The organism is Amycolatopsis sp. NPDC114503 (assembly GCF_055633655.1).
Map to the genome: position 1 here is coordinate 1,156,393 of NZ_JBVKDT010000001.1, position 55,702 is coordinate 1,212,094.

The following is a 55,702-nucleotide window of genomic DNA, read 5'->3' on the forward strand; positions in this document are numbered from 1 at the left end:
GGGGTTTTTTTGGGGGTGGGGTGGGGGGGTGTGCCCCCCCCGGGTCGGGGAGCCGGCGCCCCCCCCCCCCCCCAAACCCCGACGCGATCCCGCGGTTGGGTCGCTGAAGAGTGGCTGGGTCTGGGGTGAATGGTGGCTCGGGCTGGGGTGCCGAAGGGGTGGTTGGGTCTGGGGTGGCGTCGGTTGGTTGGGTCGGGTTTGACTGAACCTGGGTGTGGGTTGGCTTATCGTCTGGCTCAGTTGGTCTCGGACGTTGTCGCCTGAAGAGGCCCCGCCTGGGAAATGGCGGCTCGGCACCCGCCCCGGCCTGCTCAATCTCAGCCCGGGGGCGGACCTTGCGCCTCTGAGCCGTCCCCAGTTCCTTCCGGCTGAAAAATCGCCACGCCGCCGTCTATCAGCGGTCACTGGCCTGGGTGGCGCGCGTCTTCGCGGGCGCGGGCAGTAGTGCTTCTGCCGCCATTGGGTGGATGCGAGGACCGGTACTCTCGCCGACACTGGACGCGGCGGACATTCCGTAGTGAGGTGGTCACCATGAGCACGAGCGACGGGACTCCGTTTTTTCCCGCCTCCGGGCCCGACCGGGACGGGACGTTGGACGGCGACGTCGGGGGCGAGCGGTTCTCCGATCCGTTGTCCGGGTTCGAGATGGCCTCAGGCCGCGGGCCCCGGCCGTTGCCGACCGCCAAGCCGGTCGAGCACGATCCGGAGGCGGTCAAGCGGATGGTCGAGGCCGCGCTGAAAGAGGAAGCCAAGAAGAAGGAAGTCGTCAAGACGCCGAATCCGATTCCGCCGTCGGAGCGGCCGGATCTGGTTCCGCTCGGGCTGCTGCCGCGGCAGCGGACGTGGCCGACCAAGGCTCCTCAGCTGTTGAAAAAGGTGCCCCTGCCGCGGCCGAAGCGAGTGACCGAGATCGCCGACGACGACATCGAGGAGGAGCTTGCCGGGCGGCAGAGCCGGCGCGGGATGCCCTCGATCAGCATGCCCAGTTTCGGCCGTCCCTCCAGCAGCACGGCGGGCGTGGTGCTCGCCGTGGTGTTGCTCATCGTGTTCGGAATTGTCGCGATCGAGCTCATCGCTAGCCTGGTGAGCAGTGTGAAGGGGCTGTTTGGCTGACCCCGCCCGCTCACCCATATCACGGGGCGTGCCCTACCCGCCTGCGCGGCGGGACTACCCTGGCCACCACACGGTCGGGGGATCCACAGGGGTCGCCTGACGCCGCCGTGACAAGTGGGGTGGGCGTATCAGCGAGGGCATACGGTCGGTGCCTGGCACCGGCTCGGGCGGATCGGGCGGGACGTCCACGATCCACCGGGCCCGCCGAGTGCTGGCGATCAAGCCATTCCGTCGGCTGTGGGGCGTCACGTATCTGTGCAGTGTCGCCGACTGGCTGAACCTGCTGAACCTGACCAGCCTGAGCACCAAGCTCCTCGACAACTACTCCGCGCAGAACTACGCGTTCGTCGGCGTCATCGTCACCGCGCTGCTGCCCGGCCTGCTCTTCGCGCCGCTCGGCGGCCTCCTCGCGGACCGGTTCGACCGGCGCAAGATCATGGTCTTCTGCGACCTGCTGCGCTGCGGGTTCCTGCTCTCGATCGCCGTGGTCGGCGCGCCGTGGTGGCTGTTCGTCGCGAACTTCCTGGTCGGCAGCTGCTCGATCATGTGGATCCCGTCCAAGGACGCGGCGGTGCCGAACCTGCTGCGCCGCCCCGAGCAGGTCGAGACCGCCAACCAGCTCGGCATGGTGATGACCTACGGCCTCGCCGTCATCACCGCCGCCGGCGCCAACGCGCTGATCCTCGGCGCGAACTCGACGTTCCACCTGTTCCAGGGCCCGGGCGTCGACCTGTACATCGCCAAGGTCGTCGTCGTCATCACCGGCCTGCTGTACCTGACCAGCGGCATCATCGTCGCCACCCGCATCCCCGAGCTGTCCCTGCGCGACGTCCACTCGACGCCGCAGCAGAAGGTCAAGCGGGCCGACGAGGAGAAGTTCGGCTTCGGCGCGATGATGCGCGACGGGCTGAAGTTCGTCCGCAGCACGCCGATCGTCCGCGGCCTGCTGATCGGTGCCTTCGGTGCCTTCGCGGCAGGCGGCGCGGTCATTGGCGCGGCCAAGCCGTACTCGTCCTCGCTGCTCGGTGGCGACGCGGCGTTCAACCTGCTGATGCTGGCCGTCTTCATCGGTCTGGCCACTGGTATGGCGCTGGCCCCGAAGCTCGCGCACCGGCTCCCGCACGACCGGCTGTTCGGCATCTCGATCGTCCTCGCCGGGCTTGCGCTCGGCGTCGTCGCGTTGTCGCCGCATCTGTCGATCTCGGTGGCCGCGGTCGCCTTCGTCGGCGTCTGCGCCGGCACCGCCTTCCTCACCGGTGTCACGATCATCGGCTCCCGCGTCGAGGACGCGATCCGCGGCCGGATCAACGCGATCTACCAGGCGATGCTCAAGATCGTGCTGTTCGGCGCGACGGTGGTCACGCCGGTGCTGATCGGCCTGGTCCGGCAGCGCAACGTCACCCTGTTCGGCACCCCGATCATCGTCGACGGCACCCGCCCGGTCATCCTCGGCGGCGGCCTGCTGGCCGTTCTGCTCGGGATCATCGCCTACCGGCAGATGGACGAGCGGCGCACCGAGAAGATCTTCAGCGACCTGCGCAACGCGCTGCGCCGCAACCCGCGCCGCGTCAACGGCTTCCTGATCGCCATCGAGGGCACCACCGCCGTCAACACCGCCGAACAGGCCGCTCGCCTTGCGCGCTGGCTCGGTACCGGCACGCGGCCGGTGGTCCTCACCGCCGACCCCGCGCTCGGCGAACAGCGCTTCCGCACGCTTGTTTCGGACGCCGCCCTCACCGGCGTGCGGGCGCAGGCGCTCGTCGCCGCGGCCGTGCGCGCCGAACTGGTGGAACGCCAGATCCAGCCCGCGCTCGACGCCGGGTCCGTGGTCGTCATGGAGCGCTTTGTCGACTCCCCGCTCGCGTCGCTGTCCGCGGCGGGCGAGCTGGACCGCGGCGAGCTGGAAGGGCTGGTCGACTGGGCCACCGGACGGCTCCGCCCGGACCTCACCGTGCTTCTCGACTCCGAGCACCCGGAGGATCCGCAGCCGTCGCTGAAGGACCAGCTGTGGGTGCAGAAGCTGCTCGCCGAGATGGCCGCGGCCGACCCGGACCGGTACGTGGTGGTCGACGCCGAGGGCTCCGACGGCGACGTCGCGGCCCGGGTCCGCAACGCCGTCCAGTCGGTCTTCGTCGGTTCGCTTGCCACGCTCGCCCCCACGGAACCGGCGGAGGAGGAACCCGAGCTGCCCGAGGACCCCGAGGACGCCGCCGCGGCGGACGTCGTCGAGGCAGCAGAAGCGGAAGCGGCGCACAACGGGGCGGACGCGCTGCCCGTGGTGTCCAAAGTGGAGGATCGGTGACGACTCCGATCGGCGTCTGGACGGAACTCGTCGGCCAGGAGCCTGCCATGGAAACGCTGTCTTCGGCGGCGTCGGCGGCGGCCAAAATCGTTGCCGGAGAAGCGGTCGCGCCAGCGGCGATGACGCACGCCTGGCTCCTTACCGGACCGCCGGGCTCCGGCCGTTCAGTCGCCGCGCGCACGTTCGCCGCGGCACTGCAGTGCAGCACCGGAACCGGCTGCGGCGCGTGCCCCGGCTGTCGCACGACGATGGCCGGAACCCACGCCGACGTGCGGCTGGTCGTCCCGGAAGGACTGTCCATTTCGGTCGCCGAGATGCGCGCGCTCGTGCAAGCGGCGGCGCGCCGTCCGACGACTGGCGAATGGCAGGTCGTGATCATCGAGGACGCCGACCGGCTCACCGAGGGCGCGTCGAACGCACTGCTCAAGGCGGTGGAAGAACCGCCGGCGCGCACCGTGTTCCTGCTGTGCGCACCGTCGGACCACCCGGAGGACGTCTCGGTCACCATCCGCTCGCGGTGCCGGCTGGTCCCGCTGCGCACCCCGCCCGTCGAGGCGATCGCGCAGGTGCTGATCTCCCGAGACGGCGTCGATCCCGAGCGCGCCAACTGGGCCGCGGCGGTGTGCAACGGTCACGTCGGCCGGGCGCGCCGGCTCGCCACCGACGAGGCCGCTCGGCAGCGTCGTGCGACCGTGCTGCGGATCCCGCTCGGGCTGCGCCGTCCGGACGACGTTTTCACCAGTGCTGACCAGCTGATCAGCGCGGCGGAGGCGGACGCGGGCGAGGCGAGCAAGGGCCGCGACGAGCAGGAGCGCTCCGAGCTGCGCACCGCGATGGGCGGCGACGGCACCGGCAAGGGCGTCGCCGGAGCGAAACGTGCCGCCGAAGCCGCGGTGAAGCAGCTGGAGAAGCGCCAGAAGTCCCGTGCGACGCGAACCCAGCGCGACACGCTCGACATTGCTTTGGTGGATCTGGCCGGGTTCTACCGCGACGTGCTCGTGACGACTTCGCGCTCCGGTGCGACGCTGACGCATCCCGACCACGCCGAGCAGATCAGCTCGGCCGCGGCGGCTTGGTCGCTGGAATCGACGATGCGCCGGTTGGAAGCGGTGCTGGAGTGCCGCGAGGCGATCGGGCTGAACGTGAAGCCGCGGATCGCGGTGGAAGCCATGGTCACCACGCTTCGCCAAGGCTGACTCAGACACCAACGGAAACGGCCCCCTCGCCAGCAGCGAGGGGGCCGTTTCCGTGACTAGCGAGAGTCAGTCGCGCGGATGCGGCGACGGCTTGAACGGGGTGTCAGCACCGCCGGACGGCCGCTTCAGCACCAGCGCGGGACGTCGCCGGTTCGGGAACGCCGCGACCATGACGACGCCCATCAGCAGCATCGCCGTGCCCGTCCAGAACAGCGGCACCGTGTCGTACGCGCCGTTCGTGTAGGCCAGGTGCTTCACCGGACCAGCCGGTGCGGCACCGCCCTGCGGAGGAGCGGGCGGAGTCGTCGTCGAACCGCACACGACACCGCCGGTCGGGGCGTACGCGCGGGCGATCTGCTCGCCCAGCGACAGCTGCGCCAGCGACGACGGCAGGTTGTCTCCTGCCTGCTTCGGCAGCAGTTCCTTGAGCTTCTGCGTCGGCAGGACCTGAACGTCGAGCAGCCGTGCCGCCGCGCCGATCTGGTAGCCCTTGAACGGCTTGGTCGCTTCGGACTGCTTCTGGTCGAGGTTCGCGATGCTCAGCCGCAGCACGCCGAGGTCGAGCACCTTCCCGGTGGTGTCGCCGAGTTGCTGCAGGCCCTTCGTCGCGGTGGCGACCAGACCGCCGACCACCGGCACGTTGTCCAGCGCGCCGAACTGGTCGCTCAGCTGCGAGAGCGGCAGGCCGATCGGGATGTCCTTGGTCGGGTGCGCCGCGTCGAGCGTGTACAGCGTCTTGCCGCCGGCTCCGATGGTGATCACCGGTGCCTGGTAGTCCACTGTGGACGTCTTCGCGTCACCGGTGGAGGTGACGGTGAGCGTCGGCTGGCTGGCCACCTTGAGGTTCAGCTCGAGCGGCGTTCCCTTGAGGATGTTGATGTCCGCCGCCTGCAGCGTGGACCTTGACTGCACGGCCTTGTTCTTCGAGCCCGGGATGTCGACGAGCTTGACCTGCGACCGCGACGACAGCGTGTTCGGCAGGCTCAGCAGCGAACCGGTGCCCACGGCGGGCGTCTGTCCGCCGCCGGGCAGCAGGCCGCCGAGGCTCTGCAGCCCGCTCTTCGGGTCGAAACCCTGCGCGAGCTGAGTGCCCTGCGGCAGGTTCAGCCCGCCGCCGCCGAGCAACGGGACCTGCGGGAGCGTCGGAATGACGTTCAGCAGAGACAGGCTCGCGACGGACGTGCTGGCGTCGGCGATCGTGTCCACGCACGGGCCGAGCGATTCGCTCCAGCGGGCGTGCGCGGTGCCGTTGAGCAGCCCGATGTTCAGCAGCGGGTTCGACGGCGCGTTCAGGCCCCCGCTGATCTCCTTCGGGTTGTCCGGCAGCGCCGTCTGCACGAGGCTGCCCGGCGTCTGCGGAGCCTGGCCCCCGACGGCCAGCCCGAACGGCGACGATTGCGCGATCGACTTCTCGTAGGCCAGGTACGCCTCCGAGTTCGCCGACGCGCTGGACAGGCCCATGCCCGCCTCGAGCGCGGACTGCTTCGGCAGCGTCTGTCCGAAGCCGGGAAGGATCGTGCTCGTGGTGACCGAGTTCGGCAGCAGCCGCAGGACGCCGAGCGCCGTGCCCGCGTCGCCGACCGCGTGCCCGAGCGGCTGCGGCCCGACGGGCGCGGACGCGGGCGGCTGCGAGGGATTGTTCGGCTGCGGGATCGGCGTCGTCGGAATCTCCTGCGCACCAGCCGGCGCGGCCAGGAGCAGCAGCAACGCGGCAGTGGCGGGCAGCGCCAGCGCACGGGGCAGTCTTCGCTGCATGTGCCGGGTCCTCCAGATGATCGCCGGGTCGGGGAGTGAGACCGAAGTCATAGGAGCCTAACGACGCGGCCCCCGCAAGGTGACGCACCATGCCTCCGCTACACTGATGACCGTCGCACAGCGGCATGCCGCCTTAGCTCAGTCGGCCAGAGCGATTCACTCGTAATGAATAGGTCGGGGGTTCGATTCCCCCAGGCGGCTCCGCAGGTCAGGCCCCATCCGAAGCAGTTCGGATGGGGCCTGACTCGTTTCGCGGGCAGCTGCTCGGCTTCCCCGAATTCACCCGTTAGGGGAGCTAGCTCCGTTCCGCGAGCAACTCCAGCCCGCCAGACCCGAGCCGCAGCACTGACGGCACCAGTTCCGTCGTCTCGTACGGCGAACCGAGCGCCTGCTCCCGGACCGTGTCCGCCAGTCCGGAGCCCTCCCTGGCCACGTACATCTCGTCCGGGCAGGGCAGGCCGACGATCAGGTCTCCGGTCCCGAGATGCGGCGACAGCTGGGCGTGCAGATCGGGCAGCGCAAGCGCGGACGCCGCCAGTTGGTTCTCCCTGGCCAGTGAGACCAGCACGTCCTCGCCCGAACTGCTGACCTCGAACTTCAGCCCGCGGACCAGACAGCCGAACCCGACGTCGAACAGTTTCTCGAGCGGCGCGCCCATCTGCTCCTGCTCATGCCGGGTGATGTGCTCCATCCCGATCTTGCCCGCGGGAGTCCGCGACACCACCGCGAGCGCGACCGACAACTTGCCGGGCACGAGAGGGCGGTGCGGCAGTGCTTCGAGCAGTCCGCCGCGCGGTGAGGACGCGCTCCAGAGGATCGGCAGTATCTCCTCGGCGCTTTTCCGCTGCTCGGTTTCGGCCATCACCGCGCGGGCTTCGGCGAACGCGCGGTCCCATTCACCGTGAGCGGGCCGGGTGAAGCTGTAGGTGCACTCGGCCTTCCGGAAGTTCTTGGCCATGAATTTCTGGTCGGCCGCGGAGGGCTGCCATTCGCTGTACACCGCCAAAACGGCGGACCCACGCACTTTGTGCTGCTGGCGGACGCTCGTCCACGCCTGCTCGACGGCGTCCTCGGCCTGAGTGGGCGCGCTGGCCAGCACTGGTTCGGGGAGGCCTTTGATTCGGAAGACTACGAGGTTCTGGGAAACGTCATCGTTCATCGGATTCCCCTGGGGGAAAAGGATCTTCGCATGCTTCCTAGCTACCACAACCGGCGCGCAGTCCGGCGAGGCTGAACGAGAGCGTGCGCCGCCACGCGTCCGGTGTTGCCTCAACGGTCTCGCGCACGATCAGCGCGTTCGTGAAGATCAGCAGCATCAGATCTTCGGGCGTGACATCCGCGCGCAGGGTTCCGGCCCGCTGCGCGCGTTCGAGCAGTCGTACCGACTTCGCGAGTTCGGCCGTGCACCGCGCGGTCAGCTCCGGCGCGTCCTGGAGCTGCCGGCTGACCGCGTCCCGGAACGCGGGGTCATCGGCTTGCTGTTCGCACAGCACGGTCACGTAGGTGACGAACGATTCCCACGGGTCGTCGACCGCCTCCGCGCGACGCATCGCCTCGGCCATCCGCTCGGCGACTAGTTCGGGCATCACCGCGTCGATCAGCCCTTCGCGCCCGCCGAAGCGGTTGTAAAGCGTTCCGGCACTGACGCCCGCCCGCTGCGCGATCTCCTCCAGCGGCACCGCCAAACCCTTCTCCCGGAAGGCTTCCGCCGCCGCGGCGAGGAGTCGCTCCTGGTTTCGCCGCGCGTCTCGCCGCAGCGTTGGCTTCCCCTCCGTTTTCACCAGGTCATCGTAGGTCCGGGCGAGAAAGTTGACAACGGTCTCAACTTGGCGCCAAAGTTGAGACCATCGTCAACTTATGGAGGTTCCGTGTCGAAAACCCTGGTCCTGCTCGGTGCTGGCACCGGCCTTGGCCCCGCGATCGCCCGGCGCTTCGGCCGCGAGGGGTTCCGGATCGCCCTCGTCGCGCGCAACCGTGAACGGCTCGCAGCCTTGGCTGATCAACTGGGCGCGGAGGGCATCGAAGCCGCGGCGTTTCCCGCGGATCTCGCGCGTCCGGCGGAGATTCCCGCGCTGGTCGACGAAATCCGCAACCGCTTCGAGCGGATCGACGTGGTGTCGTACTCGCCGTTGGACCTGAACGGTTTCACTCCCGCCGCCGACTTGACCACCGCGACGGCACAGCGGCTCCTCGACCTGTACTTCCTCACCCCGATCGCTTTGGTGCAGGCCGTTTTAGGGGAACTGCGCGACCGCGGCGAGGGCAGCATTCTGATCAGCCAGAGCGTCTCGGCCACCCAGCCCGCTCCCGTTCTCAGCGGCATCGGCCCGGCGATGGCCGCGACCCGCAACTACCTCCAGAGCCTGGCGGCGGAAATCTCGCCCGACGGCGTGCACGCGGCGACGCTTCAGATCGGAGCCATGATCCAGGGAAGCGCCGTCCACGCCGCTCTGCTGTCCGGAGCCATCGAGCCTAATTCCGAGTTTCCGGAGATCGACCCGGCCGACATCGCCGAGACGCTGTGGGAGATGCACGTCAAGCGCGACACCTCCGATCTTCAGCTCCCCTGAGGGAATTACTCGGCAGGCTGTCCTTCCGGAGCCTCCGATTTCGGGATCGGCTTGCCCGTGCCGGTGGTCAGCAGCGCGTGCAGGCTGGTGTTGACGCAGCTCGTCCAGCCTCGGGAGCAATCGCGGTAGCAAGCGCTTTCCGGGGTCAGGCCGTGGTGGGTGAAACGCAGCGTCGTACCGGCTGGGCCCGGCGTGAGGTCGAAGGTCATCCGGGTGTCGGTCCATTCGTCGTGCTGGTCGATGAAGGCGATGTACGCGTCTTCGACGTGCCAGGCGATCCGGCGGCCGGGCACGAGTTCGGTGACCCGGATCCGGCTCGTCGGGATGCTCTTGTCGATGAACGAGAACGCGTCGCCGACCTCGGTCGCGGTGCCGGTGATCGACTCGCTGAACCAGGCCCGGACGTCGGTGACCGCGGCGAAGACCTCTTCGGGGGTGCGGTCGACGGTCAGCTCTGTGGTGAAGGAGTTCATCGGTCTTCCTTTCGGCAAGTAGTGCAACTGAACTCGGCAAGTAGTGCAACTGAACGGTTGCGACACTATGGCAACCAGATGGTTGCGTCAAGGGAGTGTGGTTGCCTAGGCTCGGCCCGGAAGGAGCACGGCATGGGGTTTCCCGACCGCATCGAGCGGACGGTCGAGCTGGCGCAGCCGCCTGCGGCGGTGTGGACCGCGCTGACCACGGCCGACGGCCTGCGCGCCTGGTTCGGCGACGAGGCCGAGATCGACCTGCGTCCGGGCGGTCTCGGGCGGGTCGCGTGGATCGGCGAACGCACCGCTGAGATCCGGGTCGAACGCGTCGAGGAGGCCGCGGTGTTCGGCTTCACCTGGCAGGTCGACGGGATGCCGGAGGGCGACCCGCGGCGTACGTACGTCGAGTTCACGTTGCAGGCGCGCGACGGCGGAACCCGGCTCACCGTGGTCGAATCCGGATTCGCGCAGCTGCCGGACAGCCAGTACCCGGCCACCTACCGCTCGCACCTCGAAGGCTGGGCACGGGAACTCGAAGAGCTGGCGGCCAGTCTCGATGCCGGCTGATTCCGAAGCGGTCGCCGAGCAGGTTTTCGCCGCGCTCGCCGATCCGACCCGGCGCGCGATCCTCGCCGAGCTGGCCGCGCGCGGTCCGGCGACGGCGACGGATCTCGCGGCCCGGCTTCCGATCACGCGGCAGGCGATCGCCAAGCACCTCGGCCTGCTGTCCGACGCCGGGCTGGTCGCCGCGGAACCCGGTGAGCGGCGCCGCGTGCGGTACCGGCTCGATTCCGCGCCGATGCGGGTCGCGCAGCAGTTCCTCACCGCGCTCGCCCGGGACTGGGACGGTCCGCTCGCGGCGCTCCAGGCTCATCTCGACCGCGGAGAATGACTCGCGATTTCACTCATGTGAGGGACCGAGTCGGCCGACTGGCCAGCGGCAAAGGGCCGGAAGAACGAGGGCGCGCCGCGCCGGTCCCGGTTGACTGGAAGCCATGAACAACGTGCGGAACAAGGCGGTACTGGCCGCGACCGGGATCGCGGCGCTGGCCACGGTCGCGTCGTGCGGCGTCGGCGCCTCGATCGAGGAGAAGTCGAACGGCCATGTGAAGACGGTCTCCTACGACACCGGAAAACAGGGCAAGGCCAACCCGGACGCCCGGCTTCCGTCGTGGGTGCCCGACGACGCGAAGTCGGTCACCGAGCTGATCCGCACCACCGGTTCGGAGCGGATCCTGCGCTACCAGCCGGGACCGTCGGGGCTTCCTTCCCTTTGCCAGCCAGGAAAAGCTGAGGCGAAAGCCCCGACGCTGAACGCGGACTGGTGGCCCGCGGGCGAGCACAAGCGGATGGACAAGGACTGCGGCGGCTGGCATGTCGCGGTCGAGAACGACGGGGTTTACGCGTATCAGGCCGAAACGGTGGCCGGCGCGGACAAATGACAATGGCCGCCCCGGAAACCGGGGCGGCCATTGTCTGTCCTATGTGGTCAGTTGGCGGGCGGGGTCAGCTTCAGCACCGTCGCGGTGGCCTGTCCGCGCGGGGTGCGGTAGCTGATTTCCTCGCCTGCCTTCGCCTTCGACAGCGCGATGCCGAGCGGGCTGTCCGAAGTGATCGCGTCGGCGTCCTCGCCGGGAAGGGTCACCACGGTGAACTCTTCCTCGTCACCGTCGGAAAAACGCAGCGAAACACGCGTGCCGTCGGGAAGCAGCGAGCTGTCGTACGCGCCGTGCTCCAGCTTCGCGGTGACGTCGGCGATCTGCCGGTCCAGTCGCGCCGCTGCCTCGGCGCGGTCGATCACGTCCGCCTGGTCGGCGGCGTCCCCCGTGCGTTCCTGCTCGCCCGGCTGCGGCGCAAGCGCCTCCCGTTGCGCGCGCAGGTCCGCGATTTCCTTTTCCAGCTGACGGCGCGCCGCCTCGCTGAGCCCCTTGTCCCCTGAGATCACCATGCCGGGCATTGTCCGCTGCGCGGACCGGGGTGGCCAATCCGGTTTTTCACCCGCCGGAAGACGTTGGGACGACTGGCCTAGGATTCAGGGCCGCCGTCCTGACAAACGTAACGAGGATCACCGTGAGCGCCGTGCCCGGCCGCAGCACCCAGCTGTCGCCCAACCAAGTGCAGAAGCAGGAACAGATCGTGGAGGCGGCTCGCAAGGTCCTCGCCCGCGAGGGGCTCGCCGGCTGCACGGTACGCGCGATCGCGGAGGCCGGACCGCTCACCAAGAGCGCGATCCACTATTACTTCGCCGACATCGACGTGCTCATCGACCGGGCGATGGCCGCGCACATCAACGCTTTCGCGGCAAATCTGCGCAAGGTCGCGGACAAGCACTCCGACCCGCGCCGGCGGCTTTTCGCGGTGACCGAGGCCTACCTCGCCGAGTTCGCCGACCACCCGCGCGGCGCGTTCCTCTGGTTCGAGTACTGGGTCGCCGCGGGCCGGGCGCAGCATCCGCAGGCGATCGACGCCATGCTCACCTCGATCACCGAGCTGCTCGTCGAACTCCTCGCCCCGCTCGACGTCGACGACCCCCGTGCCCGCGCCCGCTCGCTGCTGAGCTACCTGCTCGGCGCGGTGGTGCAGCAACGCGTCCGGCCGCGGTCGTCCGCGAGCCTGCGCGGCGACATCGAGGCGCTCTGCTTCGCCGGATACCGCTGACGCCGCTTAGGCTCCGGGCATGCCTTTGTTCTCCTTGGACGGCGTCAGCCCGCAGGTCCACCCGGACGCCTGGATCGCCCCCACCGCCACCCTGATCGGCAACGTGACCGTCGAGAAGGACGCTTCCGTTTGGTACGGCGCGGTGATCCGCGCGGACTTCGGCCCGATCATCATCCGCGAGGGCGCGAACATCCAGGACAACTCGGTGATCCACTCCGGACCCGAGACGACCGAGGTCGGTCGCAACGTGACCGTCGGGCACCAATGCCTCGTGCACGACTGCACGGTCGGCGAGCAGGCGTTGATCGGCAACGGTTCCACGGTGCTCGACCGCGCCGTGATCGGAGCGCGCGCGTTCGTCGCCGCGGGGTCGACGGTCACGCCGGGCACCGAGGTCCCGGCGGAGATGATCGCGATGGGCAGCCCGGCCAAGAAGTTCGTGGAACTGACCGATTCCGCGCGGGTGTGGGTCGACCACAACGCGGCGGTCTACCAGGAACTCGCGCGACGCCACCGCGGCGGCCTCGAGCAGGTCTGAGCCGGGTTCCCACGGACCGGAGGGGGCTGGCGGAGTGCACTAAACTGCTTCCGCAGCAGCGACTGGCGCCATTCAAGAGGTGGAGCACCACCGGGGAGCGACGACGAGGCCGGCACCGCGCGCCTGGGTGAGGGCCACTGCAGAGCCGGAGTACGCCATGACACACCAGCCCGCCTTGTCCGCACTGTCCGCGGCGGATCCGCAGATCGCCGGTCTCGTCGAGGACGAGGCGAAACGCCAGCACGACAAGATCCGCCTGATCGCGTCCGAGAACTACGTTTCGCAGGCGGTGCTCGAGGCCACCGGCAGCGTGCTCACCAACAAGTACTCCGAGGGCTACGCCGGCAAGCGCTACTACGAAGGCCAGCAGTTCATCGACCAGATCGAACAGGTGGCGATCGAGCGAGCGAAGGCGGTGTTCGGCGCCGACCACGCGAACGTCCAGCCGTACTCCGGCTCCCCGGCCAACCTCGCGGTGTACCTGGCGTTCGCCAAGCCGGGCGACACTGTGCTCGGCATGGCGCTGCCCGACGGCGGCCACCTCACACACGGTTGGAGCGTGTCCGCCACCGGCAAGTGGTTCACGCCGGTCCGCTACGGCGTCCGGAAGGAAACCGGCCGCGTCGACCTCGACCAGGTCCGCGACCTCGCCCGCCAGCACCGGCCGAAGCTGATCTTCGCGGGCGGCACGGCCATCCCGCGCACCATCGACTTCCCGGCGTTCGCGGAGATCGCCCGCGAGGTCGACGCCGTGCTGGTGGCCGACATCGCGCACATCGCCGGCCTGATCGCGGGCGGCGCGCACCCGTCGCCGGTCGGCCACGCGCAGGTCATCACCACGACCACGCACAAGACGCTGCGCGGTCCGCGCGGCGCGATGATCCTTTCCGACGCCGAGCACGCCAAGGCCGTCGACAAGGCGGTGTTCCCCGGTCTGCAGGGCGGTCCGCACAACCACACGACGGCCGCCATCGCGGTCGCGCTGGGGGAGGCGCAGCAGCCGTCGTTCTCCGACTACGCGCACACGATCGTCGCGAACGCCAAGGCGCTGGCCGAAGCGCTGGTCGAGCGGGGTTACGACCTGGTTTCCGGCGGCACGGACAACCACCTGCTCTTGATCGACCTGACCAACAAGGCGGTGCCCGGCAAGCCCGCCGCGCAGGCGCTGGACCGCGCGGGCATCGAGCTGAACTACAACACCGTGCCGTTCGACCCGCGCAAGCCGTTCGACCCGTCCGGCATCCGGCTGGGCACGTCGGCGATCACCACGCGCGGGCTCAAGCCCGAGCACCAGGTGCAGGTCGCGGACTGGATCGACCGGACCGTGACCGCCGCCGCGGCGCAGCAGGACGGCGCGCTGGACGCGATCGCCGCCGAGATCCGCGAGTTCCTGCAGCCGTTCCCGATTCCGGGCTACAGCGAGTGAGGTCGTGAGTGGCGAAGCCGGTTAGAACCGGCTTCGCCACTCACGAGCTTTTGAGCTGGGTGTTGAGCCGCGCCGCCTGCCGGGTCAGGTGGTCGCGCTCGGCGAGGTTCGGTGCCTTCTCCGCCGCCTCGCGGTACAGCTGGGCGGCAGTGGCGAGGTCGCCGTCGCGTTCGTGCAGGTAGGCCGCCACTGCGGCATGCCGGGGCAGTTTGTCGTCCAGTTCCGACAGCGCCTTCAGCCCGGCGCGAGGTCCGTCCGCCTCGCCGACCGCGACCGCCCGGTTGAGCCGGACGATCGGGCTGTCGGTCAGCGCGAGCAGCTCGTCGTACCACTCGACGATCTGCACCCAGTCGGTTTCCTCCGCCGCGAGAGCGTCGGCGTGCAGCGCGGCGATCGCGGCTTGGGCTTGGTACTCGCCCAGCTGGTCGCGGGCCAATGCCGCCTGCAGGATGTCGACGCCCTCGGCGATCAGCCGGGTGTCCCAAACGCCGCGGTCCTGTTCGGCGAGCGGCACGAGGCTGCCGTCCGGCTTCGTCCGCGCGGCCCGGCGCGCGTGGTGCAGCAGCATCAACGCGAGCAGACCGGACACTTCCGGATGGTCGAACCCCGCCGCGAGCTGCCGGGTCAGCCTGATGGCCTCGGCGGCGAGGTCGAGTTCGCCGGAATAACCCTCGTTGAACACCAGGTACAGCACGCGCAGCACGGTCGCGACGTCTCCGGGCGCGTCGAACCGCACGCTGGACACCGTCTTCTTCGCGCGGCTGATCCGTTGCGCCATAGTCGCTTCCGGCACCAGATACGCCTGCGCGATTTGCTTCGTCGTCAACCCGCCGACCGCGCGCAAGGTGAGCGCGACGGCCGACGACGGCGTCAAAGACGGGTGTGCGCACAGGAAGTAGAGCTGAAGCGAATCGTCCACTGCGGACGCCGGACCGGGCTGCGGCTCGGCGTCGATCGCCACTTCCCGGCCCCGGCGCGAGGATTCCGACCGCGTGGCGTCGAGGAAGCGACGCCACGCAGCCGCGATGAGCCACGCCTTCGGGTCGCGCGGCGGATCCTCCCGCCACGCGTCCAGCGCGCGGATCAGCGCCTCCTGCACGGCATCCTCGGCCGACGCGAAATCCGCTCCGCGCCGGACGAGGATGCCGATCACCGCGGGCACGAGCTCCCGCAGCAACTCCTCGTTCATTCGGTGACCGAGGGCGTCACGCCGTAGCAGGGGCGCAGCTCGAGCCATTCGTGGATCGGCTTGCCGCCCGCGCCGGGTGCCGCGGAAAGCTCTCCGGCCAGTTCGAGCGCGCGCTCGTAGCTGTCGACGTCGATGAGCATCCAGCCCGCGATGACGTCCTTGGTCTCGGCGAACGGACCGTCGGTGACCGGCGGGCGGCCCTCGCCGTCGTAGCGGACGAAGGTGCCTTCCGGCGACAGCGCCTGCTCGCTGACGAACTCGCCGGTCTCCACGAGCCGGTCCGCGAAGTCGCGCATGTACTGGATGTGGGCGGTGACCTCCTCGGGCGTCCACTGGTCCATGGGGACGTTGTTCACCGAAGCCGGCGCGCCGCGGTAGTGCTTGAGCAGCAGGTACTTGGCCATCGTGGTTCTCCTCCGTGCTGGTGGCGGCTCGTTGCCGTCACGTTCGCGCCAGGGACGGAGCCGGTCGCGCGTTCTCGACATCGCCCGGCAGGAGACTAGCGTCACACGATATTTGGTTGATGAATGCAAGTTTTTCGGGAACAGTTGTGACGAGCAAGTAGTTGAGGGATACAAGCAAGTACTCGGGCACTGAGGGAGACCACCATGAGCGACACCGCCACTGCGGAAGGGGGCGCCACCACGAACGGACGGCTTTCACACCGACAGATCCTCACGGTTCTGTCCGGACTGATGCTCGGCATGTTCCTGGCGGCCCTCGACCAGACCATCGTGTCGTCCGCGATGAAGACCATCGCCGACGAACTGCACGGACAGAGCCTGCAGGCCTGGGCCACCACCGCCTACCTGATCACCGCGACGCTTTCCACGCCGCTGTACGGCAAGCTGTCCGACCTCTTCGGCCGCAAGCCGATGTACCTGACCGCGATCTCGCTGTTCCTCGCCGGTTCGCTGGCGAGCGCGATGGCCGGGTCGATGTACGAACTGGCCGCGTTCCGCGCGTTCCAGGGCCTCGGCGCAGGCGGTCTGATGTCGCTCGCGCTGGCGATCATCACCGACATCACCTCGCCGCGGGAACGCAGCCGCTACCAGGGCTACTTCATGGCCGTGTTCGGCGTTTCGAGCGTCGCCGGCCCGGTCGTCGGCGGGTTCTTCGCCGGACTCGACTCGTTCGCCGGCCTCACCGGCTGGCGCTGGGTGTTCATGGTGAACGTCCCGATCGCGCTCGCCGCGCTGGTCGTGGTGAGCAAGGTGCTGAACCTTCCGCACACCCGCGTGAACCAGAAGGTCGACTTCCTCGGCGCCGGCGCGCTGACGCTGGGCCTCGTGCCGCTGCTGCTCGTCGCCGAGCAGGGTCGCGAATGGGGCTGGGGTTCGCCCGCGTCACTGGCGATGTACCTGGTCGGCGCGCTCGGCGTGGTGCTGTTCATCCTGCAGGAACGCCGGATGGGCGACGCCGCCCTTTTGCCGCTGCGGCTGTTCCGCAACTCGGTGTTCCGGGTGTCGACGATGGTCACCGTGATCCAGGGCATCGGGATGTTCGGCGCGATGATGTCGCTGCCGCTGTACCTGCAGATCGTCAAGGGCGCGACGCCGACCCAGGCGGGCCTGCAGATGCTGCCGCTCACCCTCGGGATCATGGTCGCGAGCCTCGGCAGCGGGCGGATCATCGCCCGCACCGGCCGGTACAAGGGCTTCGCGGTCGCCGGACTCGGCCTGATGGCCGCGGCGGTGTACTCGTTCTCGATGATCGGCGTCGACACCGCGCTCGGCGTGGTCATGGCCATCGCGTTCGTGCTCGGACTGGGCCTCGGCTCGACCATGCAGACGCTGACCCTGGCCGCCACGAACGACGTCTCGCCCCGCGACATCGGCGTCGCGACCTCGTCGGTCACGTTCTTCCGGCAGATCGGTGGCACGGCGGGCACCGCGGTGTTCCTGTCGATCCTGTTCAGCACGGTCGGCGACCGGATCGCGGCGGCGGTCCGCTCGGCGATGGCCTCCCCGGCTTACACCGCGGCGCTGGCACAGCACCCGGAGTTCGCGCGGCAGATGGCGGGCGGCGGGCTCGACGTGAACGACACCTCGTTCCTGTCGACGCTCGACCCGGTGCTCGCCCGGCCGATCCTGGAAGGGTTCTCCAGCTCGATGAGCACGGTGTTCCTGATCGGCGGCGCGGTGCTGACCGTCGGGTTCGCGCTGGTCTGGCTGCTGCGGGAGAAGCCGCTTTCGGACAAGTCGGCCATGGAGCAGCGCGCCGAGCAGGAGGCGAGCGAACTGGCCCTCGCGGGCTGACCGGGAAGTAAAAAAGGGCCGTCCACCAGGCAGGTGGACGGCCCTTTTTCGCGTGACTCAGTGGTGCGCTCCGCCGTTGATCTCTTCCTTGGCGAGGCGATCGGTCTCGCGCTCGTACGAGCGGGTGATCTCGGCCTCCGCCTCGGCGCGGCCGACCCAGCTGGAGCCCTCGACGCTCTTGCCCGGCTCGAGGTCCTTGTAGACCTCGAAGAAGTGCTGGATCTCGAGCTTGTGGAACTCGTTCAGGTGGTGGATGTCGCGCAGGTGCTCAAGGCGCGGGTCGTTCGTCGGGACGGCGAGGACCTTGTCGTCCGGGCCCTTCTCGTCGGTCATCCGGAACATGCCGATCGCGCGGCAGCGGATCAGGCAGCCGGGGAACGTCGGCTCCTGGACCAGCACGAGCACGTCGAGCGGGTCGCCGTCCTGGCCGAGCGTGTCGTCGATGAAGCCGTAGTCGGCCGGGTACTGGGTCGCGGTGAACAGGGTCCGGTCGAGCTTGATCCGACCGGTCTTGTGATCGACCTCGTACTTGTTGCGCTCCCCCTTGGGGATTTCGATCGTGACGTCGAATTCCACGGCCGTCCTCGCTGCTTCTTGAATCTCGGTGTCCCACGCGCTCGTGGGCGGCAACCTAATGACCTCGTTGACGTCACTAGTGTGGACTACGCCCCGTCGGCGGGTCGCGCCGATGTCGGCCAGACGGCATGTGACCTTGGCCCCTCCGGGGGCGGGTGAGAAGGAGTGGTGGGTGCCGGAAAACGACCAGCCGAGGTGGCCCACGGGCGATGAGGACACCTCGTCCCAGGCGGACCGGGCGACCTCCCGCCTCCCCCTGCCCAAGCGCGACGCGGGAGCCACCGCGCAGCTCTCCGTGCCGAATGTCACACCGGGAGACGGGCCCGGATCGTGGTTCAAGCCGAACGTCCCGCCGGAGGAGGTCCCCGGGCTCAACGCGCCCTCGGACGCTCCCGCCGCGCCGCCGGAACCGCCCCGGTCGAACCTCGCGGACCGGATGAGCGGCACTTCGGTGCCCGGGCCTTCCAGCCGTGCCGAAGAGCCGAAACCGCAGGCACCGTGGGTGCCGGTGGAGGGGCCGACCCGGTTCGTGGCCGGGGTGCCACGGCCGGGCGACAACGCGGGCCGTCCGGACGCCGAGGCGACTGTCCAGTCTTCGACGGTCGATTCGTCGGAGGGTGCCGCGGAGAAGACTTTCCAGGTTTCGCAGCAGCAGCGGAGGCCGTCGGCGGAGGGGGCCGCGGAGCAGACGGTCCGCGCGCAGCCGAACGTTTCGCCTGGTCAGGCTGGGGATCAGGAGTCCTCGCCCGCGTGGCAGGCCGCGCGGAAGCCGGGGAACTCGCTGTTCGAGCCCTCCGGGTCCGGTTCCGGTTCCGGGGCTTCGGGCGGCGAGCAGGGGTGGAAACCGTTCCAGTCCGGTCAGACCGGTCAGTCCGCTGAGCCTGCGGGGCAGCAGTTCGCCGCGTTCCGGGACGAAAACCCTGGAACGGGCGAAAACAACCAGGGCTGGGCGGCGTTCCGCCCGATCGTCGCGCGGGACGAGCAAGGGGAGGAGCCGCCCAAGGAGGGGTGGACCGCCTTCCGCAGCGACTCCGGCGACTCGGGTGCCGCTGGACCGTCCGACCAGGGGCAGGGGCGAGGCAACGCGCAACCGGGTCGCGGTGGGGACGACCGGACTGGCTTCCGGGGCGAAACCGCTGGCTCCGGCTCGGCCCAGCCCGGACGCGCTGGCGACGGATCGGCGGAGAACTGGCCCGGCTTCCGCGGCGAAACCGGCCAGGTCGCTGGGTCCGCGGCCGCTCGGCTCAATCCGGGTCAGTCTGGCCGTGCCGGGAGCGAGTCTCAGGAAAACTGGGCTGCCGGCGCCAATCCAGGTCAGCCTGGCCGTGCCGGGAACGAGTCCCAGGAAAACTGGGCTGCCAGCGCCAATCAAGGCCAGGGCCGTCCCGGGAACGAGTCTCAGGCGAACCGGAACGAATCCGGCTCCGAGCAGTGGTCGCAGCAGATCGAGATCCCCGTCCGTCCCGGTCTGCCCGAACCGCAGCCCGGCACCGTCCCGCCCGCGGGTGCGGGCCACGTGCGGCCGATGCGGATCGACCCGACCGGTGGGCAGTTCCCGGCAGAGGCGACCGTCGGGATCCCGCGTCCGGCCGAGGGCTTCTCCGGCCAGGGGCCGTCCGAAGCGACCGTCGGCATCCCCGCACCCGCTGAAGGCTTCGCGGAACGCCCAGGCCCGGAGCAGATTCAGCCGCGCGCCGCCGCGGAGTCCCCGGAGCCTCCCGCTGGCGCCGGGCCGATCCCGCCTCAGGGCGACGCGCCTCGTCCGGAGGGGAAGAAGCCGCGCCGGAAGGTACTGATCCTGGCGCTCGTCGTGCTGCTTCTGCTTGCCGCCGCGGGTGGCGCGTCGGCAGTGCCCGCCGTGTCCAACCGGCTCGGGTTGCCGTGGGCGCCGAACGCGCCGAAGGGCAGCGAGCCCGACCCCTCTGACGCCAGCCTCGCGCTGCACGGTCCGGACACCTCCGCACAGGGCCCGTCCGCGAGCGGCGTCGCCTCGAAGCTGTCCGGTCCCGCCGGCGCGGCGGCGCTTTCCCAGCTCAGCGGCAGTGTGATCGACCCGGCCAACGGCACCGTGTTGTGGGACCACGCGTCGAACACGCCGCTGACCCCGGCGTCGACCACGAAGATCCTCACCGTCTCCGCGGCGCTGCTCGCGATGGAGCCGACGAAGCGGATCTCCACCAAGATCGTCCAGGGCGCGCAGCCGGGCACGGTCGTCATCGTCGGCGGCGGCGACCCGTCGCTGACCGCGCTGCCGGTCGGCACCGATTCGCCGCTCTACCCGGGCGCGGCGCACGTCGACGACCTCGTCAACCAGGTCAAGAAGGCCGGCGGCAACGTCACGAAGGTCCAGCTCGACGCGAGCGCCTTCAGCGGCCCGAACACCGCGCCGGGCTGGGAACCGGGCGACGCGCCGTCGCTGTACGGCGCTCCGATCGTCCCGGCCATGACCGACGGCGGACGCGGCAATCCGAAGGCCGACGAGACCATGCGCTCGGGCAACCCGGGGACCGCGCTCACCCAGCTCGTCGCGGAGAAGCTCGGTGCGAGCCCGGCCGGCCCCGCCAAGGCGCCGGAAGGAGCGAAGGTGCTCGGCGAAGTCCAGTCGGCTCCGCTGCCGGACCTCGCGTACGCGCTGCTGCAGATCTCCGACAACGTGCTCGCCGACTCCCTCGGCCGCCAGGTCGCGATGGCCACCGGCGGGGAAGCGTCGTTCGCCGGTGCCTCGGCCGCGGTGAAGAAGGTGTTGGCGGACCACGGTTTCGACGTCAACGGCCTTCAGCTGTTCGACACGAGTGGACTGTCCAATCAGAACAAGGTGCCGGCCAGGCTGCTGGCGCAGGTGCTCGCCGCGGCGGCCGGCCCGGACGGCAAGGACCCGAACACGCCGAAGCTGCGTCCGCTGCTGGCCGGGCTTCCGGTCGCGGGCAGCCCGGAAGGCACGCTGCACGGCCGGTACCACTCGGACCAAACCCAAGGGGGCAGGGGCTGGGTGCGGGCCAAGACCGGCACGCTCACCGGCGTCAACACCCTCGCCGGGTATGTGCTCGACAGCGACAATCGCGTGCTCGCGTTCGCGTTCATGTCCAACGGCTCGGACAAGAACTCGGGACAGGCGGCGCTCGACGTGCTGGCGACGGCGTTGCGGGGCTGCGGCTGCAAATAGCCCGGCACTGGGCCGACTCGCTGAACCCGCTCGGCTGAACTGCCCACGATTCCGGACCGGAAGGTAGCGTCGGAAGGGTGAGCCAGGAAACCGAGACCCGACGGCGGCCCATGGTCGACTGGGACCGGGCAGCCGCCACCGGCGCGCTGCTGGTGCGAGGCGGCCCGCAGGTCGCCCGAGGCGAGGCCGACCGCGCGGTGGTCGACCTGCGGGAGCTGACCGCCGAGGCGGAGGGGCACGTCCGCGAGCTGACCGGCCTCGGCCTCGACCTGCCGCTGCTGCCCGGCACCGTGGTGGACCGGCCCGGCTGGGTCCGGTCCGCGGCGTCCGGCCTCGGCGTGCTCACCGGTCGCGCGCTGCCCGCGGCGCAGGGCGGTCCGCTCGGCCCGATCCTGGCGTCCGGCGCGGGCGTGCAGACCGGGCTGTTGCTCGCGTTCCTGGCGTCCCGCGTGCTCGGCCAGTACGACCCGTTCGGCGGCGAGGAGAACAAGGGCGAACTGCTGCTCGTCGCGCCGAACGTGGTGGCCGCCGAACGCGCGCTGAAGGTCCCCGCGCGCGATTTCCGGCTGTGGGTCTGCCTGCACGAATGCACGCACCGGCTGCAGTTCACCGCGGTGCCGTGGCTGCGCGACTACTTCGCCGACGAGGTCGAACGACTTGTGTCCGGGCTCGCGGAGAGTTCCACCGACGGCCTGGCCGAGCTGGTCGGCAGGCTGCCCGACGCGCTGCGCAACCGGGGCAAGGGCGGCGGCATCGCGGAGTTGCTCCAGTCGCCGAAGGAACGTTCGGTTTTCGACCGGTTGCTGGCGATGTCCACCCTGCTGGAGGGCCACGCCGACTACGTGATGGACGCAGTCGGCCCGCAGGTCGTGCCCAGCGTCGAACAGATCCGCGAGCGCTTCACCGCGCGTCGCCAGGGCGGCGGGCTTTTCGACCGGCTGCTGCGTGCGGTCCTCGGCCTCGACGCGAAGATCCGCCAGTACGAGGAAGGCGCGAAGTTCACGCGGCACGTGGTCGACGCGGTCGGGATGGACGGGTTCAACAAGGTCTGGCGCTCGCCGAACACGTTGCCGACCCGTGCCGAGATCGCCGACCCCGCGGCCTGGGTGCGGCGACTGCACGGGTGAGCGCGCTCGCCGCGGTCCGGACAGCGGTCCGCGATTTCCTCGCGACGGTCGCTGTTCCGAGCGAAGTGTGCGTCGCGGTGTCGGGCGGCGCGGACTCCCTAGCGCTCGCTGAAGCGACGGCGTACGTCCTTCGGCACCGAGACGTCCGTACGCGGGCGCTCGTCGTCGACCATGGCCTTCAGGCCGATTCAGCCGCTGTTGCCGCCGAAGCGGCAACCGTCGTGAAGGGCGTCGGCATCGACGTCGTCGAGGTGCACGCTGTCCACGTCGTAGGCAAAGGCGGCCCCGAGGCGGCCGCGCGCGCTGCGAGGTACCACGCGCTGCGCGAAGCGTTGCCAAACGGCGAAGGGCTCGTACTGCTCGGCCACACCCAAGACGACCAAGCCGAGACGGTGCTGCTCGGTTTAGGCCGAGGTTCCGGACCGCGATCGCTGGTCGGCATGCGTCCGCACGATCCGCCGTGGGGCCGTCCGCTGCTCGGCATCACTCGCGCGCAAACCGTTGCGGCGTGCGCAGAACTCGGCCTAGAGCCGTGGCAAGACCCGCACAACGCCGATCCGCGCTTCACTCGCGTACGGCTGCGTACGGAAGCACTGCCGCTGCTGGAGGACGTGCTGTCGGGTGGAGTCGCTCCAGCTTTAGCCCGTACGGCCGCACAGCTGCGCGAAGACACCGAGGCGTTGGACACACTCGCCGCGCGCGTGCACGAGCGCGCGGCCCGCGAAGACGACCTCGATGTAGCCGTGCTCGCGGCCGAGCCCGCTGCGCTGCGCAGACGGGTTCTCCGCAGGTGGCTGCTGGACTCCGGGGTCCGCGAGCTGACCGACGCGCATCTGCGTTCGGTCGACGCGCTCGTGGGTCGTTGGCGGGGTCAGGGCGGGGTGTGGCTGCCAGGCAACTTGGAGGCTCGACGGCGGCGTGGCAGGCTTTCGCTTGCCGGACCCGAACCCACCACCCGAGGGGAATGACCCGTGTACGAGGGCGAGATCGCCTCCGTGCTCATCACCGAGCAGCAGATCAAAGACAAGATCGCGGAGCTGGCGGCGAAGATCGCCGCCGACCACCCGGAGAACGGCCAGGGCGACCTCCTCCTGGTCGGCGTCCTCAAGGGCGCCGTCATGTTCATGACCGACTTCGCGCGGGCGCTTCCGGTGCCGACGCAGCTGGAGTTCATGGCCGTGTCGTCCTACGGGTCTTCGACCTCGTCGTCGGGGGTGGTGCGGATCTTGAAGGACCTCGACCGCGACATCGCCGGGCGCGACGTGTTGATCGTCGAGGACATCGTCGACTCCGGGCTCACCCTGTCCTGGTTGCTGAAGAACCTGGCGAGCCGGAACCCGGCCTCGCTCGAGGTCGTCTCGCTGCTGCGCAAGCCGGAAGCCGTGAAGGTCGAGGTGCCGGTCAAATACATCGGCTTCGACATCCCCAACGAATTCGTCGTCGGCTACGGCCTCGACTACGCGGAGCGCTACCGCGACCTGCCCTACATCGGCACGCTCGATCCGCACGTCTACACGTCCGGATAGTCCGGTTCGCGATAATCCTTCCGGGTGCGGAACCCGGAAGCGCGAAATCGCGTCATAGGGCTCGACCAGGTGCGTTAACCTATGCGAAGACCTATTGCCATGCGGACGAGTGACACCAGCCGACGCGCTGGTCCTCGCGCGGGGGAACGGAGAGAGGGCAGATGGGCAACAACAGCTCGGCGGATGCCGCGGCGTTCAAGAACGCCGCTGTCAACGGCCAGGTCGGAATCGACCCGGATGCCGCGCAGACCGTGCTGAAGAAGATCCGGACCGGACGGGACGCGGTCGAAGCTCTCCTGAACAGCGCGGGCACGCTCGCGCAGCCGCCGAAGCTCGGCGCGAACCCGGTCGGCAAGGCGATGGCGACCAAGTTCGTGCAGCGCGCCGACGGCGGCGGCGACTCCTACTCGTCCGCGCTGCAGAACCTGCTCAGCCAGTACCAGGCCGCGGAGGAAGGCATCGTCGCGGCGATGGCCCGCTACCACGAGATCGACCAGTCCGCCGGCGACCCGTTCCGCAACAAGGCCTGACGTCCTAGGGGGATCACGCAGTCATGGCACCGAACACCACTACCTCGGCCCCGGACGGATCGGGCTACAACACCTCCGGCTACGGCACGTCGTCCTCGGTTCCCGCGCCCGGCTCCGCCGTCGTGATGGGCTCGAACTCGACCGCCAACGACATCGTCGCCTCCGCGCGCAGCAGCTCCGGCGGCTTCGAGATCGGCGGCGACCGCGCCATCGGCAACCCGCCGAACTGGCAGTCGCAGGAAAGCCACCAGCTCTACGTCGGCGCGACCACGGACAACGACCCGGGCACCGCCGAGTCCACCGGGCAGCACTGGACCAAGCACGGCACCGAGCTGAAGCAGGCGTCCGACGACCTGTACAACGCGATCACCGAACTGGGCAACGTCTGGGTCGGGCACGGTGCGGCGGGTGCGCAGGGCGCGCTCGTGGCGATCGCCAACTCCGGCACGCAGGCCTCCGACGCCGCGCACACGATGGCCGACCGGCTCGCCCGGCAAGCCGCCGCGGCCGCTGAGGTCAAGAAGATGCCCGCCCCGCGCGACTACGACCCGAAGCAGGCCATGACGGCCGCGCTCGCGGGCGGCCCGGCCGCGCTGGCCGCGGACCAGAAGGCGCAGGCGGACGCCGCGAACGACGTCAAGGCGCAGCAGGTCGCGTTCTTCAACGCCTACACCCAGGCGATGAGCGAGGTCGACGGTTCGACCCCGAGCTTCGGCCCGGATTCGCTCGGCATGAAGCCGACCGCGTCGCACTTCAACGGCAACTCGTTCAACAACGTCAACAACATCGGCCACACCGACGGTCCGGGCGCGCTCGGTTCGCCTGCCAGCTTCGGCACGGTCGGCGCGCACGGCGCGGTGGGCGGTGCGGGAGTCGCCGGGCACGGCGCTCCGGCGCACGTCTCGGCCAACTCGGGCACGTACGGCGCTTCCGGTTTCGAGGGCGGCGCGCTCGCCGGCGGCACCGGCGTGGGCACGGGCGTTGGCGCCGGTTCCGGCGTCGGCGCGGCCCCGGTCGCTCCGGCCGCACCCGCGAGCACGGGCGGCAGCGGCCTCGGTTCCGCGCTCGGCCTCGGCGCCATCGGCGCTGGCGCCGGACTCGCCGGCGGCAAGCTCGGCGAGGGCAACCGCAGCGGTTCGCGCAAGGAGGAGGAAGGCAAGACCTCCGCCGCGTCCGAGCACCAGAACGGGCAGAGCGCCGCGTCGGCGGCCCCGCAGCAGCAGGGCGTGGTCCCGGCCGGCGGCACCATCGGCCAGTCCCAGGGCGGCATGAGCCCGATGGGCGGCATGGGCGGTGCGGGCGCGCACGGTGCCGGCCAAGAGGACGAGGAGCACACGCACGCTTCGTTCCTCATCGAGCCGGACCCGGACGACGCGTTCGGGGCCAACGAGGCCACCCCGCCGCCGGTCATCGGCGCGTGGTCGGACGACGACAACTGACGCAGTGCTCGCGGGCGCGTGACCGGAAGCGGTCACGCGCCCGCGAGCGTTCGCAAACACTCGGGGTAGGGGGTTGGTCGATGCCGAACGCGGAGCTGCTCGCGCCGATCGAGGTGGACTTCCTGTGGGAGTCGGCCGGTCTGGGCGAGCTGCCGTATCCGCTGCGGATCCGTTCGCACGGCGCGACGATGGACGAGCGCTCGGCGCTGCGCACGCGCACGCTCGGCGCACTGGCCGATCGAGGGCTCGCGGACGACCGCGGCAGGCCCGCCCCGCACGTCGAGGACTACTTCGGCATCCTCGCCTCGCCGGACGTCAGCCTCGACACCGTCCAGCTGCTCGACCCGAACGGCGAACCGCTGCTCGCGGTCGCGGGCAGCGCCAACGGCGACGGCCTGTTCGCCGTGCAAGACCAGCGCGGGCTGCACCTGCACCCGTGCGCGCCGGACGGCCTGGCCACGGCGATCATCTCGCTCCTGCCGGGCGCTCCGCGCGGTACCGAGAAGTCGATCACCGTGCCGCTGGAACAGCTGGTCGGCGCGTCCGGGGTGGACTTCATGCAGCGGCGCGGCAACCAGGTCGACGCCTCAGGCCGCGCGAGCGTCGACGACGACCGCAAGGCTCTCGCCCGGCTGCACGCCCAGCAGCGCCTGCGCGGCGGCCAGATCGGCGCGAACGCCCGCAACCGGCTCGGCGGACGCAGCCGTTCGACCGTGCTGAGCTGGTTCGACACCGAAACCGGCCGGTACTTCACCCAAGCCAGCCAGGGACACGACGGACGCGACTGGATCACCATCGCTCCCGCCGACTCGGCGACGTTGCGGCACCGGCTCGGCGAAATGCTCGCCGGGGTGGCCGACCAGGCCAGCGCGGGCGCGTTCTGACCCTGCCCCGCCGTGGCAGCGGGGGCATCGGGGCCGGATGCCGAGTCCGATGGGACCGATGGTGCCTTGAGGGGCTTGAAGACTGCCGATCCGGCGCTACGCTGGGCCGGAAATCGTTGACCGGAGGGTGAGCAGCACCGGATGCACCAAGAGTTCTTCTCGCCGCTGGCATTCGACTTCCTGTGGGAGTCGGCGGAGCTGGGCGAGCTGCCCTACCCGCTGCGCGTGCGCTCGCACGGGGCGACCGAGGACGAGCGCGTGTCGCTGCGGCACCGGGTCGACACCGAGCTGAAAGCCCGCGGCATCCGCGACGCGCGCGGCCGGGTCGAGCCGGACGTCGAGGACTGGCTGACGCTGCTCGCGCGCGCCCCGCACTCCATCGACGCGCTGCACATCCCGCAGTTCGAGGCGCATCCGGTCGCGCTGCTCGCCGCGGGCGACGAGCGCACCGGCGTGGTCGCGATCCAGGACGCGGACGGCATCTGGCTGCGCGCGATCCAGCCGGACGCGCTGGTGTCCACGATCGTCGAACTGCTGCCCGGCGGCCCGCGCGGAAGTGAGGCGTCGGTCACCCTTCCGCTGGACGAGGCGTTGCACACCCAGCCGATCCGGGTGCCGGTCGCCGCGGGCGGCGGCCAGGCCGAGGAGAAGAGCGGACGGCGGGCGAAGCGCCAGTCGCTCAGCGAACGCGCCACCGTCGATCCGCGCGAGACCTACGGGCTCATCGCGGGCCAGCCCCGGCTGCGCGGAGGTCAGCTCGCAGCGAACAGCCGATCCCAGCTGGGACACCGGCAGCGGTCCCGGGTTCTCGGCTGGTTCGACACCGCCACCGGACGGTATTTGAGCTTGTCGAGGGCGGGTTCGGACGGCCGGGAATGGGTCACCGTGGCCCCGGCGGACCCGGCGACACTGCGGAGCAGGCTGGGTGAAATGGTGGCTTCAGTGGCGGTCGACACCCGATAGCCGGGTGACGTGTCGTCCCGGACCGGGAACCCTCGCGCGGGATTGGCCGTTGACCTGCGAGAGGCTCGCCAGGCTTCCCCGCCCGCCCGGACGGTACCCTGGTGGGACGGGTGCCCTGCGGCGCCCACGGGTTGTCAAGATCGCGATGGCGGGTATCACAAGAGCCGCCCAACCAGGGAGGGTCGAGGCCGCAAGGGCCGAGTCGTATGAACCGGAAGAGCGTGCTCAGGAACCCACTGCTGTGGATCGTCGCGGGGTTGCTGGCGGTGGTCGCCTACAACACGATCTTCGACAGCGATCGTGGCTACACCCAGGCTCCTATCTCCACGGCGATGCAGCAGGTCAAGGCTGGACACGTCAAGGAAGCGAGCCTCGAGGACAAGGAGCAGCAGCTCAAACTGCTGCTCACCCAGCCGATCGATATCGACGGGCAGCAGGCGGACAAGGTCGTCGCGCAGTTCCCCGGCGGCGCGACCGACGACATCTACAAAGAACTCCTCGGTGCGAACGTCGACAACCAGGCGAACCATCCGATCAAGTTCACCACCAAGGTCACCCAGCAGAGTCTGCTGACCCAGATCCTGATCTTCGCGATCCCGCTGGCGCTGGTGCTCGGCCTGCTGATGTGGATGATGAACAACGCACAGGGCGGCGGGAACCGCGTCCTGAACTTCGGCAAGTCGAAGGCGAAGCAGCTCAACAAGGACATGCCGAAGACGACCTTCGGCGACGTCGCGGGCGCTGACGAAGCGGTCGAAGAGCTGTACGAGATCAAGGACTTCCTGCAGAACCCGGCGCGCTACCAGGCGCTCGGCGCGAAGATCCCGAAGGGCGTTCTGCTCTACGGGCCGCCCGGCACCGGCAAGACGCTGCTCGCGCGTGCTGTCGCGGGCGAGGCGGGCGTGCCGTTCTACACGATCTCCGGTTCGGACTTCGTCGAGATGTTCGTCGGTGTCGGCGCGTCGCGAGTCCGCGACCTGTTCGAGCAGGCGAAGCAGAACGCGCCGTGCATCATCTTCGTGGACGAGATCGACGCGGTCGGCCGCCAGCGCGGCGCCGGCCTCGGCGGCGGCCACGACGAGCGCGAGCAGACGCTGAACCAGCTGCTGGTCGAGATGGACGGCTTCGACGCCCGCGGCGGCATCATCCTGATCGCGGCCACCAACCGGCCGGACATCCTCGACCCGGCGCTGCTGCGCCCCGGCCGGTTCGACCGGCAGATCCCGGTGTCCGCGCCGGACCTGCTCGGCCGCAAGGCGATCCTCGAGGTGCACGCCAAGGGCAAGCCGATCGCGCAGGGCACCGACCTGACCGGGCTGGCCAAGCGCACCGTCGGCATGTCCGGTGCGGACCTGGCCAACGTGCTGAACGAGGCCGCGCTGCTCACCGCCCGCGAGAACGGGCACGTGATCACCGACGTCGCGCTCGAGGAATCGGTCGACCGCGTGGTCGGCGGCCCTGCGCGCAAGAGCCGGATCATCTCCGAGAAGGAGAAGAAGATCACCGCCTACCACGAGGGCGGGCACGCGCTCGCCGCGTGGGCGATGCCGGACATCGAACCGGTGTACAAGCTGACGATCCTGCCGCGCGGTCGCACCGGCGGGCACGCCCTGCTGGTGCCCGAGGACGACAAGCAGCTGATGACCCGGTCGGAGATGATCGGTCGGCTGGTGTTCGCGATGGGCGGGCGCACGGCCGAGGAGCTCGTGTTCCACGAGCCCACCACCGGTGCGTCTTCGGACATCGAGCAGGCGACGAAGATCGCCCGCGCGATGGTCACCGAATACGGCATGAGCGCGCGCCTCGGCGCGGTCAAGTACGGCCAGGAGCAGGGCGACCCGTTCCTCGGCCGGTCCGCGGGCCGCCAGGCCGACTACTCGCTCGAGGTGGCGCACGAGATCGACGAGGAGGTGCGCAAGCTCATCGAGACCGCGCACACCGAGGCGTGGCACGTGCTGAACACCTACCGCGACGTGCTCGACAACCTGGTCATGGAGCTGCTGGAGAAGGAAACGCTGCAGCGCAAGGATCTCGAGCGGATCTTCGCGACCGTCGAGAAGCGCCCGCACATCACCGTCTTCAACGAGTTCGGCGAGCGCACGCCGTCGGACAAGCCGCCGATCAAGACCCCGGGCGAGCTGGCGATGGAGCGCGGCGAGCCGTGGCCCCCGCCCGCTCCGGAGAAGGAGAAGCCGGCTCTGCAGCCCGCGCCGACCCCGGTCGGCACGGCCCCGGGTGCGGGCGAGCTTCCCGGCGGCCCGCCGTACCAGGCTCCGGACCCGAACGCGAACCCGTACGCCCCGCCCGCCAACGGCGGCCGTCCGGTCGGCGGGCCGAACGGCACCGGCCGCTGGGGCCAGCCGTATGGTGGTCAGCAGCAGCAGCCGGGCGGTCCGGCAGGCGGCGGCTACCAGCCCGGTGGCCCGGGCGGTGCGCAGAGCGGACCGCCGAACTACGGGGCGCCTCCGGGCTGGACCCCGGCGACGTCCCCGGGCGGCCAGCAGCCGTGGCGCCCCGCCGAAGACCGTCCGCGTGAGCAGGGCTGGTTCGCCGACGGCGCGAACGGCCAGCAGCCGGACGAGGGGCAGCATCGGCGTGACGTCGACGGATCAGACAAGCAGTAAAGACGGCATCCGCCCGGTCTTCGATCAAGACCGGGCGGAGCGCGCCGTTCGCGAGCTGCTGCTCGCCTGCGGCGAAGACCCGGATCGGGACGGTCTCCAGGACACCCCGGCCCGGGTCGCTCGCGCTTATCAGGAGATGTTCGCCGGCCTCTACACCGATCCGGACGAGGTGCTGGCGCGGACGTTCGACGAATCGCACGAGGAGCTCGTGCTCGTCACGGACATCCCGATGTACTCCAACTGTGAACACCACCTCCTGCCGTTCCACGGCGTAGCCCACGTCGGCTACATCCCGAACGGCGAGGGCAAGGTCACCGGGCTGTCGAAGCTCGCCCGGCTGGTCGATCTCTACGCTCGCCGCCCGCAGGTGCAGGAGCGGCTCACCTCTCAGGTCGCTGACGCGCTGGACCGGAAGCTGGAGCCGCGCGGCGTGATCGTGGTCGTCGAGGCGGAGCATTTGTGCATGTCGGTGCGCGGGATTCGCAAGCCCGGTGCGCGGACCACCACGTCGGCGGTGCGCGGGATGCTGCGGTCGTCGGCGACGTCGCGGGCCGAGGCGATCGAGCTGATCCGGGGGCGCCGGTGATCCCCCGGCCGGGGCGGTGCGCCGTGATGGGCGTGCTGAACGTGACGCCGGATTCCTTTTCCGACGGCGGCCGGTACCTCGACCTCGACCAGGCGCTGGAGCACGCACGCGAGATGTGGGCGCGCGGCGCGGACCTGATCGACGTCGGCGGCGAGTCGACGCGGCCGGGTGCCTCGCGGGTCGATGCGGAGACCGAGGCCGCGCGCATCCTGCCGGTGATCCGGCAGCTGGCTTCCGAAGGCGTCGTGCTGTCGGTCGACACCACACGGGCTGCGGTCGCCGAAGCCGCGGTGGCCGCTGGTGCGAAGGTGATCAACGACGTGTCCGGCGGGCTCGCAGATCCGGCGATGGGGCGGGTCGCCGCGGAAACCAAGGTGCCGTGGGTGTTGATGCACTGGCGCGGGCACAGCAAGGACATGAACGCGTTGGCCACGTACGCCGACGTCGTCGCCGAAGTGCGCGGCGAGCTGCTGGAGCGGGTCGACGAGGCGATCGCGGCCGGGGTTTCCGAGAGCGAGATCGTGCTCGACCCCGGCCTGGGGTTCGCGAAGCACGCCGAGCACGACTGGGCATTGCTGCACGGGCTTGATGCGTTGCTGGGCTTGGGTTTCCCGGTTTTGGTGGGTGCTTCGCGCAAACGTTTCCTCGGCCGTCTGCTGTCCGGAAAGGACGGAGTGCCGAGGCCGCCGGACGGCCGCGAGGTCGCCACCGCGTCGATCTCGGCGCTGGCCGCCGCGGCCGGCGCTTGGGGCGTGCGGGTGCATGAGGTGGGGGCTTCACTGGACGCCGTGGCGGTGGCCGCGGCCTGGCAGCAAGGACGGGCCGATGGCTGACCGCATCACGCTCACCGGACTGCGCGTGTTCGGCCGACACGGCGTCTTCGACCACGAGAAGCGCGACGGGCAGGAATTCGGCATCGACATCGTCGCGTGGCTCGACCTCGGGCCCGCCGCGGCGTCGGACGACCTGACCAAGACGCTGCACTACGGCGAGCTGGCCGAGCTGGCGGCGGGGATCGTCGCCGGGGAGCCCTACGACCTGATCGAGAGCGTCGCCGGGAAGATCGCCGACGAGGTCATGCGCGACGACCGGCTGAGCGCTGTCGAGGTCACCGTGCACAAGCCGTCCGCGCCGATTCCGCTGACCTTCGACGACGTCGCGGTCACCGTCCGGCGGGAGCGGTGAGCCGCGCGGTCCTGTCGCTGGGCTCCAACCTCGGCGACCGGCTCGGCTACCTGCGCAGTGCCGTCGACGCGGTGCGTCCGGCGCTTGTCGCGGTGTCCGGGGTGTACGAGACGAAGGCGTGGGGCGTCGAGGACCAGCCGGATTTCCTGAACGCGTTGTGCGTCGTCGACGACCCGGCGCGCGACCACTGGGCGTGGCTGCGCGCCGGGCAGGCTGCCGAACAGGCGGCGGGCCGGGTGCGCGAACTGCGCTGGGGCCCGCGCACCCTCGATGTCGACATAGTGACAGTGCAGGGCGTGACGTCCGACGATCCGGAGCTGCTCCTGCCGCACCCCGGGACCCCGGACCGGGCGAGCGTGCTGATCCCGTGGCTCGAGATCGACCCGGACGCCGAGATCCCCGGGCACGGCCGGGCCGCCGACCTGCTCGCCCGGCTGCCGGAAGCCGACCGGGCGGGCGTCGTCCTGCGGCCCGACCTCGCCTTGTCGTGAGTGCTTAGGCCGGTTCTAACCGGCGTCGGCACTCACGAGGCCCGCAGCGCCGCCAGCAGGAACTGCACCTCGTCCTGGCGGCTGGGGATGGCGGGCCAGCCGTTGATGGTGGCGAGCAGCTGCCAGTACCGCTCGGCGCGCGGATCCGCCCCGACAGCGATTCCGTCGGCCATCTTGTAACGGACCGCCGGGCCGGCCGGGTCCTGGTCCGGCCGGGCCGAGGCGGTCGCGATCGCGTCCGCCAGAGCCCGTCCGGCCGGGGAGTCCGGCGCGTGGCCCGCGTCGAGCGCGGATCGGGCGTCGGTCATCCAGGCCGCCCAGTTTTCCTGCTGGGCCTTCGACGGCTGCTCGTACTCGCCCGCTTCCCGGGCGGTCGAATGCCGCTCGCTCATCGTGCGGATGGACTGCCGGAATCCGGGGTCCTGCACGAGTTCGGCGAATTCGATCCAGGCCTCCAGCTGTTCCGGAGCCGGATCATCCGGAAGATCCGGTTTCGCCGACTGCATTCGCGCGTAGAACTCGGGATCGACATCGAGCCCGTCCATCATTTCGGACCAGAACTCGTCCACCAAACGGCGGCGTTCCTCGTCCGGCATTTGGGCGATTCGATTCATCAGTTTCACTTCCTCCAGCTCGGAATCCCGTTTCAGCACCGCGCGCAATACCGCGCGGCGCAGCCGCAACCGCCGGATCTGCTCGTCGAGTGCGTCGACGTGGCTCGTCGCCAGGTCGCGCACCGTCGTCTCGCGCGCCAGTGCGCGGGACACCTCGGGCAGGCCGATGCCCAGCTCGCGCAGCGTCCGCACCAGCTCCAGCCGGGCGAGCGCGTGCGCGTCGTACAGCCGGTAGCCGGCATCTGTCCGCTGCGTGGGCGGGAGCAGGCCCTCGTCGGAGTAGAACCGGATGGTCTTCACCGGCAGCCCGGTGCGCCGGGACAGTTCGCCGATCGTGAAGACCGTGGTGGCAGGCATGTCAGGCATCGTGGAGTCTCCAGTCACTGGAGAGTCAAGCCTGCCAGAACGGGCTCGGTACGGTGGAGACATGCACTTCACGCGGTCCCGGGACCTGGTCGTGGCCGCGGTCCTCGGCCTCGCCGTGGTCTACGTGCTGTTCCAGGCCGCCTACGGCGATCTGCCTCAGCTGCCGTTGCTCGCCGGGGTGACCTTCGCGGTGCTCGCGATCGCCGAGGCCGGATTGGCGCTGTCGATCCGGTCGCGGATCAAGTCGGGCCGGGTGCACGGGGACGCGGTCGGGATCGCCAGGGCGGTCGCGCTGGCCAAGGCGTCCTCGCTGGCCGGGGCGTTTCTCGGCGGCGGCTGGCTGGCTGCGTTCATCTACGTTTTCCCGCGACGTGACGAACTCGTTGCCGCGGTCTCCGACAGCAAGTCGGCGGTCGTCGGGACGGTGTCGTCGGCGCTGCTCGTAGCTGCCGGTTTGTGGCTCGAGCACTGCTGCCGGACGCCACCGGAGGACCGTCGGTCCACGACCGGTTAACGCGTCGATGGCACCGCTCGAAGTACCGACTAGGTCTCATTCGGATCACCGGAAGGTACGGTGTCAGGCATGACTGGCGTGGGTGACGACTCGCACGGCCGCCGCCCTGGCAGGCCGTGGCTTGTCGTCGGATTGCTCCTCGCTGTCGGCGCCACCGTGGTTTTGGTGCTGAGCGACGACCTCCGGTACCTCCGGCTCGGGATCGTCGCGGCGCTCTGGGCAGCCCTTATCGGCGCCTTCCTCGCTGTTCGCGCCCGCAAGAACGCGGCGCACAGCGAGGACGCGGTCGCCGAGGCGCAGGCGGTGTACGAACTGGAGCTGGAACGCGAAATCGCGGCCCGGCGAGAGTACGAACTCGAACTCGAGACGGAAACGCGCGAGGCCGCGCAGGCACAGTCACGCGAAGAATTGGATGCGCTGCGTGCCGAAGTGGCTGCGCTGCGCGAAAGTCTGCATTCGTTGTTCGGCGGGGAAGTGCTTCTGGAACGCGTCGCGCTCACCGCGCAGGCGACTCGGATGCGCTCGCTGAACGACGAGCAGCGGCTCGTTTCCGCTGGTTCCGAGACCAAGAACGGCAATGGCAAGAAACCGGCTCAGCTGCTCGCTCCGAAGAAGCAGGTGGTCGATGTTCCGGAGCGGCCGACCGAATTCATGGACCGGGTGCTCGACGCGTCGCCGGCGGAGCGTCGCCGGCCACCGGTGAACGGCGGCGCCAATGGTGCCGCGAAGACCAATGGCTCCAATGGGACTTCCGGCGCGAATGGCTCGATCAGCGCTGGATTGAACGGATCCGGTCCGAATGGCGACCGGTCGACTCAGCTGCGCACCCAGCAGATGCCGCGTCTCAAGCCGAAGCGTCCGGAACCGCCTGCTGAGCCGGAGCCGTTCGAGGACGACGTCGAACCGGAGAGCCCGGCCCCGCGTGGTGGCCGCGATCCTCGGGCCAGCCTGGCGGAGGCGTTCGTGCCTCGTGGCGGCCGTGGCGAGCCGGGACCGCATGAGGGGCGCGCGAGTGTGGCGGACGCTTTCGCCGCGCGTGAGCCGCGCAATGGCGCGCCGGAACCGCATGCTGAGCGGCCGCCGGTGCGCGGTGGTGAGCCGCAGGCCGGTCCTAGCGGCGGTGGGCCGAAGCCGCGTAGTGATCGTGCGCCGGAGCCGTATGAGGCCGAGCGTCGTTCGGCGAGCGAGTCTGGTTCGCATGTCCTTCCGGAAGCGTTTGAGCAGGACAATGGCGAGCGTGGGCAACGCAATGTGACTGAGCCGTTGCCGCGTGAGGCTGACCGGGCCCGTGGCTCGTTCAACCAGGGGCCGCGGGCCGCCCGGCCGCAGAATGACGCGCCGGAACCTGCTCGCCGGCCGGCTGCTGACGCGCAGCCGACTCGGACCGTTCCTCCGGTGAGCAAGCCGGAGCCGCCGGTCAAGGAGGAACGGCCGGTGCCCCGGCTGGCGGCGCGGCCTGCTCCGCAGCGGCCTGAGGAGCGTCCGGAACCCGCTGAGCAGACTGCGATTTCCCGGCCCGCTGAACCGGTTGCGCATCGGCATGCCGAGCCTGCCCCGAAGAAGGCGGAGAAACCGGTGGCGGAGAAGGAGACCGCGGCTGAGCCGCAGACTCGTGCGCCGTCTCGGCTGGAGCAGTTCTCTCGGTCGGATTTGTCGCCGTTGGCTGAGGAGACGCCTACTGGACGGCATGGGGCTCCGGGGGTGGACGCGGTTAATCCGACGTTGCCGGAGTCGGTTCGGAGCACGGCCAGCAGCGGGACCGGGGGGCGGCGGCGTCGTCCGGAGGCTGAGGCTGCGTCGGCTCCGGGTTCGGGTTCGGTTTCGGGCGGGCGTCGGCGGCGGCCGGAGGGGGAGCCTCCGGCTTGGGAGGCGCCTGCTGAGGAGAGTGCTGATGAGTCGGCGCATGGGCGGCGGGCTGCGGATGCTGGGCACCATGCGTCTGGGCGGTCGGTGACGGAATTGCTTGCGGCTAATGGGAAGACTGAGGGGAGTCCTCGGCGGCGTCGGCGGGCTGAGGATTGAGGTTCTGCTGAGCCTGGGGCGGCTCGTCGCCTGGCGGCGACATTGCGCCGGGTTCGTTGGGTGGGCACCCCGAAGCTGATTGTGACGACGGACGGCGGGTGCTTGTCAAGGCGGGAAAGATGCCTTGACAAGCACCCGCCGTCCGCGTTTTTGGCTTCGTATCGGGGTGCAGGGCCGGGTGTGGCTGCGCTGGTGGGTTTGTGTGCGCGGGTCGCCGTGGGTGGGTGGGCGCGTGGTGTGGGTGCCTGGTGGGTTTGGGTGCGCGGGCTGCGGTTGGGCAGGTGGGGGCGCGGTGGCTTGGGTGCGCTGGTGGGTTGGGTGCGCGGGTGCGGCTGGGTAGGTGGGCTGAAAAACCATCTACCAAGCCGGTAGATGGCTGAAAAGCCGTGAAGGGTCCCTTGAGGGAATCTAAGTCCGTGAAGGTCCCCTCACGGCCGGTTGCGGGTCGTGAGGGGAACCCCGAGGGAATCTGCGTCTGTGAAGGCGGCCCTCACGGACTCGGGCGGAGCAAGGGGGGACGTGGGTCACAGGTGAGTCGCGCGGAGGGCTGAACCCGGTACGTCCAACCAGCATCCCGCGTGCGCCCTGCGTATGGTGACCGCTCGTGAACGGCACCCTTTCCGCCACGCCGCCGGGTTCTGCGTCCACGTCATCTCGTTCGCGGCACATCACCGTGCTCCTTCCGGTGCTCGGGTTGATCGTCGTGGCGTTGTGCGGGCTTTTTCTTTTCGGGCTCGCTACTGCGCGCGTGGGGTGGCTGGCGGTCGCGATTGGCGTTGTCGCCGCGTTGCTCCCGGTCGGTGTGGTGGTTGCCGGGTTGCTGTGGGTTGATCGGTGGGAGCCTGAGCCGGCGAAGCTGCTCTTGATTGCTTTTGCTTGGGGCGCTTGCATTGCCACGGTCACGGCGTTGCTGATCAATACCGGGGCGGAGGCGTTCGGCGATCTGCTTCTCGGCGGCGGTAACGGCAGCAAGGTCAGCGCGCTGGTCTCCGCGCCGCTGGTCGAGGAGGCGGCGAAGGGCGTCTTTGTCCTGTTGATCTTCTGGCGGCGCAACGAGGAATTCGACGGGGTCGTCGACGGCGTCGTCTACGCGGGCTTCGCGGCCGCTGGGTTTGCCTTCACCGAGAACATCTATTACTTCGGCCGCGCCTTCGCCGACCACGGCTTCGGCAACGGCACCAGTTCCGGTGTGCTCGCTGCTTTCCTCGTGCGGGGCGTGCTTTCGCCGTTCACGCATCCGCTGTTCACCGCTATGACCGGCATCGGGTTCGGCATCGCGGCGCGGTACGCGCAGCGGTGGGTGCGGATTCTCGCGCCGCTGGCCGGGTACCTCGCTGGCGTCTTCCTGCACGCGCTCTGGAACGCCGCCGCTACGCTGAACGGCGGAAAGTCCTTCCTCACGCTGTATTTCCTGGTCATTTTGCCGCTGCTGATCGCCGCGATCTACGTGATCGTGTTGCAGCGGCGGAGAGAACAGCGGATCGTCGCCGCCGCATTGCCGAAGATGGCGGCGGCTCGGTGGATCGCTCCGTCGGAGATCGATTTGCTCGCCAGCCTCTCTGGGCGGCGGGAATGGCGGAAGCAGGCGCGCAAGCAATCCGGGCGGGCGGCGGCGCGGGCTGTGGGGCGGTATCAGGCAAGCGTGACGGAGCTCGCATTCCTTCGTCGTACGCGGTTGCGCACTGAGCAGGACCGGCAGCGGCAGGAAGAGTTGTTGCAGGCACTGCGGGGCGCCCGCGCGGATGCGGTGCGATTGGCGAACAATCGCGACAGTCGGTGAACATTCCCCGTCCGGGGTAGCTCGACCGTGGCAAAAGTGGCGTTCCACCGGGGGATTCGAGCTCACAACGACCGAGAGAAGCCGACTGCCAATAAGGTACGGGCGCGATTGGCCGCCCCGGGTGAAGCTGGTCACCCGGGCACCGCGATCCGGCCGGGGCGGGGCTACTCTCGCGCCGTCGTCTGGTACCCGCGACGAAAGAGCGGGACTGGAACGAACATGAGGAGTTTCGAGCCATGAGCGTCCACAGGCGCACGCCATGAACCGACCGGCCCGCCTTGCCGTGGGCGTCGTTTCCGCCGGCCGCGTGGGCAGTGTCCTCGGTGCGGCATTGGCCAGGGCGGGCCACACCGTCGTCGCCGCGTCGGGGCTGTCCGCGGCTTCGCTGAACCGCGCCGAACGGCTGTTGCCCGATGTCCCGTTGCTGCCGCCCGACGAGGTCGTGCGGAGAGCCGATCTCGTCCTGCTCGCGCTGCCGGACGACGCGCTCGCCGGCACCGTCCGCGGTCTGGTCGCCACGAATTCCGTCCGCGCGGGCCAGATCGTGGTGCACACCTCGGGTGCGCACGGCATCGACGTGCTGGCCCCGGTAGCGGAAGCCGGTGCGCTGCCGCTCGCACTGCATCCGGTGCTCACCTTCACCGGCCGCGAGGAAGACCTCGAACGTCTTGTCGCCGCAAGCATCGGCGTCACCGCGGCGCCGGACGACGACGCGGCGTGGAACGTCGGCGAGGCGCTCGCCGTCGAGATGGGCGCCGAGCCGGTGCGGGTCCCCGAATCCGCGCGGGCGCTGTATCACGCGGCGCTGGCGCACGGCGCGAATCACCTGATGACGCTGGTCGCCGACTGCACCGAAACCCTGCGCGACGCCGGAATCGGGCATCCGGAACGACTCGTCGCACCGCTGCTTTCGGCGGCATTGGACAATGTCCTTCGCCACGGGGACCGCGCCCTCACCGGACCGGTCCCGCGTGGTGATCTCGGCACCGTCCGCAAGCACCTCGACGTGCTCACGGACCGGGCGCCGCAGATCGCCCCGGCCTACCGGGCGCTGGCCCGGCGCACGGCCGAACGGTCCCGCGCCGCCGGCCTGCTCGATCCCGCGGCCGCGGGCGAACTGACCGATCTTCTCGCCGACCCCGCTGAAGGACAGACCCCGTGACGACACCGAAATTCCAGCGCGGAACGCTCAACACGTTCCAGCCGCCCGAGCACATCAGCAAGGTGAGCTGGGGCCTGCGCAGCGTCGGCCGGAAGGTCGCGCTCGTGCCCACCATGGGCGCGCTGCACGACGGCCACCGGGAACTGCTGCGCCGCGCGAAGCGGCTGCCGAACACCGTCGTCGCCGCGTCGATCTTCGTGAACCCCTTGCAGTTCGGCGAGGGCGAGGACTTCGAGGCGTACCCCCGGCAGCTCGAAGCCGACTTGGCGACTTTGTCCGAAGCAGGCGTCGAGCTGGCCTTCACGCCGAAGGCCTCGGACTTGTACACGGAGAGCGCGACGGTCACCGTCAACCCCGGCCCGCTCGGCGACGAGCTTGAGGGGGCTGTCCGGCCCGGGCATTTCGCCGGGGTGCTGACGGTTGTCGCGAAGCTGTTCAACCTGCTGCGCCCGGATTACGCGTTCTTCGGGGAGAAGGACTACCAGCAGCTGGTGCTGATCAAGCGGATGGTGGCGGACCTGAACATCGACACCCGCGTCATCGGGGTGCCGACGGTCCGGGAGCGGGACGGCCTCGCGCTGTCCTCGCGCAACGTCTACCTGACGCCGGAACAACGGGAAGACGCCGTGGTGCTGTCGTCCGCTTTGTCGGCCGGGGCGCACGTCGGGCGGGACGGAGCGGAGGCCGTGCTGGACATGGCGCGGAAGACGCTCGCGGCCCGTCCCCAGGTGGAAGTGGATTACCTGGAGTTGAGGGGAACCGATTTGGGGCCGGCGCCCGTCGACGGAGAGGCGCGGTTGCTGGTCGCGGCCCGGGTGGGGAGTACCCGGCTGATCGACAACGCGGGAGTGCTGCTCGGAAAAGCCGTGGAACATCCGAGCGGGGATCCGGACGCAGGGGAATAGGGAGAGTCCACGATGTATCGCACGATGCTGAAATCGAAGATCCACCGGGCCACGGTGACCCAGGCCGACCTGCACTACGTGGGTTCGGTGACGGTCGACGAGGACCTGATGGAGGCCGCCGATCTGCTCGAGGGCGAGCAGGTGTCCATTGTGGACGTCACGAACGGCGCGCGGCTGGAAACCTACGTCATCACCGGCGAGCGCGGCAGCGGCGTGCTCGGCATCAACGGAGCCGCCGCGCATCTGGTGCACCCGGGCGACCTGGTCATCCTGATCGCCTACGGGCAGATGGACGACGCGGAGTCGCGCACCTACCGGCCGCGAGTGATCTTTGTGGACGATTACAACCGGATCGTCGAGCGCGGGGACGATCCGGCGCACGCGCCGGACGGATCGGGCCTGCTGAGCGGCACGGTCACGCTGCCCGAAGAGGACACGATGACCTTCCCGGTGGCCGAAACCGCGGACGCGCGCCGTCTCGACGCGTTGCTGCACGCCGAAAACTGACCTGTCCGCCGCGGCGGTCGAGCCGCAGTAAGGAAGACCTCGTTGCTGCTCACTGTCGACGTCGGCAACACCAATATCGTGCTCGGCCTCTACGAGGGCGCCGAGCTGGTCGGTGACTGGCGGATGCGCACCGACGCGCGTATGACCGCGGACGAACTCGCGCTCACCGTGCGCGGCCTGCTCGGCCCGCACGCCGACGCGGTCACCGGGATCAGCGCACTGTCCACAGTGCCCGCGGTGCTGCGGGAATTGCGGGTGATGCTCGGCCGCTATTACGCGCGGGTGCCGAAGATCGTGGTCGAGCCCGGCGTGCGCACCGGGGTCGCGCTGCTGGTGGACAATCCGAAGGAAGTCGGCGCGGACCGGCTCGTGAACACCCTTGCCGCGCACCATTTGCACGCCACCGCGTGCGTGGTGGTCGATTTCGGCACCTCTACGAACGTCGACGCGATCTCGGCCCGGGGCGAATTCCTCGGCGGGGCGTTCGCCCCGGGCATCGAGATCTCGGTGGACGCGCTCGCCGCCCGCGCGGCCGCGCTGCGGAAGGTGGAACTCGTCCCGCCGCGTTCGGTGATTGGCAAGAACACCGTGGAATGCCTGCAGTCCGGCATTCTGTACGGCTTCGCCGGCCAGGTCGACGGGCTTGTTCGACGGATTGTGCGCGAATTGCAGCACGACAGCTCAGAACCGGTCACGGTGATCGCCACCGGCGGGCTCGCGCCGTTGGTGCTGGGCGAATCCGAGACGATCAAGGAGCACGTGCCGGACCTGACGCTGCTCGGCCTGCGGCTGGTGTACGAACGGAATGTGCGTTAGCCGACCTGCTCGGCGAGGTAATCCTCGAAAGTGCGGATGCCGGTGTCCGCGTCGAGGTTGAGGTTGCCGTCGGCGCGATAGACCTTTCCGGCCGCACCGGGAATGCGCATCGGCATTTTCAGCCGTCGCCGCCCGCGAGCCCGCAAATACTTGTCGACCAGTTCGCCCATGCCGTACACCTTGGGCCCGGCCAGATCCCGCACTCGCCCGGCCGGGTCGCCAAGCGCCAGCCGCGCGAGCCGCTCGGCCACATCGCGGGCGTCGACTGGCTGAAAATTGATCGCGGGCACCGGCACGATCGGCAGTTTCGCCACTGCCTGCACGGCGTTGAGGCAGAAGCCGTGGAACTGGGCCGCACGCAGGATGGTCGACGGCACGTCGGCCGCGGCGACGAGTTTTTCGGCCTCGTGCTTGCGGCGGAAATAGCCCAGCGGCAGCGCGTCCGCGGCGATCACCGAAATGAAAACCAGGTGGCCGACTCCGGCGCGTTCGGCGGCCCGGACCACGTTCGCCGTAGCCACGTCGTCGCCCTTCGGACCGCCTGCCAGATGCACGACCACGTCGGCGCCGTCGACTGCGGGGGCGAGACCTTCGCCGGTCATCAGGTCGCAGGCGAACCGGTCGGGGCCGTTCGCCTTCCGGCTCAGGATGCGCACCTTCGCGTCGCCGAGCGCGGGAACGACCAGCTTGCCGAGGGTTCCGGTGCCACCGGTGACCAAGATCGTCGTCATGACAATTCCTTCCGGGTAAAGTGCCGCTGGTCGGGCACTGGGGGTGTCCTACTGGGATGAACCCGGCTGTGAAGGAGATGTGACAGGTGGACGAAAAGAACCTGCTCGCGGCTCAATTCGAGGAGCAGCGTCCACGCCTTCGCGGGGTCGCCTACCGGATGCTCGGGTCTCTGAGCGAGGCCGACGACGCGGTGCAGGAAGCCTGGCTGCGCGTCGACAGCGCCGACATTTCCGAGGTACAGAATCTGCCCGCCTGGCTCACCACAGTGGTGGCGCGGGTGTGCCTGAACCTGTTGCGCACGCGCGAACGCCGCCGTGAGGATTCGCTGGACGCTTCCCCGTTCGACCGCGGTGACGACGGCGCGGACCTCGCCGAAGAAGCCCAGCTGGCCGACTCCGTCGGCCTGGCGATGCTGGTAGTGCTCGACGTCCTCGGTCCGGCCGAGCGGATCGCGTTCGTGCTGCACGACATGTTCGCGGTGCCGTTCGAGGACATCGCGCAGATTCTCGACCGCAGTCCGGCGGCGGTCCGGCAGCTGGCCAGCCGGGCTCGCCGCCGGGTGCGCGGCGGAGAAGCCGGGCCAGCCGATGCGAGCAAGCGGCGCGGGGCCGTCGAGGCGTATTTGGCCGCGGCTCGTGAAGGAGACTTCGCCGGGCTGTTGAAAGTGCTCGACCCAGACGTCGTGCTGCACTCGGACACCGGCGCGGCGCCGATGGTGCTGCGTGGTGTCCGAGCGGTCAGCAAGGGCGCGCTGCTCGCTTCGGAAATGGCGCGCAGCACGCAGGTCGCTTTGGTCGACGGCGGTCCCGGCCTGGTGCTCGCTCCGCGCGGCCGGCTGGCTGTGGTCCTCAAGTTCGTTTTCGACGGCGACCTGATTGCCGGGATCGACGTGATTTCCGCGCCGGAGCGGCTGCGCGGGCTGGAGATCGCTCTCGGATGAAGATCAGTGGAACAGTTTCAGCCCGACGACCCCGGCGACAATCAGCACGAGGCAGGTGATCCGGCCGACGGTGAGCGGATCGTTCATCGCGACGATCCCGTACACCGCGGTCCCCACCGCGCCGATGCCGACCCACACCGCATAGCCGGTGCCGAGGGGAATTTCGCGCAAGGAATAGGCGAGGCCGGACATGCTGAGCAGCAGTGCGCCGCCGAACAACACGCTCGGCCAGAGCCTGCTGAAACCTTTCGAGGCGCCGAGCGCCGCGGCCCACACGGTTTCGAGAAATCCGGAAACGACAAGAACGAGCCAGGCCATGATCAAGAACCTTTCGCAGTGACGGATGCGTTCACTGCGCCGTCTTGTCGTCACCGGGTACGACGCGCTCGTCCGGGGCGGGAGCACCGCCACTTCCGAAATTAGCACCAACCGGACGTTCCCCGGTGGTGATTTCGGTCGCCGCTTCAGCTCCGCCGAGCCCGGACAACCGTGGTGACCAGCGGATAGTCGAATTCGCCCGTTCCCGTCTCCGGAACGGATTCCAGATACTCCCGCGCTCGCGCGAGCTGTTGGTCCCGGTCCTGCTCGGACGCGATCAGCAGATGCGAATGCGTGGCCACGGTCGCCAGCAGCGAGTCGATCGAGCGCCGGTGCGTGTGGGCGAACCGGTCCTGTTCGAACGGGCCGAAGCCGTCCGCGCGCAGCGTTTGCTCCGTGTCGGCGAGCCAGCGGCTGGTGCCCGTGCGGATGAGCCGGGCGAATTCGAGCGCCCACGGCACTGATTCGTCGTCGTGATTCCACAGCGCCACCACTGCCCCGCCGGGCCGCAGCACCCGGCGGATCTGCGCGAATGCCGGCGCCAAATCGAACCAGTGCAGGGCCTGGCCGACGAACACCGCGTCCACCGATTCGTCCGGCAACGGGATGTCCTCGGCCTTGCCGAGCAGCGCGGGAACGTCCGGCAGCCGCCGCGACAGTTCGGCGAGCATGCCCGGATCGGGTTCCACCGCGGTCACCGCGCGGCCGAGATCGACCAGCCCCTCAGTGAGTTTTCCGGTGCCCGCCGCGAGGTCCAGCACGTCGCGTACCGGTCGGTTTGCTCCGGACATACCCCATTCGAGTGCGGCTCGAGGATAGTCCGGCCGGTGCCGGGCATAGGCGCTCGCCTGGTCGCCGAACGACGAAGCCCGCCGGGCGTGCAGTTCCGCATCAGTGCTGTGATCGCTCACGAGTAACCACCCTAATACCGTGAGTGCCCCGGAAGGGGAATCCGGTTGACGCGGTTCACCAGCGGCTTCGTACGCTATGGCCATGACCGAATTCCCCGCGTCCGACGCACTGCCCGATGACGACCTGCCCGAACAGATGCGGGTGCGCCGGGACAAGCGCGACCGGATAATCGCGGAGGGCGCCGATCCTTACCCGGTAGAGGTTCCGCGTACGCACACTCTCGCGCAGATCCGTGCCGAACATTCCGGTCTCGAAGCCGACACGAGCACCGGTCAGTCGGTCGGCGTCACCGGTCGCGTCATGTTTCTCCGCAATACGGGCAAACTGTGTTTCGCCACTCTTCGTGAGGGCGACGGCACAGAACTGCAGGCGATGCTGAGTCTCGCGCAGGTCGGGCCTGAGTCTCTCGCCTCGTGGAAGTCCGATGTCGATCTCGGCGACCACGTATTCGTGCACGGCGAGGTGATCACCTCGAAGCGCGGCGAGCTTTCCGTGCTGGCCGACAGCTGGCAGATCGCGGCGAAGTCGCTGCGCCCGCTGCCAGTGGCGTTCAAGGAGCTGGCGGAGGAAACGCGAATCCGGCAGCGTTATGTCGATCTGATTATGCGGCCGAAGGCGCGCGACGTGGTGCGCACGCGCGCCGGCGTGATGCGTTCGCTTCGCGAGTCGTTCCACCGCCGGGGATACACCGAGGTCGAGACGCCGATGCTGCAGACGCTGCACGGCGGAGCCGCGGCCCGGCCGTTCGTCACGCATTCCAATGCCTTCGACCTCGAGCTGTTCCTGCGCATCGCGCCTGAGCTGTACCTCAAGCGCTGTGTGGTAGGCGGGATCGAGAAGGTTTTCGAGATCAACCGGAACTTCCGCAACGAGGGCAGCGACTCCTCGCACTCGCCGGAGTTCGCGATGCTCGAGTACTACGAGGCCTACGCCACTTACGACACGAATGCCGTGATGACCCGCGAACTCATCCAGGAGGCCGCGGAGAACGTGCTCGGCACCCAGGTCGTCACTCTCGCCGACGGAACCGAGTACGACCTTTCCGGCGAATGGACGACACTCGGCATGTACGAGTCGCTCTCGGAAGCACTCGGCGAGGAAGTGACGCCGGATACTCCCGCCGAAGCACTGCACAAGATCGCCGCGGCGCGCGAGATCGAGGTGGATCCCAAGCTAGCGCACGGCAAACTCGTCGAAGAACTGTGGGAACATCTCGTCGGCGACGGACTTGACGCGCCCACATTTGTCCGGGATTTCCCGCTCGAGACCTCTCCGCTCACACGGCAGCACCGCAGCCGGGCGGGCGTGGCCGAGAAGTGGGACCTGTACGTGCGCGGTTTCGAACTCGCGACCGGATACTCCGAGCTGGTGGATCCGGTGGTGGAACGGCAGCGGCTCACCGAACAGGCGCGGCTCGGCGCCGCCGGGGATAGCGAGGCGATGCGTCTCGACGAGGATTTCCTCCGCGCGCTCGAGTACGGAATGCCGCCGAGCGGCGGGGTCGGAATGGGGATCGACCGGCTGCTCATGGCACTGACCGGGCTTGGTATCCGGGAGACGATCCTCTTCCCGCTCGTGCGGCCTGAATAGGACACCGTTCGCCGCACCGGTCGAGATTTCCTCAATGCGGATTTGCCTACGGCGGGGCAAGCGGGTATTAATATGGGTGTCAAAGACTTCTGTAGCTCGGGGCTTGCCCCGAAACCAGATCATGTAGCCAGATCATTCGGGTAAGCCCCGCAGGAGGAATCAGATGGCACAGAAGGTGCTTGTCTCTCTGGTCGACGACCTCGACGGCAGTGAGGCGGAAGAGACCGTCGAGTTCGGTTTGGACGGTGTGAGCTACCAGATCGACCTGTCGAGCGAAAACGCCGAGGAACTGCGGGACGCGCTGGCTCAGTATGTCGAGCACGCCCGCCGTGCCGGCGGCCGCAAGCGCGCGCCGCTGCGTCCGGTGGCGGGCGGCAAGTCCCCGGCCCGCCCGGCCGCGGTCGACCGCGAGCAGAACCAGGCGATTCGCGCGTGGGCCCGCAAGAACGGTTTCCAGGTTTCCGACCGCGGGCGCATCCCGTCGGAGGTCGTCGAGGCTTACCACAAGAAGAACTGACCGGGCATTTCCGGAACTCGCGGATGCGCTCCTCCGGTTAGCGAAGGCAGGAGAACGCACCGCGGCGGAGACGGGGGTCTTCGCACTCTGCACGCCAAACGGCCGTCGGGAACATTCCCGGCGGCCGTTTGGCGTTCGGTATTAGTTTCCCGGCTTTGCGCCGTCCGGCGTGCACGAGATCAGCCGGCGGGCGGAACGGGCGTACTCCGCGGGAGGTGCTCCGGTCACCGCACGGAAATCGCGGATGAAGTGAGGTTGGTCGCTATAGCCCAGCCGAGTCGCCAGATCCGCGTAATCCGGAGCGGCGGGTGCGGCGAGCAACCGGGCGGCTTCGTTGAGGCGGTAAATCCGGATCGCCCACTTCGGCGTTGTTCCGACGTGCTCGGCGAACAACCGCTGCACCGCCCGGATCGACAGCCCGAGTGCCGCCGCCAGTTCCGCGACCCTGGTGATCTCCGGATCCGCGGCGATTGTTTCCACTGCCTCCGCGGCCACCCGCGTCGCCCGCGGAATGGGACGACGGCGTGCGATCAGCAAGTTGTCGATCGCAGTGATCATTTCCGCGTCGGTCTCCGCATTCCGGACGGCTTTTTCAGCGACCGCGGCTTCCGGCCCGAAGATCGCGGCCACGTCCTGCGCGCGATCGGCGAGCGTGCGCACCGGGGCGTCGAGGAACGGGCGGAAACAGCCGGGCCGGATCCTGGCCCCGATCCCGTGCACGCGTCCGCTGAGCCGATGCGTGAAAAGCTGGTGCGCCGGACCGTAAACGCCGCACGCGCCGGGGAAGAACGTCACGTGCACCGACAGATTCGGAAGCACGTGCTGTTCGTGGGGTTCCGTCAGGTCCCAGCGCAGTATCCAGTGGTGTTCCACGAAATCGCGCAGTTCCGGGGCGGGCGGATGCCGGGTGAGAGTGAACTTGGTGCGAGCCGTCCGCTCGTTCAGGATGCCGCTCGGGATCCGCCGCATGGCTGAAACGCTAGTGCGTCGCGTAATTTCAAGACGGTCGCCGCGCCAGCGTGGTTGGCTCGGGCGCATGTCGAATCACTCCGGACTGCTCGCCCCGGCCGCCGCCGAACTGCGGCGCGTCGCGGCTGCCGCCTCGTCGCTGACCGCGCCCACCGCATGCGCCGAATACGATGTTCGCGGCCTTCTCAACCACCTTCTCTATTGGGGACCGTGGCTCGCCGCCGCTATCCGGCACGAGCCTTACGAACCGCCCGCACCAAGCGAAGCCGAGGCCTCGCTCGTCGGGGACGACTGGCCGAAGGCGCTGGAGGCAATGACCGACGACGTGGTCGCCGCGCTCACTCCGCCGGAGGCGTGGACCGGCACCATCGCCTTCGGCGGATCCGAACTGCCCGCCGCGGTCGTCGGAGACATGGTGCTCGGCGAATTGGTCATGCACGCCTGGGACCTCACGCGGGCGAGCGGCACGGAGCTGAATTGTTCGGACGAAGCCGCCGAAGCAGTTCTCGCGTTCGCGGCCGGGATGGGCGAGGGGGCCCGCAAGCGCGGCGTCTTCGGCCCCGAAGTCGCAGTGCCGGAAACCGCGCCGGTGCTGCACCGGGCGCTGGGCGCGACGGGCCGGGACCCGTACGCCTGATATTCCACTCGATGGAGATCAACGAGGGCAGATTCGCGGACAGCTTTCGCATTCCGCTTCCCCGGGCAGGAGATAGGAGAAGCAACAGCTCTCCCGACGTCGCTCCCAGACCCGGTGCCCGTCGTCGTTGATCGCCACGCGCAAGGTGGACGCCGAGGTCAGCGGGCTGTACTTCGCGTCGAGCACTAATGCCGCGTCCGCGACGCCAGCGCCTTCGGCCTCGGCCGTCCCGCCTTGCTTGCCAGCCCGCCACAGCGCGCCGTCCAGCGCGTCTGTGGCGGCCGCCCAGAGCATGCGGCGGCCGAGCCGGGTGCCAGGCGCGTAGGCGCGGACGAAGCGGGCAGCGTGGCCGACAAACTGCGCGCGCAGCACCGCGGCCAGCGCGCGTTCGTCGCGCACGACGGTGGCCTCGGGGCGGACGCTGCCCGGGTCTGTCGGCAGGCAGTAGAAAGCGTCGCTGAGCACGGCCATGCCCTCGGGATGCGGCCGGTCGGGGCCGAGGCCGAACGCGAGCTGCTCCGGCTTCAGCGACGGCACGCGACGCTCGTGGTGCAGCAGCAGCGCGCCCACGTACGCGGGGACGTACAGGTACCAGGACATCACGTAGCTGGCCGCTGTCCGCGCTGGCGCCGCGCCGTGCTGGTCAAGGAGCCAGTCGCTCAGCCGGGACCGCCACTCGGCGAACAGCGCGGGCTGTTCCAGGAGGTCAGCGCAGCGAAACCAGCCCTCGGGGACGTCGCGGCGCAGGTCGTGCCGGGCGTTGGCGCGCAGCAGGGAGGACGCGAGCCCATCGCCGATCTCGCGGGCGTCGTCGCGCGAGCGCTGCGGGTTCACCCGGTCGACCCCCGTCCGTTCTTGATTAGGCGTGCCTAACCTTACATACGGAACGGGATTGCGCCAATCGGGTGGCCACCGGGTGAGACCACCCGGACGCGCAGGGGTGTTCGCGCTGAGCGGACAGGGGTGCCCCGGCGGAATCCTGATCCGGTCCCGTACGTTCGAGAGGGAGTAAAGGTGCAGCGCAACCGGATGATGAACGGTGACCGACCGGGTCGCCGTCCGGATGCGAACGGGCCGCCGGAAGCCGTAGTGGTACGCAACCGCGACCGCTTGGCTACTAGAGTGGTCTCACGGTGCTGTCCGCCGTGGACGCGATCCACGGAGGTTACGGGCCGCCGACGCAGCAGTCGAGGGAGTGCGCATGTTTGAGAGGTTCACCGACCGCGCGAGGCGGGTGGTCGTCCTGGCCCAAGAAGAGGCCCGGATGCTCAACCACAACTACATCGGCACCGAGCACATCCTCCTGGGTCTGATCCACGAGGGTGAGGGTGTCGCCGCCAAGGCGCTGGAGTCGCTGGGCATCGCCCTCGAGGGCGTGCGCCAGCAGGTCGAGGAGATCATCGGCCAGGGCCAGCAGGCGCCGAGCGGGCACATCCCGTTCACGCCGCGGGCGAAGAAGGTGCTGGAGCTGTCGCTGCGCGAGGCGCTGCAGCTCGGCCACAACTACATCGGCACGGAGCACATCCTGCTCGGCCTGATCCGCGAGGGCGAGGGCGTGGCCGCCCAGGTGCTCGTGAAGCTGGGCGCGGACCTCAACCGGGTCCGCCAGCAGGTGCTGCAGCTCCTGTCGGGCTACCAGACCGGCGAGAAGTCCACCGAGAGCGGCTCCGGCCGCGGCGAGGGCACGCCGTCCTCCTCGCTGGTGCTCGACCAGTTCGGCCGCAACATGACCGTGCTCGCCCGCGAGGGCAAGCTCGACCCGGTCATCGGGCGCGGCAAGGAGATCGAGCGGGTCATGCAGGTGCTGTCCCGCCGGACCAAGAACAACCCGGTGCTCATCGGCGAGCCCGGCGTCGGCAAGACCGCCGTCGTCGAGGGGCTCGCGCAGAGCATCGTCAAGGGCGAGGTGCCCGAGACGCTCAAGGACAAGCAGCTCTACACGCTGGACCTTGGCTCGCTGGTCGCCGGCTCGCGCTACCGCGGTGACTTCGAAGAGCGCCTGAAGAAGGTGCTCAAGGAGATCAAGACCCGCGGCGACATCATCCTGTTCATCGACGAGCTGCACACGCTCGTCGGCGCGGGCGCGGCCGAGGGCGCGATCGACGCGGCGTCGATCCTGAAGCCGATGCTGGCCCGCGGCGAACTGCAGACGATCGGCGCGACCACGCTCGAGGAGTACCGCAAGTACATCGAGAAGGACGCCGCGCTGGAGCGCCGTTTCCAGCCGATCCAGGTGGGCGAGCCGTCGCTCGAGCACACGATCGAGATCCTGAAGGGCCTGCGCGACCGGTACGAGGCGCACCACCGCGTCTCGATCACCGATTCGGCGCTGGTCGCGGCCGCGACGCTGGCCGACCGCTACATCAACGACCGGTTCCTGCCGGACAAGGCGATCGACCTGATCGACGAGGCCGGGGCCCGGATGCGCATCCGCCGGATGACCGCGCCGCCGGACCTGCGCGAGTTCGACGAGAAGATCGCCGACGTCCGCCGGGACAAGGAGTCCGCGATCGACGCGCAGGACTTCGAGCGGGCCGCGCGCCTTCGCGACGAGGAGAAGCAGCTCCTCGGCCAGAAGGGCGAGCGCGAGAAGCAGTGGAAGGACGGCGACCTCGACGTCGTCGCCGAGGTGGACGACGAGCAGATCGCGGAGGTGCTGGCCAACTGGACCGGCATCCCGGTGTTCAAGCTCACCGAGGAGGAGACCACCCGGCTGCTGCGCATGGAGGACGAGCTCCACAAGCGCATCATCGGCCAGGAGGACGCGGTCAAGGCCGTCTCCCAGGCGATCCGCCGTACGCGTGCGGGTCTGAAGGACCCGAAGCGCCCGTCCGGTTCGTTCATCTTCGCCGGCCCGTCCGGTGTCGGTAAGACCGAGCTGTCGAAGGCGCTGGCGGCGTTCCTGTTCGGCGAGGACGACGCGCTCATCCAGATCGACATGGGCGAGTTCCACGACCGCTACACCGCCTCGCGGCTCTTCGGCGCCCCTCCGGGCTACGTCGGCTACGAAGAGGGCGGGCAGCTGACCGAGAAGGTGCGGCGCAAGCCGTTCTCGGTGGTGCTTTTCGACGAGATCGAAAAGGCGCACCAGGAGATCTACAACACCCTCCTGCAGGTGCTCGAAGACGGCCGCCTCACCGACGGCCAGGGCCGTACGGTCGACTTCAAGAACACCGTGCTGATCTTCACCTCGAACCTGGGCACCTCGGACATCTCGAAGTCCGTGAGCCTCGGCTTCTCCTCCGGGTCGGGCGCGACCGACCGCTACGAGAAGATGAAGCAGAAGGTCAACGAGGAAATGAAGAAGCATTTCCGCCCGGAGTTCCTGAACCGGATCGACGACATCATCGTCTTCCACCAGCTCAACCAGGAACAGATCATCCAGATGGTGGACCTGATGATCGGCCGGGTCGAGACGCAGCTCAAGGCCAAGGACATGGAGATCGAGCTCACCGAAAAGGCGAAGGCGCTGCTGGCCAAGCGCGGCTTCGACCCGGTGCTCGGCGCCCGGCCGCTGCGCCGCACGATCCAGCGCGAGATCGAGGACCAGCTGTCGGAGAAGATCCTCTTCGGCGAGGTCGAAGCGGGTCAGATCATCGTGGTCGACGTCGAGGGCTGGAGCGGCAACCCGGAGGACCGCGACGACGAGGCGCACTTCACCTTCCGCGGTGAGAAGCGTCCGTCCTCGGTCCCCGACGCTCCGCCGGTGAGCATCGGCGCCGCGGAAAACGGCGAGTCCGAGAACGAGTGAAATAGCTAGAGAAAAGGGCGGCTCCCGGCTTCGGGGGCCGCCCTTTTCTCTATTGTCGGGTCATGGGGTCTTCTTCGAGAATCTCGCGGCACGCCGCGGCGAGCACCGCGCTTTCGCTGCTGAGCGACCGCCAGCTCGCCGAGCGGCTGGAGTCCGCCGAGGTGGTGTCCGAGGGAATCGGCGGCACCGGCGCCCGGCTGGACGTCGACGGGGTGCCGGTCTTCGCGAAGCGGGTGCCGGCCACCGCGCTGGAACGGCGGCATCCGCATTCCACCGCCAATCTGTATGGGCTGCCTGTCTTTTGCCATTACGGCTTGGGTTCGCCGGAGGGCTCGGCTTGGCGGGAGCTGGCGCTGCACGTCATGGCCAACGGCTGGGTCCTTAGTGGACAGTGCGAGAACTTTCCTTTGCTGCACCACTGGCGAGTGCTGCCGGTTCTCTCGGGCCGGGTGCCGGATCGTTCGCTGGAGGAGGACGTCGAGTACTGGGGCGGTTCGGACGCGGTCCGTCGGCGGCTCACGGAATTGCAGGAGGCTTCGTCGAGCGTTGTGCTGTTCTGCGAGTATTTCCCGACTAATGTGCATCGATGGTTGCCGGGGCATCTTGATCAGGCTGAACGTGTTGCGTCGCAGGTTGCCGAGACGCTCTCATTCCTGCGTGCGCAGGGTGTTCTGCACTTCGACAACCACTTCGAGAATTTTCTGACTGACGGCGATCGGTTTGTGCTGACGGATTTCGGCCTGGCGTTCGCGCGCCGGTTCGATCTGACTGAGGAAGAGTTGGCGTTCGCGGAGCTGAACGCGGAGCATGACCGGGCTTATGGGTCGATGTATTGGGTGAACTGGCTGGTGACCGAGGTGTGCGGGACTTGGGGCCGGGCCAGTCGCCTGACCGCAGTGCGCCGCGCGGCTGCTGGGGAGCTGGCGTTGCCGTCGCCGATCGCTGAGGTGGTGGCGACTCATGCGGCGGTAGCGGTGGAGATGAATGACTTCTACACGCGGCTTCAGGAGGACCGGGAGACGCGTTTTCCGGCGGAGGTTTTCGCGGGGTAGGTCGCGGCTACTGGTCGAATGCGATTTCGCGACAGCGCTCGGTGATTCGCTCCGAGAAGGCGGGGCAGCCGGATTTCGCCAACGAGCCAGCGAAGTCCAGATGCGCGCGACCACGCCCGGAGAAGTGCTGGATTTGCCTGCGCAGCGTGGCGCGGACGAGCCTCGGCGACGAATCGTCAATGAGGAGGAAGAATTCGTCCGGGGTGTAGATCTCGTAATCGAGCGTGTCTCGTACTGCCGTCGGCAGGTCGGTGAACCCGTGGTCGAGGCTGACGACGCAATCCATCGATCCGGCGATCGCGGCTGCGTGGATGTGCCGGTCGAACGGGTCAGTCAGCACGACGGCGTCCTGTCCGGACGGGTAGTCGTCGATGCGGCCGTCCATCGTCCCAGCGATCGCGTCGCGGATCTTGGTGATCTCGGTTCCAGCGAGATCGGGATTGCGCCGCCGGATGCTCTGGATGGTCTCGGCAAGAATGTCTTCGGTGTAGAAAACGTGGAACATGCTTGCGTTTCCCGTGTCCTTCAGCAGAAGCAGCCAGTCTCGGAGCGTTCTGGCGTGCAGGACGTTGGCATCGGGAAGCACGCGAGTGGGCATCGCACCACGATACGAGGACGGAAGTTCCCCAGCGTGGCCCCTCCTGTTCGATTCTGACTATTCGATGCCGAGCCGGTCTTCGATCGCGAGCAATTCGTTCAACGCGTCTCGTTGCTTGCGCAGTCGTTCCCGGCGGAAGGCGAGGACGTCGTCGCGGCGGAGCTTTGTGTGACTGCCGGTTCGGGTGCTCGGCAGGTCGCCGGCGCGGACGTGTTTCATCAGCGTGGTCCTGGAGATTCCGAGCAGTTCCGCCGCCACCGTGGTGGTGATGATCTCCGGCATCGCGCCGACGGTCACCGTTCCGCCTTCGGCGACGATCGCGATGATCTGGCGCAGTAGTTCGCGGATCTCGCCGCCCAGCTCAACGCCGTCCAGCGTGACCTGGCCGTCTGCTTCGGCGATCAGTTCCGCTGCGGCGTGGGCCTCTTGCTGTGCGCGCGGGGTCGCGAATAGCGACTCTCGCGCGGTGGTGGTCGGCGTCATGATCCCTCCGCTTCACGGCTGTTGACGTACTGCAAGTGTGCCTCAGTGTCACTTAACTTGGCAAGTTAGTTTCAGTTATATCTGTCACCCATGCCCGTGAGACGATGCGGTGGGGTTTTGGGGAGGGGAGCTGCGTGGACGTCCTGTCGATCGACTTCGGTACTTCCAGCACGGTTGGCGTTTTGGCGGCCTTCGGGCGCGGCCCGCGGGCTATTGAGGTCGACGGGTCGGTCACCATGTCTTCCGCGGTTTACGCGGAGGAGGACGGGCGGCTCGTCGTCGGGCAGGACGCGGAGCGGCGGGCTCGGCTGGATCCCAGCCGGTTCGAGCCGAATCCCAAGCGGCGCATCGACGACGGCGAGCTTCTGCTCGGGGATCGGACAGTACCGGTGGTCGACGCCTTCGCCGCCGTGTTGCGGCGGATGGGCGAGGAGGCCGAGCGGCAGCTTTCCGGGGTTCCGGGCGAGGTTCGGGTGTCGCATCCGGCTGGGTGGGGCGCGCAGCGGCAGCAGATTCTCCGGGCGGCGGCGGGGAAAGCCGGGTTCGGGCAGGTGCGGCTGGTGCCGGAGCCGGTCGCGGCGGCGGCGCATTACGCGACCCTGCGCGAGCAGGGTGCTCCCAGCGGGCCGATCGCGGTGTACGACCTCGGTGCGGGCACGTTCGACTGTGCGGTCGTCGGGGCGGGTACCACGGTTTTGGCGGAGGACGGGTTGCCGGATCTCGGCAGCCTGGACATCGACCAAGCCCTTCTGGTCCATATTGGACGGTCGGTGTCGCACGCGGATCCCGCGCAGTGGCAGCGGCTTCTCCGTCCGCAGACGACCAGCGATCGACGGTTGCGGCGGGTGTTGCTCCAAGACGTCCGCGACGCCAAGGAAAGTCTTTCCCGGCACGCGCACACCGAGGTGCCGATGCCGGATCCGTTCGGCGACGTCCTCGTCACCCGGGCTGAGCTGGAAGCGTTGGTCCGGCCGAATCTGTTGCGCAGCGCCGAAATGCTCGCGGCGACGATCGCGCGGGCCGGGCTTTCTCCGGACCGGCTCGGCGGGGTGTATCTGGTCGGCGGGCCCAGCCGGATGCCGTTGCTGGCCTCGTTGGTCGGGTCGACGCTTGGCGTGGTGCCGACTACTGAGGATCAGCCGGAGACGGCGGTCGCGTTCGGGTTGCATCACGTGCCGGTGGACGAGCGTCCGGCGGCGCCCGTCCCAGCAGCACCGACACCGATGCCAGCGCCGCAGGCACCGGCATCATGGCCGCCTGTCCAGCAACAGCCCGGTCCAGTTCAACCCGGCCCAGTTCAGCCGAGCCCGGCGCAGAGCGGCCCAGTTCAGTCAAGCCCAGCGCAGAACGGCCCAGTTCAGCAACCCGGCCTGAATCAGCGTCCACCAGCACCCATGCCACCCCCGCCCGGATGGCAGCAGCCGCGAAAGAAATCCCGCAAACCCCTCGTCATCGGCGCGATCGCCCTGACCGTCCTCGTAGTCGCGGGAATCGTGACCGCCGTCCTGGCTACCAAGGGGGACGACAAACCCGCGGCGAATCAACCGGTCAGCACCCCCAACACCGCCACCTGCGCCGGTTCGCAACCAGCGCTCCCCGGCGAAAACGGCCTGACCAAGTGCATGCGCCGCCTGACCGGTCCCACCATCCAAACCCGCGCCACCTGCTCGGACGACCCGGAACTGGCGAAAGCCCTGGGCGCACTGCGCACCGCACTGTGCCGCTTCCCGGACAAGACCACGGTCGCGTTCCACGAAGGACTCACGCTCGCCCAGGTCGAGCCGGGAGCGCGCAAGGACATGACCGGTCGCGTCGTGACCGACACCTGGCGCACCCGCACCGGGCTGAGCGGTCGCTATGTCGCGGGCGTCGGGCCGAAGCTGGGCCTGCTGATCTACCAAGCGGACGGCATTCCCGTGGTCGGCACCGTGATGGACACCAGCGCGTC

53 protein-coding genes, 1 tRNA gene, 1 pseudogene and 2 riboswitches (1 of these 57 cut by a window edge) are annotated in these 55,702 nt (G+C 69.2%); of the genes and pseudogenes, 39 read left to right on the forward strand and 16 right to left on the reverse strand.

The features are described from left to right. Positions 1-531: 531 nt before the first annotated feature. From ACZ7OI_RS05650 to ACZ7OI_RS05660, 3 genes are all read left to right on the forward strand, one after another. Positions 532-1,113, forward strand: a complete 582-nt coding sequence (locus ACZ7OI_RS05650) for a hypothetical protein (RefSeq protein WP_470262975.1) — start codon at positions 532-534, stop codon at positions 1,111-1,113. A gap of 139 nt (positions 1,114-1,252) precedes the next feature. Then, positions 1,253-3,415 (forward strand): bifunctional MFS transporter/dTMP kinase, encoded by a 2,163-nt coding sequence (locus ACZ7OI_RS05655; RefSeq protein ID WP_470263448.1) that lies wholly within the window; start codon positions 1,253-1,255, stop codon positions 3,413-3,415. After that, on the forward strand, positions 3,412-4,611 hold the full coding sequence (locus tag ACZ7OI_RS05660; protein WP_470262976.1) for a DNA polymerase III subunit delta': 1,200 nt from the start codon (positions 3,412-3,414) through the stop codon (positions 4,609-4,611). Before ACZ7OI_RS05655 ends, ACZ7OI_RS05660 begins: the two co-directional genes overlap by 4 nt. A gap of 66 nt (positions 4,612-4,677) precedes the next feature. Here the strand turns inward: ACZ7OI_RS05660 and ACZ7OI_RS05665 are convergent, their stop codons facing one another. Then, positions 4,678-6,366: a hypothetical protein gene (locus ACZ7OI_RS05665; RefSeq protein ID WP_470262977.1), complete on the reverse strand. Its 1,689-nt coding sequence runs from the start codon at positions 6,364-6,366 to the stop codon at positions 4,678-4,680. A 127-nt stretch (positions 6,367-6,493) separates the two neighbouring features. Here ACZ7OI_RS05665 and ACZ7OI_RS05670 point away from each other — a divergent pair. Further along, positions 6,494-6,567 (forward strand) — tRNA-Thr (locus tag ACZ7OI_RS05670). Between the two features lie 94 nt (positions 6,568-6,661). On the opposite strand, the gene ACZ7OI_RS05675 is transcribed toward ACZ7OI_RS05670, so the two are convergent. Both ACZ7OI_RS05675 and ACZ7OI_RS05680 read right to left on the reverse strand, forming a co-directional pair. Beyond that, a complete protein-coding gene (locus ACZ7OI_RS05675; RefSeq protein ID WP_470262978.1) occupies positions 6,662-7,525 on the reverse strand; it encodes a hypothetical protein in 864 nt (287 codons plus the stop codon). Positions 7,526-7,562: 37 nt separating this feature from the next. Beyond that, a complete protein-coding gene (locus tag ACZ7OI_RS05680) occupies positions 7,563-8,147 on the reverse strand; it encodes a TetR/AcrR family transcriptional regulator (protein WP_470262979.1) in 585 nt (194 codons plus the stop codon). 87 nt (positions 8,148-8,234) lie between these two features. Here ACZ7OI_RS05680 and ACZ7OI_RS05685 point away from each other — a divergent pair, with 87 nt between their 5' ends. After that, complete coding sequence (locus tag ACZ7OI_RS05685) at positions 8,235-8,936, forward strand: SDR family NAD(P)-dependent oxidoreductase (protein ID WP_470262980.1); 702 nt, start codon at positions 8,235-8,237, stop codon at positions 8,934-8,936. Between the two features lie 5 nt (positions 8,937-8,941). On the opposite strand, the gene ACZ7OI_RS05690 is transcribed toward ACZ7OI_RS05685, so the two are convergent. Then, positions 8,942-9,409: an SRPBCC family protein gene (locus ACZ7OI_RS05690; RefSeq protein WP_470262981.1), complete on the reverse strand. Its 468-nt coding sequence runs from the start codon at positions 9,407-9,409 to the stop codon at positions 8,942-8,944. A 132-nt stretch (positions 9,410-9,541) separates the two neighbouring features. Between ACZ7OI_RS05690 and ACZ7OI_RS05695 the strand changes: the two genes are divergently transcribed. From ACZ7OI_RS05695 to ACZ7OI_RS05705, 3 genes are all read left to right on the forward strand, one after another. Further along, positions 9,542-9,973 (forward strand): SRPBCC domain-containing protein, encoded by a 432-nt coding sequence (locus ACZ7OI_RS05695; protein WP_470262982.1) that lies wholly within the window; start codon positions 9,542-9,544, stop codon positions 9,971-9,973. Beyond that, a complete protein-coding gene (locus ACZ7OI_RS05700) occupies positions 9,963-10,298 on the forward strand; it encodes an ArsR/SmtB family transcription factor (RefSeq protein WP_470262983.1) in 336 nt (111 codons plus the stop codon). The genes ACZ7OI_RS05695 and ACZ7OI_RS05700 overlap by 11 nt, the downstream gene beginning before the upstream one ends. A gap of 103 nt (positions 10,299-10,401) precedes the next feature. Next, a complete protein-coding gene (locus ACZ7OI_RS05705; RefSeq protein ID WP_470262984.1) occupies positions 10,402-10,848 on the forward strand; it encodes a hypothetical protein in 447 nt (148 codons plus the stop codon). 47 nt (positions 10,849-10,895) lie between these two features. Here ACZ7OI_RS05705 and ACZ7OI_RS05710 read toward each other — a convergent pair whose 3' ends face one another. Beyond that, positions 10,896-11,354, reverse strand: coding sequence for a GreA/GreB family elongation factor (locus tag ACZ7OI_RS05710; RefSeq protein WP_449671601.1), 459 nt, complete (start codon positions 11,352-11,354; stop codon positions 10,896-10,898). Positions 11,355-11,476: 122 nt separating this feature from the next. Between ACZ7OI_RS05710 and ACZ7OI_RS05715 the strand changes: the two genes are divergently transcribed. From ACZ7OI_RS05715 to ACZ7OI_RS05725, 3 genes are all read left to right on the forward strand, one after another. Beyond that, a complete protein-coding gene (locus ACZ7OI_RS05715; protein ID WP_470262985.1) occupies positions 11,477-12,064 on the forward strand; it encodes a TetR/AcrR family transcriptional regulator in 588 nt (195 codons plus the stop codon). A 19-nt stretch (positions 12,065-12,083) separates the two neighbouring features. After that, positions 12,084-12,602 (forward strand): gamma carbonic anhydrase family protein, encoded by a 519-nt coding sequence (locus ACZ7OI_RS05720; protein WP_470262986.1) that lies wholly within the window; start codon positions 12,084-12,086, stop codon positions 12,600-12,602. Positions 12,603-12,650: 48 nt separating this feature from the next. Further along, positions 12,651-12,738, forward strand: a riboswitch (ZMP/ZTP riboswitch). Between the two features lie 21 nt (positions 12,739-12,759). Further along, entirely contained in the window at positions 12,760-14,028 is a 1,269-nt protein-coding gene (locus ACZ7OI_RS05725) for a serine hydroxymethyltransferase (RefSeq protein ID WP_470262987.1), read from the forward strand. A gap of 40 nt (positions 14,029-14,068) precedes the next feature. Here ACZ7OI_RS05725 and ACZ7OI_RS05730 read toward each other — a convergent pair whose 3' ends face one another. Then, positions 14,069-15,217, reverse strand: coding sequence for an RNA polymerase sigma factor (locus tag ACZ7OI_RS05730; protein WP_470262988.1), 1,149 nt, complete (start codon positions 15,215-15,217; stop codon positions 14,069-14,071). Beyond that, the gene (locus ACZ7OI_RS05735) at positions 15,214-15,621 is read right to left on the reverse strand and encodes a YciI family protein (protein WP_470262989.1); all 408 of its coding nucleotides are present in this window, start codon (positions 15,619-15,621) and stop codon (positions 15,214-15,216) included. Before ACZ7OI_RS05735 ends, ACZ7OI_RS05730 begins: the two co-directional genes overlap by 4 nt. Positions 15,622-15,825: 204 nt before the next feature. Between ACZ7OI_RS05735 and ACZ7OI_RS05740 the strand changes: the two genes are divergently transcribed. Beyond that, on the forward strand, positions 15,826-17,475 hold the full coding sequence (locus tag ACZ7OI_RS05740; RefSeq protein ID WP_470262990.1) for an MDR family MFS transporter: 1,650 nt from the start codon (positions 15,826-15,828) through the stop codon (positions 17,473-17,475). Positions 17,476-17,532: 57 nt separating this feature from the next. On the opposite strand, the gene ACZ7OI_RS05745 is transcribed toward ACZ7OI_RS05740, so the two are convergent. Then, a complete protein-coding gene (locus tag ACZ7OI_RS05745) occupies positions 17,533-18,051 on the reverse strand; it encodes an inorganic diphosphatase (RefSeq protein WP_470262991.1) in 519 nt (172 codons plus the stop codon). Positions 18,052-18,223: 172 nt separating this feature from the next. Here ACZ7OI_RS05745 and dacB point away from each other — a divergent pair, with 172 nt between their 5' ends. From dacB to folK, 13 genes are all read left to right on the forward strand, one after another. Continuing rightward, a complete protein-coding gene (dacB, locus tag ACZ7OI_RS05750; RefSeq protein WP_470262992.1) occupies positions 18,224-21,214 on the forward strand; it encodes a D-alanyl-D-alanine carboxypeptidase/D-alanyl-D-alanine endopeptidase in 2,991 nt (996 codons plus the stop codon). Between the two features lie 110 nt (positions 21,215-21,324). Beyond that, a complete protein-coding gene (locus ACZ7OI_RS05755) occupies positions 21,325-22,341 on the forward strand; it encodes a zinc-dependent metalloprotease (RefSeq protein ID WP_470263449.1) in 1,017 nt (338 codons plus the stop codon). Beyond that, the gene (tilS, locus tag ACZ7OI_RS05760) at positions 22,338-23,309 is read left to right on the forward strand and encodes a tRNA lysidine(34) synthetase TilS (protein ID WP_470262993.1); all 972 of its coding nucleotides are present in this window, start codon (positions 22,338-22,340) and stop codon (positions 23,307-23,309) included. Before ACZ7OI_RS05755 ends, tilS begins: the two co-directional genes overlap by 4 nt. A 3-nt stretch (positions 23,310-23,312) precedes the next feature. After that, positions 23,313-23,867 (forward strand): hypoxanthine phosphoribosyltransferase, encoded by a 555-nt coding sequence (gene hpt, locus ACZ7OI_RS05765; RefSeq protein ID WP_037369179.1) that lies wholly within the window; start codon positions 23,313-23,315, stop codon positions 23,865-23,867. Positions 23,868-24,028: 161 nt separating this feature from the next. Continuing rightward, positions 24,029-24,397, forward strand: a complete 369-nt coding sequence (locus tag ACZ7OI_RS05770; protein ID WP_344265538.1) for a hypothetical protein — start codon at positions 24,029-24,031, stop codon at positions 24,395-24,397. A 125-nt stretch (positions 24,398-24,522) separates the two neighbouring features. Continuing rightward, positions 24,523-25,836 (forward strand): hypothetical protein, encoded by a 1,314-nt coding sequence (locus tag ACZ7OI_RS05775; protein WP_470263450.1) that lies wholly within the window; start codon positions 24,523-24,525, stop codon positions 25,834-25,836. 80 nt (positions 25,837-25,916) lie between these two features. Next, entirely contained in the window at positions 25,917-26,720 is an 804-nt protein-coding gene (locus tag ACZ7OI_RS05780; RefSeq protein ID WP_470262994.1) for an ESX secretion-associated protein EspG, read from the forward strand. Positions 26,721-26,861: 141 nt separating this feature from the next. After that, on the forward strand, positions 26,862-27,683 hold the full coding sequence (locus ACZ7OI_RS05785) for an ESX secretion-associated protein EspG (RefSeq protein WP_470262995.1): 822 nt from the start codon (positions 26,862-26,864) through the stop codon (positions 27,681-27,683). A 206-nt stretch (positions 27,684-27,889) separates the two neighbouring features. Further along, positions 27,890-30,307 (forward strand): ATP-dependent zinc metalloprotease FtsH, encoded by a 2,418-nt coding sequence (gene ftsH / locus ACZ7OI_RS05790; RefSeq protein WP_470262996.1) that lies wholly within the window; start codon positions 27,890-27,892, stop codon positions 30,305-30,307. After that, positions 30,279-30,893, forward strand: a complete 615-nt coding sequence (folE, locus tag ACZ7OI_RS05795) for a GTP cyclohydrolase I FolE (RefSeq protein ID WP_470262997.1) — start codon at positions 30,279-30,281, stop codon at positions 30,891-30,893. Before ftsH ends, folE begins: the two co-directional genes overlap by 29 nt. A 26-nt stretch (positions 30,894-30,919) precedes the next feature. Further along, positions 30,920-31,726 carry a dihydropteroate synthase gene (folP, locus tag ACZ7OI_RS05800; RefSeq protein ID WP_470262998.1) on the forward strand — a complete coding sequence of 269 codons (807 nt, stop codon included), beginning with the start codon at positions 30,920-30,922 and terminating at the stop codon, positions 31,724-31,726. Continuing rightward, a complete protein-coding gene (gene folB / locus ACZ7OI_RS05805) occupies positions 31,719-32,078 on the forward strand; it encodes a dihydroneopterin aldolase (protein WP_470262999.1) in 360 nt (119 codons plus the stop codon). The genes folP and folB overlap by 8 nt, the downstream gene beginning before the upstream one ends. Continuing rightward, positions 32,075-32,569: a 2-amino-4-hydroxy-6-hydroxymethyldihydropteridine diphosphokinase gene (gene folK / locus ACZ7OI_RS05810; protein WP_470263000.1), complete on the forward strand. Its 495-nt coding sequence runs from the start codon at positions 32,075-32,077 to the stop codon at positions 32,567-32,569. Before folB ends, folK begins: the two co-directional genes overlap by 4 nt. A gap of 32 nt (positions 32,570-32,601) precedes the next feature. Here folK and ACZ7OI_RS05815 read toward each other — a convergent pair whose 3' ends face one another. Then, positions 32,602-33,540, reverse strand: coding sequence for a helix-turn-helix domain-containing protein (locus ACZ7OI_RS05815; protein ID WP_470263001.1), 939 nt, complete (start codon positions 33,538-33,540; stop codon positions 32,602-32,604). 70 nt (positions 33,541-33,610) lie between these two features. On the opposite strand from ACZ7OI_RS05815, the gene ACZ7OI_RS05820 reads away from it, so the two are divergent. From ACZ7OI_RS05820 to ACZ7OI_RS05850, 7 genes and pseudogenes are all read left to right on the forward strand, one after another. Beyond that, on the forward strand, positions 33,611-34,063 hold the full coding sequence (locus ACZ7OI_RS05820) for a DUF3180 domain-containing protein (protein WP_470263002.1): 453 nt from the start codon (positions 33,611-33,613) through the stop codon (positions 34,061-34,063). Between the two features lie 69 nt (positions 34,064-34,132). Continuing rightward, positions 34,133-36,085, forward strand: a complete 1,953-nt coding sequence (locus tag ACZ7OI_RS05825) for a DUF6779 domain-containing protein (protein WP_470263003.1) — start codon at positions 34,133-34,135, stop codon at positions 36,083-36,085. Positions 36,086-36,758: 673 nt separating this feature from the next. After that, a complete protein-coding gene (locus ACZ7OI_RS05830) occupies positions 36,759-37,865 on the forward strand; it encodes a PrsW family intramembrane metalloprotease (RefSeq protein WP_470263451.1) in 1,107 nt (368 codons plus the stop codon). Positions 37,866-38,112: 247 nt separating this feature from the next. After that, positions 38,113-39,027: pseudogene (locus tag ACZ7OI_RS05835) on the forward strand (Rossmann-like and DUF2520 domain-containing protein); the annotation flags it as partial. Then, positions 39,024-39,932, forward strand: coding sequence for a pantoate--beta-alanine ligase (gene panC / locus ACZ7OI_RS05840; RefSeq protein ID WP_470263004.1), 909 nt, complete (start codon positions 39,024-39,026; stop codon positions 39,930-39,932). The pseudogene ACZ7OI_RS05835 and the gene panC, both read left to right, overlap by 4 nt. A gap of 12 nt (positions 39,933-39,944) precedes the next feature. After that, a complete protein-coding gene (panD, locus tag ACZ7OI_RS05845; RefSeq protein WP_470263005.1) occupies positions 39,945-40,439 on the forward strand; it encodes an aspartate 1-decarboxylase in 495 nt (164 codons plus the stop codon). A gap of 42 nt (positions 40,440-40,481) precedes the next feature. Continuing rightward, positions 40,482-41,255, forward strand: a complete 774-nt coding sequence (locus ACZ7OI_RS05850) for a type III pantothenate kinase (RefSeq protein ID WP_470263006.1) — start codon at positions 40,482-40,484, stop codon at positions 41,253-41,255. On the opposite strand, the gene ACZ7OI_RS05855 is transcribed toward ACZ7OI_RS05850, so the two are convergent. After that, a complete protein-coding gene (locus ACZ7OI_RS05855) occupies positions 41,252-41,986 on the reverse strand; it encodes an SDR family oxidoreductase (protein ID WP_470263007.1) in 735 nt (244 codons plus the stop codon). The two genes, ACZ7OI_RS05850 and ACZ7OI_RS05855, sit on opposite strands and share 4 nt — an antisense overlap. An 86-nt stretch (positions 41,987-42,072) precedes the next feature. Here ACZ7OI_RS05855 and ACZ7OI_RS05860 point away from each other — a divergent pair, with 86 nt between their 5' ends. Then, positions 42,073-42,927 (forward strand): sigma-70 family RNA polymerase sigma factor, encoded by an 855-nt coding sequence (locus ACZ7OI_RS05860; RefSeq protein WP_470263008.1) that lies wholly within the window; start codon positions 42,073-42,075, stop codon positions 42,925-42,927. Positions 42,928-42,930: 3 nt separating this feature from the next. On the opposite strand, the gene ACZ7OI_RS05865 is transcribed toward ACZ7OI_RS05860, so the two are convergent. Both ACZ7OI_RS05865 and ACZ7OI_RS05870 read right to left on the reverse strand, forming a co-directional pair. Next, positions 42,931-43,245: a DMT family transporter gene (locus ACZ7OI_RS05865; RefSeq protein ID WP_037808251.1), complete on the reverse strand. Its 315-nt coding sequence runs from the start codon at positions 43,243-43,245 to the stop codon at positions 42,931-42,933. A gap of 33 nt (positions 43,246-43,278) precedes the next feature. Continuing rightward, positions 43,279-43,341, reverse strand: a riboswitch (guanidine-III (ykkC-III) riboswitch). Positions 43,342-43,391: 50 nt separating this feature from the next. Further along, positions 43,392-44,156, reverse strand: coding sequence for a class I SAM-dependent methyltransferase (locus tag ACZ7OI_RS05870; RefSeq protein WP_470263009.1), 765 nt, complete (start codon positions 44,154-44,156; stop codon positions 43,392-43,394). A gap of 82 nt (positions 44,157-44,238) precedes the next feature. Between ACZ7OI_RS05870 and lysS the strand changes: the two genes are divergently transcribed. Continuing rightward, a complete protein-coding gene (gene lysS / locus ACZ7OI_RS05875) occupies positions 44,239-45,747 on the forward strand; it encodes a lysine--tRNA ligase (protein WP_470263010.1) in 1,509 nt (502 codons plus the stop codon). Positions 45,748-45,910: 163 nt separating this feature from the next. Continuing rightward, the gene (locus ACZ7OI_RS05880; RefSeq protein WP_037354752.1) at positions 45,911-46,264 is read left to right on the forward strand and encodes a histone-like nucleoid-structuring protein Lsr2; all 354 of its coding nucleotides are present in this window, start codon (positions 45,911-45,913) and stop codon (positions 46,262-46,264) included. A 141-nt stretch (positions 46,265-46,405) separates the two neighbouring features. On the opposite strand, the gene ACZ7OI_RS05885 is transcribed toward ACZ7OI_RS05880, so the two are convergent. Continuing rightward, positions 46,406-47,233, reverse strand: a complete 828-nt coding sequence (locus tag ACZ7OI_RS05885; protein ID WP_470263011.1) for a DUF6597 domain-containing transcriptional factor — start codon at positions 47,231-47,233, stop codon at positions 46,406-46,408. Positions 47,234-47,300: 67 nt separating this feature from the next. Here ACZ7OI_RS05885 and ACZ7OI_RS05890 point away from each other — a divergent pair, with 67 nt between their 5' ends. Continuing rightward, positions 47,301-47,870: a TIGR03086 family metal-binding protein gene (locus ACZ7OI_RS05890; protein WP_470263012.1), complete on the forward strand. Its 570-nt coding sequence runs from the start codon at positions 47,301-47,303 to the stop codon at positions 47,868-47,870. Between the two features lie 18 nt (positions 47,871-47,888). On the opposite strand, the gene ACZ7OI_RS05895 is transcribed toward ACZ7OI_RS05890, so the two are convergent. Continuing rightward, complete coding sequence (locus tag ACZ7OI_RS05895; RefSeq protein ID WP_470263013.1) at positions 47,889-48,704, reverse strand: (2Fe-2S)-binding protein; 816 nt, start codon at positions 48,702-48,704, stop codon at positions 47,889-47,891. Between the two features lie 367 nt (positions 48,705-49,071). Here ACZ7OI_RS05895 and ACZ7OI_RS05900 point away from each other — a divergent pair, with 367 nt between their 5' ends. Next, complete coding sequence (locus tag ACZ7OI_RS05900) at positions 49,072-51,621, forward strand: ATP-dependent Clp protease ATP-binding subunit (protein WP_470232530.1); 2,550 nt, start codon at positions 49,072-49,074, stop codon at positions 51,619-51,621. Positions 51,622-51,683: 62 nt separating this feature from the next. Further along, positions 51,684-52,673, forward strand: coding sequence for a hypothetical protein (locus ACZ7OI_RS05905; RefSeq protein ID WP_470263014.1), 990 nt, complete (start codon positions 51,684-51,686; stop codon positions 52,671-52,673). A 7-nt stretch (positions 52,674-52,680) separates the two neighbouring features. Here ACZ7OI_RS05905 and ACZ7OI_RS05910 read toward each other — a convergent pair whose 3' ends face one another. Beyond that, entirely contained in the window at positions 52,681-53,271 is a 591-nt protein-coding gene (locus ACZ7OI_RS05910) for a PIN domain-containing protein (RefSeq protein ID WP_470263015.1), read from the reverse strand. Between the two features lie 57 nt (positions 53,272-53,328). Beyond that, on the reverse strand, positions 53,329-53,754 hold the full coding sequence (locus ACZ7OI_RS05915) for a helix-turn-helix domain-containing protein (RefSeq protein ID WP_470263016.1): 426 nt from the start codon (positions 53,752-53,754) through the stop codon (positions 53,329-53,331). A gap of 134 nt (positions 53,755-53,888) precedes the next feature. Here ACZ7OI_RS05915 and ACZ7OI_RS05920 point away from each other — a divergent pair, with 134 nt between their 5' ends. Then, positions 53,889-55,702, forward strand: the 5' portion of a protein-coding gene (locus ACZ7OI_RS05920) for an Hsp70 family protein (RefSeq protein WP_470263017.1). 67 nt of this gene lie beyond the right edge of the window; only the first 1,814 of its 1,881 coding nucleotides appear in the window; the start codon lies at positions 53,889-53,891; its stop codon lies off the right edge, out of view.

Excerpts from the sequence above, each read along its gene's own strand:
- folP (WP_470262998.1), top strand. The coding sequence starts at position 30,920 with ATGGGCGTGCTGAACGTGACGCCGGATTCCTTTTCCGACGGCGGCCGG.
- ACZ7OI_RS05730 (WP_470262988.1), bottom strand. The coding sequence starts at position 15,217 with ATGAACGAGGAGTTGCTGCGGGAGCTCGTGCCCGCGGTGATCGGCATC.
- ACZ7OI_RS05690 (WP_470262981.1), bottom strand. The coding sequence starts at position 9,409 with ATGAACTCCTTCACCACAGAGCTGACCGTCGACCGCACCCCCGAAGAG.
- ACZ7OI_RS05770 (WP_344265538.1), top strand. The coding sequence starts at position 24,029 with ATGGGCAACAACAGCTCGGCGGATGCCGCGGCGTTCAAGAACGCCGCT.
- folB (WP_470262999.1), top strand. The coding sequence starts at position 31,719 with ATGGCTGACCGCATCACGCTCACCGGACTGCGCGTGTTCGGCCGACAC.
- ACZ7OI_RS05665 (WP_470262977.1), bottom strand. The coding sequence starts at position 6,366 with ATGCAGCGAAGACTGCCCCGTGCGCTGGCGCTGCCCGCCACTGCCGCG.
- ACZ7OI_RS05815 (WP_470263001.1), bottom strand. The coding sequence starts at position 33,540 with ATGCCTGCCACCACGGTCTTCACGATCGGCGAACTGTCCCGGCGCACC.
- ACZ7OI_RS05700 (WP_470262983.1), top strand. The coding sequence starts at position 9,963 with ATGCCGGCTGATTCCGAAGCGGTCGCCGAGCAGGTTTTCGCCGCGCTC.
- ACZ7OI_RS05725 (WP_470262987.1), top strand. The coding sequence starts at position 12,760 with ATGACACACCAGCCCGCCTTGTCCGCACTGTCCGCGGCGGATCCGCAG.
- ACZ7OI_RS05740 (WP_470262990.1), top strand. The coding sequence starts at position 15,826 with ATGAGCGACACCGCCACTGCGGAAGGGGGCGCCACCACGAACGGACGG.
- ACZ7OI_RS05695 (WP_470262982.1), top strand. The coding sequence starts at position 9,542 with ATGGGGTTTCCCGACCGCATCGAGCGGACGGTCGAGCTGGCGCAGCCG.
- ACZ7OI_RS05735 (WP_470262989.1), bottom strand. The coding sequence starts at position 15,621 with ATGGCCAAGTACCTGCTGCTCAAGCACTACCGCGGCGCGCCGGCTTCG.
- ACZ7OI_RS05755 (WP_470263449.1), top strand. The coding sequence starts at position 21,325 with ATGGTCGACTGGGACCGGGCAGCCGCCACCGGCGCGCTGCTGGTGCGA.
- ACZ7OI_RS05910 (WP_470263015.1), bottom strand. The coding sequence starts at position 53,271 with ATGCCCACTCGCGTGCTTCCCGATGCCAACGTCCTGCACGCCAGAACG.
- ACZ7OI_RS05710 (WP_449671601.1), bottom strand. The coding sequence starts at position 11,354 with ATGGTGATCTCAGGGGACAAGGGGCTCAGCGAGGCGGCGCGCCGTCAG.
- ftsH (WP_470262996.1), top strand. The coding sequence starts at position 27,890 with ATGAACCGGAAGAGCGTGCTCAGGAACCCACTGCTGTGGATCGTCGCG.
- ACZ7OI_RS05675 (WP_470262978.1), bottom strand. The coding sequence starts at position 7,525 with ATGAACGATGACGTTTCCCAGAACCTCGTAGTCTTCCGAATCAAAGGC.
- ACZ7OI_RS05785 (WP_470262995.1), top strand. The coding sequence starts at position 26,862 with ATGCACCAAGAGTTCTTCTCGCCGCTGGCATTCGACTTCCTGTGGGAG.
- ACZ7OI_RS05780 (WP_470262994.1), top strand. The coding sequence starts at position 25,917 with ATGCCGAACGCGGAGCTGCTCGCGCCGATCGAGGTGGACTTCCTGTGG.
- ACZ7OI_RS05865 (WP_037808251.1), bottom strand. The coding sequence starts at position 43,245 with ATGGCCTGGCTCGTTCTTGTCGTTTCCGGATTTCTCGAAACCGTGTGG.
- ACZ7OI_RS05720 (WP_470262986.1), top strand. The coding sequence starts at position 12,084 with ATGCCTTTGTTCTCCTTGGACGGCGTCAGCCCGCAGGTCCACCCGGAC.
- ACZ7OI_RS05705 (WP_470262984.1), top strand. The coding sequence starts at position 10,402 with ATGAACAACGTGCGGAACAAGGCGGTACTGGCCGCGACCGGGATCGCG.
- ACZ7OI_RS05890 (WP_470263012.1), top strand. The coding sequence starts at position 47,301 with ATGTCGAATCACTCCGGACTGCTCGCCCCGGCCGCCGCCGAACTGCGG.
- ACZ7OI_RS05900 (WP_470232530.1), top strand. The coding sequence starts at position 49,072 with ATGTTTGAGAGGTTCACCGACCGCGCGAGGCGGGTGGTCGTCCTGGCC.
- ACZ7OI_RS05885 (WP_470263011.1), bottom strand. The coding sequence starts at position 47,233 with ATGCGGCGGATCCCGAGCGGCATCCTGAACGAGCGGACGGCTCGCACC.
- ACZ7OI_RS05905 (WP_470263014.1), top strand. The coding sequence starts at position 51,684 with ATGGGGTCTTCTTCGAGAATCTCGCGGCACGCCGCGGCGAGCACCGCG.
- ACZ7OI_RS05820 (WP_470263002.1), top strand. The coding sequence starts at position 33,611 with ATGCACTTCACGCGGTCCCGGGACCTGGTCGTGGCCGCGGTCCTCGGC.
- lysS (WP_470263010.1), top strand. The coding sequence starts at position 44,239 with ATGACCGAATTCCCCGCGTCCGACGCACTGCCCGATGACGACCTGCCC.
- ACZ7OI_RS05880 (WP_037354752.1), top strand. The coding sequence starts at position 45,911 with ATGGCACAGAAGGTGCTTGTCTCTCTGGTCGACGACCTCGACGGCAGT.
- ACZ7OI_RS05650 (WP_470262975.1), top strand. The coding sequence starts at position 532 with ATGAGCACGAGCGACGGGACTCCGTTTTTTCCCGCCTCCGGGCCCGAC.
- panD (WP_470263005.1), top strand. The coding sequence starts at position 39,945 with ATGTATCGCACGATGCTGAAATCGAAGATCCACCGGGCCACGGTGACC.
- ACZ7OI_RS05855 (WP_470263007.1), bottom strand. The coding sequence starts at position 41,986 with ATGACGACGATCTTGGTCACCGGTGGCACCGGAACCCTCGGCAAGCTG.
- ACZ7OI_RS05915 (WP_470263016.1), bottom strand. The coding sequence starts at position 53,754 with ATGACGCCGACCACCACCGCGCGAGAGTCGCTATTCGCGACCCCGCGC.
- ACZ7OI_RS05775 (WP_470263450.1), top strand. The coding sequence starts at position 24,523 with ATGGGCTCGAACTCGACCGCCAACGACATCGTCGCCTCCGCGCGCAGC.
- ACZ7OI_RS05825 (WP_470263003.1), top strand. The coding sequence starts at position 34,133 with ATGACTGGCGTGGGTGACGACTCGCACGGCCGCCGCCCTGGCAGGCCG.